A 42,211-nucleotide genomic window follows, 5' to 3' on the forward strand; every position below is an offset into this window, starting at 1 on the left:
CGCCCCGCGCGGGGCGTCAGGTGATCATGAGAATTCCCCGGCGCTGTGCGCTGTTGGTCTCCGTCATCGGCCTCCTGGCCGCGTTCGCTGCTCCTGCCACAGCGGAACCCGTGGTCCCGTCCGGCTTCCAGCCCGCGTCGACGAGCTGGACCGGCCCGGACACCGGGTACGTCCTGGGGTACTCGCCGTGCGCGAAGACGTGGTGCCCGGCGCTGCTGGGCACGACCGACGCCGGGCGGCACTGGCGGCGGCTGGGCGCGCCGCCGATGCCGCTGCCGGACAACCACAACCACGTCGCGCTGCGGTTCTTCGGCGACCGCGTCGCGTACGTCAGCGACGGCGTCCACGTGCGCGCGACCCGCGACGGCGGCACCACCTGGCAGCCGGTCACCCTGGCCGGGGCGCGGGAGCCGTACTACCTCTCGAAGATCGCCGAAACCGGCGGCCGCGTCTTCGCCCTGCTGACCGGCTACGGCGAGGGCCGGGGCTCGACCCGGCTGTACTCGGGGGCCGCCGGCTCGCCGGTGCTGGTCCCGGTGCCCGGGTTCGCGGTCACCGGCGGCCTCACCTACGGCGACCTGGCCGTCGGCGGCGGCCTGCAGGTCGCGCTCGGCGCGGACTACGGCACCGAGCAGTACTGGACCTCCCGCGACGGCGTCCGGTTCACCCCGGCGGATCCGCCGTGCCCGGAAGGGGAGGTGGCCTCGCTCTCGGCCGTCCGCGAGCGCCGGGTCGCGGCGTTGTGCAGCGGCAGCCCCGGCTCGCCGCAGCCGGGCTCGATGGAACGGCAGTTGCGCCACGCACCGCAGCTCGGCGCCCGGTTCAGCGGAGAAGACGCGGCGCCGTTCACCGGCATCAACCAGGGCTTCGCGGCGGCCTCGCCGACGTCGGCGACGATCGCGGCCGTGGGCGGCGGCGTCGGGTTCCTGCACAGCACCGCCGACGGCGGCCGCACGTGGACGACGCTCGAGCTGCCGGACCGGGGCTTCGCGCTGACCGATCTCGACTTCCCCGGCCGGGGCACGGGCGTCGTCGTCGACGGGCAGCCGGACGCTTTCGGTGGCTCTGCGGTGTACCGCACCACGGACGGGGGAAAGACGTGGGGAGAGGTGCGTTTCGGGTAGCGAGGTCTCGCCGGCGGCGGGCGGCCGGACGCTCCGCCGGGTGCCGGACCACGGATGGGGGAAAGGCGTGGCGGGAACGTGTTCCGGGTAGTTGTGCCTGGCAGGTAAGGCCCTTGTGCCCGGTTCACTTGGTGAACCCCATGTCGTAACCTGAGCACTGTCCGTTGCCGGACACGGTGAGCGAACCCGGGCAGGGGTGTCGCCACCACGCGCAGAGTGGGAGAGCAGCCGATGACGCCTGGCGACCTGCGGTCCGGAACCGAGGGCGGTGCGGCCGCCCTCGATTTCAGCAAGGCGAGCCTGGCCCGGTTGTCCGACGCGCTCCTCGGCGGGCACGACCACTACGAGGTGGACCGCGAAGCGATGCGGCGGCTGCTGGCCATCGCGCCCGGCGCCAAGGCGATGGCGAAGGAGCACCGCGACTGGCTGGTGCGCGCGGTGCGGTTCCTGGCCGGCAAACGCGGCATCGACCAGTTCCTCGACCTGGGTTCCGGCATGCCCACCGCGGAAAACACCCACGAGGTGGCGCAGCGGTACAACCCGGACGCGCAGGTGGTGTACGTCGACAACGACCCGGTCGTGCAGGTGCACGGCCGGGCGCTGCTCGAGGAGAACTACCTGACCCACGTGACCGGCGCCGACCTGACGCGGCCCGCCGAAACCCTCGCCGACGAGGTCGTCAAGGAGTACCTCGACTTCACCCGGCCGGTGGCGCTGATCCTCACCTCGATCGTGCACCACATCGACGACTACGACCGCGCGAGGTCGATCGTCTCCGCCTACGTCGACGCTCTCGCACCCGGATCGTTCCTGCTGCTCACGCACCACTTCGACCCGGAAGAGGACTCCCCGCGCCAGGAGCTGGCGCGGCTGCTGGAAACCAGTTTCCAGGGCACCGGGCTGGGCAGCGTCCACCGCACGCGCGAGCAGATCGCCGGGTTCTTCGAGGGCACCGAGCTGCTCCGGCCGGGGCTGGTCTACCTGCACGAATGGTGGCCGGACGGCCCGCGGCTGCACCCGCTGGGCGAGCTGAACTTCCTGACGCTGGGCGGGGTCGCCCGCAAGCAGTGAGCGGAATTGACCCGTTCGGCTGACAAGCGTGCCCGTTTCATGATTGTTTGTCCCCGCACGTGTTCAGCGAGATCCAGGGGGACAGACAAGTGAAGAAGAAGATCGCGGCGGCCGCCGCCGTCATGGGCGCGTTGGCGTCCACGGTCGTGTTCGCGCCGCCCGCCAGCGCGGGGGACAGCCAGATCATGAAGTACCAGTGGAGCTACCCGGCGGCCTACGAGTACGACTGCTATTCGGACGGTCAGTGGTACGTGCAGACCGGCGGGTTCGTGCGGTTCGAGTGCCGGCCCACCACCTGGACCTGGGAGCTGTGGGCCGTCACGCGGTGACCACGGCGCCGTGAAGGCCGCCTTGAGGGACTTCGCGTCCCTCAAGGCGGCCTTGCCGGATCAGGCGGCGTTGAAGGTGTCCGGGTCCGGGCCGGTGCGCTCGCCGCGGTCCAGCGGGGTCAGCGACGCCATTTCCTCCTCCGTGAGGGTGAACCCGAACAGGTCGAAGTTCTCCTCGATCCGGGACGGCGTGACCGACTTCGGGATCACCACGTTGCCCAGCTGCAGGTGCCAGCGCAGCACGATCTGCGCGGGCGTGCGGCTGTGCTTCACCGCGAGTTCCGCGACCGCGGGGTCGCCGAGCAGGCTGCCGCCCTTGGCGAGCGGGCTCCACGCCTCGGTCGCGATGCCCTGCTTCGCGTCGAACTCGCGCAGCTCGGGCTGCTGCAGGTACGGGTGCAGCTCCACCTGGTTGACCGCGGGGGCGATCTCGGCGGCGTCGAGCAGGCGCTCGAGGTGCGCGGGCTGGAAGTTGGAGACGCCGATCGCGCGGACCCGGCCGTCGGTGTACAGCTTCTCGAAGGCCTTCCAGGTGTCGAGGAACTTGCCGCGCGCCGGGGTCGGCCAGTGGATCAGGTAGAGGTCCAGCTGCTCCAGGCCGAGCTTGGCCATGCTTTCGTCGAACGCCTTGAGCGTCGAGTCGTAGCCCTGGGCCGAATTCCACAGCTTGGTGGTGACGAACAGCTCGTCGCGGGCGATGCCGGACTCGGCGATCGCCTGGCCGACACCCTTTTCGTTGCCGTAGACGGCCGCGGTGTCGATGCTGCGGTAGCCCGCTTCGAGGGCGGTTTTGACGGCGGTGGCGGTCTCGTCGTCCGGGACCTGGAACACGCCGTAGCCGAGTTGCGGCATCCGCACGCCGTTGTTGAGTTCGATGACGGGCACGCTGGTCACGAGGGGTCCTTTCGGTGGGTGGTTCATCGGGCGAGTACCCGTTCCCCGGCTTCGAAACTAGCCGGGGTCCTGCGGTCGAGCAGTCCGGAGACGAGCGCCACGGCGAGGCCCGCCGCGGCGAGCCCGGCGCCGATCCAGTTGGGGGCGGTGTAGCCGAGGCCGGCGCCGATGGCCTGGCCGCCGAGCCACGCGCCACCGGCGTTGCCGAGGTTGAACGCGGCGATGTTCGCCGCCGACGCCAGCGCCGGGGCGCCCTCGGCCTTGGCCAGCACACGGGCCTGCAGCGGCGGCACGGTGGCGAAGCCGGCCGCGCCGAACAGCGCGATCGTGATCGCCGCGGGCACCTTCGCGTGCGCGGTGAACACGAACGCCACCAGCACGAGCGCCAAGGCGGTGAGGATGACGTAGAGGCTGGGCATCAGCTTGCGGTCCGCGGCCTTGCCGCCGAGCAGGTTGCCGGCGAACAGGCCGGCACCGAAGAGCACGAGCAGCCAGGTGACGGCGCCGCCGGAGAAGCCCGCGACCTCGGTCATCATCGGGGCGATGTAGGTGAACGACGCGAACACCCCGGCGAAGCCGAGCGCGGTCATCACCAGTGCGAGCCACACCTGCGGGCGGCGGAACACGGCGAGCTCGCCGCGCAGGCCGGCCCCCGGCTCGGGGTCCTGGTGCGGCACCAGCGTGAGGATGCCGATCGCGCCGACGACGCCGAGCGCGCTGACCACCCAGAACGTCGAGCGCCAGCCGAAGGCCTGGCCGAGCGCGGTGCCCGCGGGTACGCCGAGCACGTTCGCCACGGTCAGCCCGGTGAACATCAAGGCGATCGCGCCGGCCTGCTTGGCCGGGGCGACCAGCGACGCGGCGACGACCGAGCCGACGCCGAAGAACGCGCCGTGGCTCAACGCGGCGACGACCCGGCCGGTCATCAGCAGGCCGTAGCCCGGAGCGAGCGCCGAAAGCACGTTGCCCGCGATGAACAGGCCCATCAGGGCGACGAGCACGGTCTTGCGCGGCACCCGTGAGGCCAGCGCGGTGAGCACGGGAGCACCGACGACGACGCCGAGCGCATAGCCGGAGATGAGCAGGCCTGCGGACGGGATCGAGACGCCGAAATCGGCCGCGACCTCGGGCAGCAGGCCCATGATCACGAACTCGGTGGTGCCGATCCCGAAAGCGCTGATCGCCAGTGCGAGCAGAGCGGCGGGCATGGAACTTCCTTCTTCCCGGAGTAGGCTGAGGAGCGTGGGCAACTACAAGCGTCCGAGATAGTTGCACACGCGGGATATTGCACAAGCTTGCGACTTGTCGGGCGGTCCGCGCAAGCCGGGAAGAGGTGAACCGTGTCACTGGACGACGACGCCGTCGAAGCGCGCGCGCAAGGCTGGCGGACGCTGGCCGCGCTCCACGCGCGGATCGAAGACCGGCTGCAACGGGCGCTCGAGCGCGACCACGAGCTGTCGGTGAGCGAGTACACGGTCCTGGACGTCCTGGCCCGCCAGGACGGCTTCCACCTGCGGATGAACCAGCTGGCGAACGCGGTGGTCCTCAGCCAGTCCGCGACGACGCGGCTGGTGGCGCGGCTGGAGGGCCGGGGCCTGCTGGCGCGGTACCTGTGCGCGGACGACCGCCGCGGGATCTACACGGAGGTGACGCCGGCGGGGCAGGCGTTGCTGACGGCGGCGCGCCCGACGCACGACACGGCGCTGGCGGAGGCGCTGGAGGAAGCGGAGACGCGGCCGGAGCTGGCTCCGCTCGTGTCGGCGCTCGGGGCGCTGAGTTTCCGCGGGACCGCCTCGGCCTGAGAGCCGCCGGATGGCGGCGCTCTGTCCGCTTCCGCGGGACCGCCTCGGCCTGACGGAGTCGCCGGATGGCCGCGCTCTGTCCGCCAGGTTGTCCGCGCAGGCAGGCCGGTATGGGCGTTTCTCCCGGTATCGTGCCAATGGGGGCTGACGGCGTCGGCCGTGAAGTTCTTGTCGCTCAAGGAAACCCAGTACCGCCGCGCCGGCCGGAGCCATGGCCGGCGCGTGATCTCGCTGTGTGGACCCGCGCCTGACCGGTGCGGGCTGGACCGGGGAACTGGAGGAACCATGGGGAAGCTCGGTGTCTGGCTGATCGGGGCGCGCGGCTCGGTGGCCACCACCGCCGTCGCCGGGGCCGCCGCGCTGCGGGCGGGACTCGCCGCGCGCACCGGCTGCGTGACCGACCTGCCGGACTTCGCCGGGGCCGCGCTGCCCGGCCTGGGGGACCTGGTCTTCGGGGGACACGACGTCGTCGACACGCCGCTGGTCAAGCGGGCCGAACACCTGGTGGCCGCCGGCGTGCTGCCGCCCGCCCTGCCCGGCGCCGTCGCGGCCGAGCTGGACGCGGCCGAGGCCCGGCTGCGGCCGGCGCCGTCCGAAGGTGGCCGCGCGGCGATCGAGCAGGTGACCGCCGACCTGGCCGAATTCCGGCAGGAGCTCGACCACGTCGTCGTCCTCAACGTCGCCTCCACCGAACCGCCGTGTCCACCGCACCCGGCGCACGCTTCCCTGGCCGCCCTCGACGACGAGCTGGAAACGCTGCCGCCGAGCGCGCTCTACGCCTACGCCGCCTTCCGCGCGGGTTGTGGCTTTGTCGACTTCACTCCGTCCACCGGTGCGCGGCTGCCCGCCCTCGACGAACTCGCCCGCGCCACCGGGCAGCCGTACGCGGGCCGGGACGGCAAGACCGGCGAGACGCTGCTGCGGTCGGTGCTCGCGCCGATGTTCGCCCAGCGCGGGCTGAACGTCCTGGCCTGGTCGGGCACGAACCTGCTCGGCGGCGGCGACGGCGCCACGCTGGCCGATCCCGCGGCCGCGTCGAGCAAGAACGCCTCGAAGCGGCAGGTGCTGGACCAGAACCTCGGCCACCCGGTCGACGGCGAGGTGCACATCGACTACGTGCCGGCCCTCGGCGACTGGAAGACCGCCTGGGACCACGTGCTGTTCGAAGGCTTCCTCGGCGCGCGCATGACGCTGCAGCTCACCTGGCAGGGCTGCGACTCGGCGCTCGCCGCGCCGCTGGTGCTCGACCTCGCCCGGCTGACCGGCAAGGCGTGCCGCGACGGCGTCGCCGGGCCGGTCGCCGAGTTCGGCTTCTTCTTCAAGGACCCGGTCGGCGACGGCCCGCCCGACCTGGCGTCGCAGTACGCGGTGCTGCGTGAGTGGGCGCACCGGTGAAGGCCCTGGCCGAACTCGTCCGGGCGCCCGCCGCGCTGACCGTGCCGGGCGACGCCGTCGCCGGGGCCGCCGCGTCGGGCTGGCCGTTCGGCCGCCGCACGCTCGCCCTGACCGGCGCTTCGGTCTGCCTCTACTGGGCGGGCATGGCGCTCAACGACTACGCCGACCGCGACCTCGACGCCGTCGAACGTCCCGAACGGCCGATCCCCTCGGGCCGGGTCACGCCGGGGACGGCGCTCGGCGTCGCCACCGGGCTGACCGCCGGTGGGCTGGCCATCGCCGCGGCCGCCGGCGGACGGCGGGCCCTGCGCGTCGCCCTGCCGCTGGCCGCGACCGTGTGGGCCTACGACTTCGCGCTCAAGAACACCGTGCTCGGTCCGGCCGCGATGGCCGCGGCCCGCACCCTCGACGTCCTGCTCGGCGCGGGCGGGAGGAGACCCGCCTTGCCCGCGGCGCTGACCGTCGGCGCGCACACCTACGCCGTGACAACGCTGTCAAGGTCCGAAGTGGACGGTGCGAAGCCCGTGCTGCCCGTGGTCACCCTGGCCGCGACGGCCGGGGTGGGCGTCGCCGCCGTCCGGGGCGGCCTGCTGTCCACGGCGCTGCTCGGGACGTACGCCGTGACCACCGGCGGGCCGCAGTACGACGCCGTCCGCGACCCGGCCGCGCGCAAGATCCGGCGGGCGGTCGGGGCCGGGATCCACGGGATGATCCCGCTGCAGGCCGGGCTGATCGCGCGGACCGGCGCGTGGCGCTCGGCACTCGCCGTGGCCGCCGCCTTCCCGGTCGCGCGGGCGCTGGGCCGGAAGGTGTCGCCGACATGAGGTTCGGGTACGGCACCAACGGCTTCGCCAACCACCGGCTCTCCGACGCCCTGCGCGTGCTGGCCGACCTCGGCTACGACGGCGTCGCGCTCACCCTCGACCACCAGCACCTGGACCCGTTCGGGCCGGACCTCGCCCGGCGCGTCGCCGACGTCGCCGCGGACCTGGATTCCCTCGGCCTCGCGGTCGTGATCGAGACCGGTGCCCGGTTCCTGCTGGACCCGTGGCGCAAGCACTCGCCGACGTTCCTCGACCCCGACCGCACGCGCCGCGTGGAGTTCCTGACCCGGGCGGTGCGGATCGCGGCCGACCTCGGGGCGGAGGCGGTGTCCTTCTGGAGCGGCAACAAACCCGCGGACCTCGCCCCCGAGGACGCCTGGGCGTACCTGGCCGACGGCTGCGCGGAGGTGGTCGAGGCCGCCGACGAGCACGACGTCCGGCTCGGTTTCGAACCCGAGCCCGGGATGCTCGTCGAGGACCTCGACGGGTACTTCGCACTGGCGGAGAGACTCGGCGACCCGGACCGGTTCGGGTTGACGCTGGACATCGGGCACTGCCGGTGCAACGAGTCCGCGTCCGTGCCCGACTGCGTCCGCCGTGCCCTGCCGCGGCTGGTGAACGTCCAGATCGACGACATGCGCCGCGGCACGCACGAGCACCTGGAGTTCGGGCAGGGCGAGATCGACTTCCCGCCGGTACTGGCGGCCCTGGCGCCGTACTCCGGGCTCGTGGCCGTCGAACTGCCGCGGGACAGCCACGCGGCCCCGCGGATCGCCCGCGAGTCCCTGGCGTTCCTGCGGAAGGCGGCGACGCCGTGAACGCCTGGCTCGACGATGCCCTGACCAAGGTGGCGGCCGACGCGACGGCGCTGCGCACGGTGTTCCCCGCCGTCGGCCGCCGGGTCGGCCGGGGACCGTCGGACGTCCCCGGCCGGACGGTCGACGACGTCGCCCGCGTCCGGCTCCTGGAAGCGGCCCCCGGCGCCGCGGCGGAACTGCCCGATCTCTACCGCTACGGCGACGCGGCGGAGAAGCGGGCGGTCCTGCACGGGCTGTCCGTTGTGGACACCGGCGAAGCCGGGGTCGAGCTGGTCGCGGACGCCCTCCGCACCAACGACACCCGCCTGGTGACCGCGGCGATGGGCGAGTACGCCGCCACCCACCTCGACGCGCCCGCGTACCGCCACGGCGTCCTCAAGTGCGTCTTCATGGGCATCCCCCTGGAAGACGTGGCCGGCCTGGACCGCCGGACCGACGAAGAACTGCTGCGCATGCTGCGGTCCTTCGCCGCCGAACGCACCGCGGCGGGCCGCGAAGTCCCCGCCGATCTCCGCACCCTGCTGAACGAACAGGACGGCTGATGCGCATCTTCGATCCCCACATCCACATGAGCTCCCGGACCACCGACGACTACGCGGCCATGCACGCCGCCGGCGTCCGGGCACTGGTCGAACCGGCGTTCTGGCTGGGCCAGCCGCGCACGAACGTCGGCAGCTTCACCGACTACTTCGACGCACTGGTCGGCTGGGAACCGTTCCGCGCGAGCCAGTTCGGCATCGCCCACCACTGCACGATCGCGCTCAACCCCAAGGAGGCCAACGACCCGCGCTGCGCCCCGGTGCTCGAACTGCTGCCGCGGTACCTGGAGAAGGACGGCGTGGTCGCGGTCGGCGAGATCGGTTACGACTCGATGACCGCGGAGGAGGACAAGGCCTTCGCCGCGCAGCTCGCCCTGGCCGTCGCCCACGACCTCCCGGCGCTCGTCCACACCCCGCACCGCGACAAGGCGGCCGGGACCGAGCGGAGCATCGCCGTCGTCCGCGAGTCGGGGATCGCGCCGGACCGCGTGGTGCTCGACCACCTCAACGAGGTGACCGTCGCGATGGTCAAGGAATCCGGCTGCTGGCTGGGCTTCTCGATCTACCCGGACACGAAGATGGACGAGGACCGGATGGTCGCGATCCTGCGCGAGTACGGCACCGAGCGCGTGCTGGTGAACTCGGCCGCCGACTGGGGCAAGAGCGACCCGCTCAAGACCCGCAAGACCGGCGACGCGATGCTGGCCGCCGGGTTCACCGAGGACGACGTCGACCGGGTGCTGTGGCGCAATCCGGTGGAGTTCTACGGCCGGAGCGGGCGGCTTTCCCTGGAAGGGGTCTCTTCGGAAGCCGAGTTCGCGGGCAACTCGATCCTGCGCGGGGCGCGCAAGTGAGGTTCCGGCACCGCGACGGCACGCTGGTCCACCTCGCCTACTGCACCAACGTCCACCAGGCCGAAGACCTCGACGGCGTGCTCGCCCAGCTGGCCCGTTTCGGCGAGCCGGTCCGCGAGCGCCTCGGCGTGGACCGGCTCGGGCTCGGCCTCTGGCTGGCCCGGCCGGTGGCCTCCGAGCTGGCCGGCGACCCGGCCGCGGTGGCCCGCCTCAAGCGTGAGCTGGCCGCCCGCGGCCTGGAGGCCGTCACCTTCAACGGGTTCCCCTACCAGGGCTTCCACGACCCGGTCGTCAAGCACAAGGTGTACCGGCCGGACTGGTCGGCACCCGAGCGCACGCGGTACACCCTGGACCTCGCGCGGCTGCTGGCCGAGCTGATGCCGGACGACGCGGTGCGCGGCAGCGTGTCGACCCTGCCGCTCGGCTGGCGCACGGACTGGCGGGGCGACGACGGGCAGCTGGACGTCCTCGCCAGGGGACTGGCCGCGCAGGACCGGCCGGTGCGGGTGGCGTTCGAGCCGGAGCCCGGCTGCATCATCGAGACCACCGCGCAGGCCGCGTCCCTCCTGTCCGAAGTGGACAATGAGCGACTGGGTGTCTGCCTCGACACCTGCCACCTCGCGGTGGGCTTCGAGGACCCGGCCGCCGCGCTGGGCCGGCTCGAAGCCGCCGGGCTGGCCGTCGTCAAGCTGCAGGCGTCGGCCGCGCTGGAAGCCCCGGATCCCGCCGATCCCGCCACGCGGGCCGCGTTGGCCTCCTTTGTGGAGCCGCGATTCCTGCACCAGAGCACCGAAGGAGCCCCACCCGGAGCCGACGACCTCGATCTCGCGCTGGCCGGCGGCCTCCCGGGCCGGGCGCCGTGGCGGGTGCACTTCCACGTCCCGCTGCACGCCGAGCCGGCGCCGCCGCTGACGTCGACCCGGCCGGTGCTGGCGGGCACCCTGCACGAGCTGTTCGGCGGCGCGGCCGCGCGCACCGACCACGTCGAAGTCGAGACCTACACCTGGCAGGTGCTCCCGGACGCACCCGCCGACGACGCCGGGCTGGTCGCGGGCATCGCGGCCGAGCTGGACTGGACCCGGCGGCAACTGACCACCCTGGGCCTGGAAGAGGTGTCCGCATGAGTTTGCTCGTCCTCGACGTCGTCGGGCTCACGCCGCGGCTGCTCCCGCACATGCCGAACCTGCGCAAGATGGCCGAACCGGGCTTCACCGCCGAGCTCGGCACGGTGTTCCCCGCGGTCACCTGCTCGGTGCAGTCGACGTTCCTCACCGGGCTCACCCCGGCCGGGCACGGGATCGTCGGCAACGGCTGGTACTTCCGCGAACTCGGCGAGGTGTTCCTGTGGCGCCAGCACAACAAGCTGGTGCAGGGGGACAAGTTCTGGGACGCCGCCCGCCGCGCGCAACCCGGCCACCGGGTCGCGAACGTCTGCTGGTGGTACGCGATGGGCGCGGACACCGACCTCACGGTGACCCCGCGGCCGATCTACCACGCCGACGGCAAGAAGTCCCCGGACTGCTACACCCACCCGCCCCGGCTGCACGACCGGCTGGTCGGCGCCCTCGGCGAGTTCCCGCTGTTCACCTACTGGGGCCCGACGGCCTCGATCACGTCGTCGAAGTGGATCATCGCGGCCGCACAGCAGGTGCTGGCGCAGGACAAGCCGGACACGACGCTGGTCTACCTCCCGCACCTGGACTACGACCTGCAGCGCTTCGGCCCGGACGCCCCCGAGGCGGCGGCCGCCGCGCGGGAGATCGACACGGCTTTGCGGCCCCTGCTGGACTTCGCGGCCGCGGGCGGGCACACCGTCGTCGCGTTGTCGGAGTACGGCATCACGAACGCCCGCCGGCCGGTCGACGTCAACCGGGCGCTGCGCCGCGAAGGCCTGCTCGCCGTGTACGTCCAGGCGGGCATGGAGTACCTGGACCCGTGGACGTCCCGGGCGTTCGCGGTCGCCGACCACCAGGTCGCGCACGTCTACGTCGCCGATCCGGCGGACGTCCCGCGGGTGCGGGACATCGTCGCCGGACTGCCCGGAGTGGACGCCGTGCTGGATCGCGCCGGCCAGGCCGGGCTGGGCATCGACCACGAACGGGCCGGTGAACTGGTCGCGATCGCCGAGCCGGACAGTTGGTTCACCTACTACTACTGGCTGAGCGACGACCGCGCGCCGGACTTCGCGAAGACCGTCGAGATCCACCGCAAGCCCGGCTACGACCCGGCCGAGCTGTTCTTCGACCCGAAGGACCCGCGGGCCAAGCTGAAGGCGGCGGCCGCGCTGGCCCGCAAGAAGCTCGGCCTGCGGTACTCGATGCAGGTCGTGCCGCTGGACCCGGCGCCGGTCCGCGGCAGCCACGGCCGCCTTCCGGACTCGCCCGGGGACGGGCCGGTGCTGCTGTGCTCGGACCCGGCGTTCGCGCGCGAGAAGATCCACGCCACGGAGGTCAAGGACTTCCTGCTGGCGGCCGCCGTTCCGACCAAGTGAGGAGGTTCCCCGTGCGGGTGCTGGTGTTCTCCAAGACGGCCGGGTACCGGCACGACTCGATCCCGGCGGGAATCCGGGCGATCCGGGAGCTCGGTTCGGCGCACGGGTTCGACGTCACGGCGACCGAGGACGCGTCGGCGGTCACGGCCTCCTGCGACGCGGTGGTGTTCCTGTCCACCAGCGGTGAGGTCATGGACGCGGCGCAGCAGGCGGCGTTCGAATCCTATGTGGAGGGTGGCGGCGGCTACGTCGGCGTCCACGCCGCAGCCGACACGGGGTACGACTGGCCGTGGTACGGACAGCTGGTGGGGGCCCGGTTCAAGACCCACCCGGAGATCCAGCGGGCCCGGGTCGTGACCGAAGACGGCACGCACCCGGCGACCGCCCACCTGCCGCCGGTGTGGACCCGGACCGACGAGCTGTACGACTTCCGCGCCAACCCGCGTGGCCGGGTGCACGTGCTGCAGACGCTGGACGAGTCCAGCTACACCGGTGGCGGGATGGGGGTGGACCACCCCATCACCTGGTGTCACCCGCAGGGCCGCGGCCGGGCGTTCTACACCGGGCTCGGTCACCCGGGCGAGTCGTACGCCGACCCGGCTTTCCGCGCGCTCCTGCTGGGCGCGATCCGCTACGCCGCGGGAGTGCTTCCCGCGGCGTAGCGGCCGGTCAGCGCACGCCGAGCAGGTGCTCCAGGGCGAGCTGGTTGAGCCGGGTGAAGTGGTAGCCGCGCGCGGCGGCCGCGTCGAGGTCGAACTCGTCGTTCAGGACGTCGTCGAACGTCTCGCCCGGCGCCAGCGTCGGCGTCGAGAGGTCCGGGACCCGCGAAGCTGCCAGGGCCTCCGCGACCTCGGGGTCGGCCCGGAACGCGGCCGACTTCTCCTTGAGGATCAGGTACGTCCGCATGTTCGCCGCGGCGGACACCCACACGTCTTCGGCGTCCTCGGTGCGCATCGGCTTGTAGTCGAAGTGGCGGGGGCCGTCGTAGCCGCCGTTCTCCAGCAGGTCGACCAGGAAGAACGCGCTCTTCAGGTCGCCGTGGCCGAAGATCAGGTCCTGGTCGTACTTCGGGCCGTGCTGGCCGTTGAGGTCGATGTGGAACAGCTTGCCCTGCCACAGCGCCTGCGAGATGCCGTGCACGAAGTTCAGCCCGGCCATCTGCTCGTGCCCGACCTCGGGGTTGAGGCCGAACATCTCCGACCGCGCGAGCTGGGAGATGAAGCCCAGCGCGTGCCCGATGGTCGGCAGCAGGATGTCACCGCGCGGCTCGTTCGGCTTGGGCTCCAGCGCGAACCGCAGCGAGTAACCCTGCTCGACGACGTAGTCCGCGAGCAGGTCCAGGCCCTCCTTGTAGCGGTCCAGCGCCGCGCGGACGTCCTTCGCGGCGTCGGACTCGGCGCCTTCGCGGCCGCCCCAGACGACGTACGTCTGCGCGCCCAGCTCGGCCGCCAGGTCGAGGTTGCGGCGCACCTTCCGCAGCGCGTACCGGCGGACGTCGCGGTCGTTGCTGGTCAGGCCGCCGTCCTTGAACACCGGGTGGGTGAACAGGTTCGTCGTCGCCATCGGCACCTTGAGGCCGGTCTCGGCCAGCGCCTTGCGGAAACGCTCGATCGCCTTGTCGCGGTCCGGCTCGGTGGCCAGCAGGTCGTCGTCGTGGAAGGTCACGCCGTAGGCGCCCAGCTCCGCCAGCCGGTGCACGCTCTCCACCGGGTCCAGCGGCGGCCGCGTGGCGACCCCGAACGGGTCGGCGGCGGGCCAGCCCACGGTCCAGAGGCCGAAGGTGAACTTGTCGGCCGGCTGGGGAGCGAAGTCGCTCATGACTGTCCCTTCATTTAGTTCACGTTGTAGACTAAATATGCGCCGCGGCGGTCCCCGGCGTCAAGAGGCCCGGTTAGAGTGCTTCGGAGGAGGGACACGATGACGCAGGCCGTGCGGCACGAAGAGATGCGCGCCCGCAACCTCGAGGTCGTGCTCGGCGCGGTCGGCCGCGGTGGCCCGCTCACCCGGGCCGCGCTCGCCGAGGTCACCGGCCTGACCAAGTCGACCGTCTCGAAACTGGTCGGCGACCTGGTGGACGCGGGCCTGCTCGCCGAGACCGGCCCCGCGCGGGCGGGCGAACGCGGCCGGCCGGGCGTGGCACTCGTGCTCAGCGGGGCGCGCGTGGCGTCACTGGGCCTGGAGGTCAACGTCGACTACCTCGCGGTGCGCGTGCTCGACCTCACCGGCGAGGTCCGGGTGGCCGCCCGCCGCGACCGCGACAACCGCGGCTCCCGGCCGAAGAAGGTCCTGGGAGAGCTGCAGGACCTGGCGGCGGAGGCACTCGCCGAGGCGCACCGGCTGGGGCTGGAGGCGGCGGGCGCGGTGCTGGCGGTGTCCGGCCCGGTCGGCGACGGCGTGCTGTTCAGCGCCCCCAACCTCGGCTGGCAGGACGTCCGCCCGGCCGACCTGCTGCGCCTGCCGGTCCCGGTCGAGCTGGACAACGAAGCGAACCTCGCGGCGCTCGGCGAGCTCTGGTACGGCGACGGCGAACCCGACTTCCTCTACGTCTCCGGCGAAATCGGCATCGGCGCGGGGCTGGTCGTGAACGGCGTGCTCTACTCCGGCGCGACGGGCCTGGCCGGCGAGCTCGGGCACGTGGTCGTCGCTCCGGAGGGCGCGCCGTGCCGCTGCGGCGGCAGCGGCTGCCTGGAGACCTACGCCGGGCAGGAAGCCTTGCTGACGGCGGGAAAGGCCGCCTCGGTGCCGTCGTTGCTGGCCGCTCTCGAGGGCGGCGACGAGACGGCGCTGGCGGCGTGCGCGGCGGCCGGGCGTGCCCTCGGCATCGCCCTGACGTCGGCGGTGAACCTGCTGGACCTCGACCGCATCGTGCTCGGCGGGGTGTTCACGCAGCTGTACCCGTGGTTGTCCGGGCCGGTGTCCGAGGTGCTGGCGAAGCGCCTGGGCGGCCTGCGCGGCACGCCTCCGGTGCTGACGGCGTCCCGGCTGGGCGGAGACGCGGCCACCCTCGGCGCGGCCGGCCGGGTCATCCACCGCGTCCTGGCGGATCCGGCGCCCTTCGTCACCCGGGCTCAGGAAGCGTGAAGGCCGCCCCGGGGATCCCCGGGACGGCCTCCACGGACCTGCGGACTAGCTCACCGCGTTGATCTGCACCAGCGAGGTGCCGACCGTGACGCCGGTGTCGGTCTGCACGGCCAGCTGACCGCGCAGGGTGCGGCCCGCGGCCGGGGCGGCCGTGGCGGTCACCGTGGCCGGCACGGTCCACGAGCTGCCCGACGCGCGCAGGGCGTTGGCGTCGTTCACCGTGACCGACCCGAAGGCCGGGTTGGTGAACACGTCGAGGTAGTCGTACTCCGTGGTGCCGGCCGGCACCGCGTAGCCGTCCACCAGCGCGACCCACGTGCCCGCCGCCGGGTTGGGCACGGTCACCGACTCCTCGGAGTCACCGTCCGCGCTCACCGCCGCCTGCACGCAGGATCCGGTCGTGCAGTTGTACAGCACCAGGTCGAGGTCGGCGCCGACGTCGGACGTCTTGCCGATCGTGACGGTCAGCGACTGCGAGCCCGCCGTCACCGGGATCTGGTACTGCTGCTGCACGCCCTCGGCGATCGACGGCCGCTGCGTCTTCGCGCTGCCCAGCGTCGCCCCGTTGAGCTTGCCGGTGAACGCGCCGAGCGTGTTCTGCACCGTGTAGGACCGCGAGATCGGCGTGTTCAGCGTGGCGGACGCGATGACGTCCGGGTTCGGCGAGATCGCCGTGCCCAGCACCGCGGCCGACAGCTTGTACGGCGCTTCGTCCACATCGGACGTCCGGCGCGCCTCGACGACGATCTCCCACACGCCCGGGAGCGGGTTGGCGATGGTCCGGCTGGTCGGCGTGCCGCCGGCGCAGCCCGCACCCGCGTCGGGCAGGTAGCACGCGGTCGTCGCGGTGCTGGCCTCGGCCGGGACACCGGTCGGGTCGTACCGCAGGAACCGCACCTGGCCCTTGCCCGGGGCGCCGGCACCGGCGTCCAGGTCCACCTTCAGCGCGCTGGCGCCCTGCGGCACCCGCACGAAGTAGCTGGTCGCCTGGTTGCGGGCGGCCTTGCCCGAGTTGTCGACCTGGAAACCCTTGCCGGCGACGAACTCCTGCGGCGCGAAGACCGTGTTGAGGGTCTGCACGTCGATGCCGATGGTCAGCGGGTTGTCCAGGTACAGCAGGGCCGAGTGGACCCCGGTGCCCTTCGGGTTGACCTTGACGTCGAACTTGACCGGCGTGTTCAGCGGCAGGACCACCGTGGAGCCGGAGGCGAACGTGCCGTCGTTGCCGACCCACCGCACGAAGTACGGCACCGGGTGCGCCGAACCCGTGGTGCGGGTGATCGTGTACGTCCGGGTGTAGGCCTTGCCGACGGTCACGCCTTCGCGGTCGTGGATGCCCACGCCCGTGTTCGGCTTGGCCAGCAGGCCCGACAGCGCGGTGTGCACCTCGACCGACGTCGAAACCGTGTCCGGCTTCGGGTTGAGCGAAAGCGCGACGAACGCGGCCGGGACGTTGAACAGACCCGCGCCCTGGGCGTACGCGCCGATGCCCGGCACGAACCGCGCGGTCGACTTGATCGCCGCCCGCAGCTGCGCCACCGGCGGCCGCTGGCCGTTGTGGGTCGCCTTGTACGCGCTCACCAGCAGGGCCGCCGCGCCGGTCGCCTGCGGCGCCGCCATCGAAGTGCCCTGCAGCATCGCGTAACCGGCCGGCAGGGTGTACGTGCCGGCCACCGGGCTCGGCTGCTCCCACCGCGGAACGGTGGCGATGGCCGCGCCGGGCGCGATGATGTCCGGCTTGAAGCCGCCGTCCTCACGCGGGCCGCGCGAGGAGAACGGGTGCATCGACTCGGGGTTCTTGGTGACCGAACCGTAGTTCGACAGCCAGGTCTCCTTGGTGATGTACGAGCCGACCGAGATCGCGTCCGTGGCCACCGACGGGTCGCCGACCGTGTTCGCCCCGGCGCCGCTGTTGCCGGCCGAGATGAAGATCTGGACGTTGTACTCGGCGATCGTGCGGTTGTAGAGCTCCGCACGGGCGTTGTTGCCGTCGTTGAGGGCCGGCAGGCCGCCGATCGAGATGTTGATGACGTCGGCGCCGTGGCTGGCGGCGTAGACGACACCGTCGATCAGGCCGGAGGAGGTGCAGCCGGCGCTGGTGAGGCACACCTTGACCGCGAGCACCTTCGCACCGGGGGCGGCACCGTCCATCTTGCCGCCGAACAGGTCGTTGCCCGCGGCGATGCCGGCGACGTGCGAGCCGTGCTCCGCGCCGGCGATGCCGATGCCGACGAAGCCCGGCTTGTCGGTCTGGACCACGAAGGCCATCCGCTCGGCGATGTCGGTCGCCGGGTTGTCGGTGCCGAAGAAGCCGACGTCGTACTTCTTGTTGTAGTCGGTCATCGGCTTCTCGTCGGTGAAGTCACCGTTGCCGTTGAGGTCGACCCGGACCTCCTTGGCGGCGGGGTCGAGCAGCACGCCGAAGGAGTCGGCGCGGTCGCCGTCGCGGTTGATGTCACCGCCGGTCTCGCTGTCCGCGGCGCCCAGGTCGCCCGCGGTCTCGCCGAAGAGGCCGAACGTGTACGGGCCACCGGTCGCCGGGGCCGTCCAGGTGCGGCCGTTCGACGTGAAGGTGCCGGTGTAGGTCTGGGTGGACTGCTTGACCCAGGTGCCGTCGCCGGAGTTGGTGGCGTTGGCGTTGTACCAGTCGACGATCTTGCGTTCGCCGTGGCTGGTGGTGGCCAGTGCGGGGGAGTCGAGGTCGACGCCGGAGTCGAGCACCGCGACCGTGGTGTCCTTGCCGTCCCAGTTGGGCAGGACCTGGCCGAACTGCGCGGCGTAGGTGTCCCCGGTCGGCAGGTACGGGTTGACGCGCGGGGTGTTCTTGCCCGGGGCCGGCTGCGGCAGCGGGGTGGTCGCGCCGTCGGGCTTCGGGTCGTCGCGCACGATGAGCCCGTCGACGTCGACCGCGTTGACCGACTTGAGCTTCGCGGCCTTCTCGGCCTTGGCCGGCGGGATGCTGACCTTGACGTAGTCGAGCTTGGTGTCGGTGGACTGGACGACGCCGCCGAGGGCCTTGAGCTCGTTCACGGCGGTGCCGGTCTGGCCCTTTTCCGCGGCGATCAGCAGGGTGACGTCGGGCTTCCCGGCCTTCTCGGCTTCGGCGACGAGCGCGCGGTCGTGCTCGTCGAGGGTCTTGCCGTCGGCCGCGCCGTTGGTCGGCGGGGCCTGCTGGGCGGAGGCCACCGGGACGGCCACGCCGAGGACGGAGGCGCCGAGAGCGGTGGCGAGGATGGTGATCCCGGCCCGCCGTCTCCAGCGCGATCTGTGCTGTTCCACTGAAACGACCCTTCGTGAAGATGTGCGTACCGAGCAGTACACAGGCTGGGATCTTCGGCAGCAATCAGACAGTTAGCCCATAGACCGCAATTGGTTGCGAGCCAAATGGAGTAATGCGCTGCCCGGTTAGGCCGTCACCGAAAGCGCCGCCTTCGCGTGAAACCGACGCCTTGCTATATGTGCGAGTAGCGGACTATATTCTCGTGTAGTCGACTACATGCACGTATAGGACTGCCGATGAACGCCGAAGACCTCACCGCACGGGCCCGGATCCGCGACGCCGCCATCCGGCTCTTCACCGAGCGCGGCATGGAGAAGACGTCGATCCTGGACATCGCCAAGGAAGCCGGCGTCTCCGGCGGCCTGATCCGCCACCACTTCGGCTCCAAGGACGGCCTGCGCGAGGCCTGCGACACCTACGTCTACGACGAGCTGCTGAAGTTCAAGGAAGAGGTGCTCGCGAAGGGCGCCGCGAACGCGGAATTCCTCCCCACCTTCGACGCCCGCCAGCTGCTCTTCCGCCGCTACATGGGCCGGGCGATGGTCGACGGCTCCGCGGCCGCGGCCGCGCAGTTCACCGAGATCGTCGACGGCACCGAGCGCTACCTCCGCGACCAGGGCCCGGCGATGCCGGACCCGCGGGCCTGCGCGGCCGCACTCGCCGCCATGACCGGCGGAATGATGATCCTGCAGGACCACGTCGCCCGCGCGCTCGGCGAGGAACCCGGCACCCACGAAGCGATGCTGCGCATGTCGCTCGCCGCCGGGTTCCTGTTCACCCATCCGCTCGCCACCCCCGAAGCCCTGAAGAAGGCCAGTGAATCGCTGGCCGCGTACCCACGGAAGGAATGACGATGGCCGACGCGATCACCGCCGACGGCCTCACCAAGGCGTTCGGCCGGACACGAGCCCTCGACGGGCTCGACCTGACCGTCCACACCGGCGAGGTGCACGGCTTCCTCGGGCCCAACGGCGCCGGCAAGACCACGACGATCCGCGTCCTGCTGGGGCTGATGCGCGCCGACGGCGGCCGCGCCACCCTGCTCGGCGGCGACCCCTGGACCGACGCCACCGAGCTGCACCGGCGGCTCGCCTACGTCCCGGGCGACGTCACGCTCTGGCCGAACCTCACCGGCGGCGAGGTCATCGACCTGCTCGGACGGCTGCGCGGCGGCCTCGACACCGCTCGCCGCGCGGAGCTGATCGAGCGCTTCGACCTCGACCCGCGCAAGAAGGGCCGGGCGTACTCGAAGGGCAACCGGCAGAAGGTCGCGCTCGTCGCCGCGCTGGCGTCCGATGTGGAGCTGCTGGTCCTCGACGAACCGACGTCCGGGCTCGACCCGCTCATGGAGGAGGTGTTCCGGGAGATCGTCGCGGAAGAACGCGAACGCGGCGACCGGACGGTGCTGCTGTCCTCGCACATCCTCTCCGAGGTCGAGGCGCTGTGCGACCGCGTCACGATCATCCGGGCCGGCCGCACGGTCGAGTCGGGCACCCTGGACGAGCTGCGGCACCTGGGCCGGATCACCATCGACGCCTCGCTCGCGCAGGTGCCGGCGGACCTGGCGGCGCTGTCCGGCGTGCACGACCTGAGCACCTACGGCTCGCACGTCCACCTGTCCGTCGACCCGGCGTCGCTGGACGACGTGATGCGGCACCTCGCCGGGGCGGGGCTGCGGAGCCTGGTGAGCCGCCCGCCGACACTCGAAGAGCTGTTCCTGCGCCACTACCGGCAGGACGAGCCGGTCGGAGCGGCCCGATGACCGGGACCTGGGCGCTGCTGCGGCTGGTGCTGCGCCGCGACCGCCTGCTCATGCCGTTGTGGATCGCCGGTCTCGCGCTCGCGCCGGTGGGCTACCTGTCGTCGATCAAGGCGGCGTACCCCGATGCCGCGGCACGTCGGCACTTCTACGACCTCAACGCGTCGAGCGCGACGTTCGTGGTGCGCAACGGCCCCTTGTACGGCTCTTCGCCGGGGAACCTCCTGGCCTGGCAGTGCGGGTTCGTCCCGGTGGTCGTGGGCCTGATCGCGCTGCTCACCGTGGTCCGGCACACCCGGACCGAGGAGGAAGCGGGACGTCGCGAGCTCACCGGTGCCACCGTCGTCGGCCGGCACGCGGGGCTGGCCGCCGCGGTGCTCGCCACCTGCGGTGCGTGCCTGGTGTTCGGCCTGCTGGCCGCCTTCGGCGTCGCCGCGCAGGGCGTTCCGTTCGCCGGCGCGCTCGCGCTCGGTCTCGGTTTCACCTCGGCCGGCTGGGTGTTCGCCGGGGTCGGCGCGGTCGCGGCGCAGCTGACGTGGGGTGCGAGCGGGGCGCGGGGCTTCGGCATCGGAGCGCTGGTGCTGGCGTTCCTGCTGCGCGCGGCGGGGGACGGCAGCGGCTCGGCGGGCTGGCTCGCGTGGCTGTCGCCGATCGGCTGGGCGCACCGGCTGCGGCCGTTCGCGGGCGAACAGTGGTGGGTGCTCGGGTTGGGCGTCCTCGCGACGGGAGTGTTCGTGGTGGCGGCCGTGGCGTTGTCCGCTCGTCGTGACCTCGGCGCGGCCCTGCTGCCGGCGCGGCTCGGGCGTTCCGGCGCGAAGGCGTCGCTGCGCTCGCCGCTGGCCCTGGCCTGGCGGCTGCAGCGGGGGACGCTGCTGGTCTGGACCGTCTGCCTGGGGCTCGTCGGGCTGCTGATGGGCGGGGTCGCGCAGAACGTCGCGGACATGATGCGGGACAACCGGGCGGTCGCGGACGTGTTCTCCCGCATGGGCGGCGGTGGTGCGGTGCTGGACGCGTACCTGGCGGGGACGATCACGCTGTTCGGCTTGGCGGCGGCGGGTTGTGCGGTGCAGGCGACGCTGAAGCTGCGGGCGGAAGAGGCGGCGGGCCGCGCGGAACCGGTCCTGGCGACGGCGGTCGGGCGCGTCGGCTGGGCACTGGCCCACCTGACGTTCGCGGTCTTCGGGCCGGCGTTGGTGCTGGCGGTGACCGGCTGGGCGACCGGGGCGGCGTACGGCAGCGGCTTCGGGCTGGTCCCGGCGGCGCTGGCCCAGCTGCCGGCGGTCTGGGTCCTGACGGGGCTGGCGGTGCTGCTGATCGGCTTCCTCCCGCGCTTCGCGGCGGCGGCGTGGGGGCTGCTGGCGGGGTTCCTGTTGTTGTCGCTGGTGGGGACGGCGTTGCGGTGGAGTTCGGTGGTGCTGGGGATTTCGCCGTTCCAGCACCTGCCGCGCCTGCCGGGCGGCACGTTCTCGGTGACACCGGCGCTCTGGCTGGCGGCGATCGCGGCGGCGGCGGGCGCGGCCGGCCTGTTCGCCTTGCGGCGGCGGGACATGCCGGTGGGCTGACCACCCAACGGGACCCCGCCAGGGGGCTTGCCCCTGGCGGGCGTCCGGGGGTTCGACCCCCCGGGAAACACCGCGAGGCGAGGCCGGCGCGCGCTTTCCGCGCACCGGCCTCGCCCCGAGAATCGCGTGGCAACCGAGGGAGTCGAACCCTGCGCGGCTTGTGAAGGCGGCGCTCTTCACCGGCCCTGACCCTTCGGCGGGCGACGGCTGCCATCTCTTACAACGTCTCTGGTACCCGAGCCATTTCACTTTCATGCGCGGCTTCACCCGGACGGGTCCGGCTGGCAAGGTGTCCGCATGGATGATCTCCTGCTGCGCCGCGTCCGGCCCGGTCTCGGTGGCGAGCTCGCCGACGTCCGGGTCAACGACGGGCGGGTCACCTCGATCACCGAGTCGGGCTCCGGCGGGTTCGCCGCGCGGGTGGTCGACGGGCACGGCGGGACGCTGCTGCCGGGGCTGGTCGACGCGCACGTCCACGTGGTGCAGTGGGCGACGTTCCGCCGCCGCATCCCCCTCGACGCGGCGCGCTCGGCGGGGGAGGCGATCGAGCTGCTGCTCGCGCACCTGCTGGCGACGCCGGCGCCGCAGACGGAACTCGTCGTGGGCGCCGGGTTCCGCGACGGGCTCTGGCCGGACAAGCCGCACAAGGACCTGCTGCAGCGGGCGCTGCCCGGGCGCGCGGTCGCGTTGTTCAGCGCGGACCTGCACACGCTGTGGCTGAGCCCGGCGGCGCTGAAGCTGATCGGCCGCGACCACCCGACGGGCGTCCTGCTCGAGGGCGACTGCATGAGCGCGACGGCCCAGCTGCCGACGGCGGCGATCGACGTCCAGGACCGGTGGGTGGCGGAAGCGGTTGCCGCGGCGGCCGCGCGGGGCGTCACACAGATCGTCGACTACGAGTACGCGGACACGGTGGCGGACTGGACCCGCCGCGGCGCCCCGGCCGCCCGCATCTCGTGCGTCGTCGCGAAGCACCTCCTGGACCAGACCATCGAGCGCGGCCACCGCACCGGCGACGTCCTGCCGGACTCCGGCGGGCGGCTGACGGTCGGGCCGTTCAAGCTCTTCGTGGACGGCTCCCTCAACACCCGCACGGCCTACTGCCACGACCCGTACCCCGGCGCCGAATCGCCGGGGTTGCTGGAACTGCCGCCCGGCGAACTGGTTCCGTTGCTGCGGCGGGCGTTCGACCACGGGCTGCTCCCGGCCGTCCACGCCATCGGCGACCGGGCGAACACGATCGCGCTGGACGCGTTCGAGGAGGTCGGCTGCCCCGGCCGCATCGAACACGCCCAGCTGCTGTCCCCTTCCGACGTTCCCCGGTTCGCCGCCCTGGGCGTGATCGCGGCGGTCCAGCCGGCGCACCAGCCGGACGACCGCGACGTCGCGGACCGCCACTGGCACGGGCGCACCGAGCGGGCGTTCCCGTACCGGTCGCTGCTGGAGTCGGGTGCCCGCCTGGAGTTCGGCTCGGACGCGCCGGTGGCGCCCCTGGACCCCTGGGACGGCATCGCGTCGGCGATCTCCCGCACGGACGACGACCGCCCGCCGTGGCACCCGGAGCAGGCGATCCCGTTCGCCGACGCACTGGCGGCGTCCTCGGGCGGCCGGCGCGGAGTGGCGGTGGGCGACGTCGCGGACCTCATGGTGACGGCGGCGGACCCGTCGACGCTGTCCCCGGCGGACCTGCGCACCCTCCCGGTGACGGCGACGATCCTCGACGGGCACGTCACGCACCAGGTCTGACCCCGGCCCACCGTTTCCACGCGGCCTGCCTGCTGACGCCGAGCGCGCCGGCGATGGCGACCCAGGTGACGCCGGCTTCGCGGGCGAGGGCGACTTCCCGGGCGAGCAGGCGTTCGGCGGCCACCGCCAGTTCGGCGGTCCGTGAGATCCACTCGCCGAACGGCCCGGTCCCGGCGTCCGCCGCGGCCCGGTGGCGTTCGGCGAGATCCGCGTAGTCGCGTCCCAGCGCGGCCACGGACTCCGCGTGAGCGTGCAGCATCCGCCTACCTCCCGACGCGCTGCCCCGGAGCTTCGATGAAGGTCTGCCAGGGGGTGATCTTGTCGATGTGCACGACGGCGTCGAACGCGGCGAGCGGGTTCACCAGCTGCTTGTAGGGCCCCTGCCGGGTGCCGTCGATCTCGGCGAAGCGGCGGGCCACCTCGCCCTCGCCGGGGACTTCGCGCAGGTCGAGCAGGGCGAGCGGTTCACCGGCACTGGCGAGCAGGACGTCCAGATCGCCCGGGTCGGTGCCGGGGGCGACGTCCTCGTAGAACACCTCGGTGTGGCCGGGCGGCCCGTCGGGCAGCGGCCGGTGACCGAACACGCGGCCGCTGTCGTAGGTGGTCGCGATGACCACCATCCGGTCGCCGAGCGAGCGGGCCAGGTGCTGGCCGAGCATGACCTGCTCGTCGTTGATGATCGGGGGCACGCGGTACGGCCAGCGCTGCAGGTGCCCGTTGGCCGCCCCGACGACGACGCGGTCCTCCCGGGCGAGGATCCACTCGACGTTGTCGGCCATCGCCGCGTCCCGGACGTTGGCGCCCCGGTAGGTGCGCCCCGGCGCGGCGGCCATGCCGGCCAGGAAGGCGTCCGCGTACCTCGCGGTCACCGCGCACTGCAACGCGATGTCGGCCCTCGTGGCGTCCACAGTGGAGTACGGGACGCGCAGGGCGCGGAGGCGTTCGGTCAGCTCGCCGATCCGGGCGGTCAGCTCGTGGCGGTGCGCGGCGCCGAGCGCCAGGTAGGCCTGGATCGCGGGCGCGGCCCAAGCCAGTCCGGTCCGGTCGGACGGCAGGTAGTCGAACAGCGGCAGCAGGTGCTCGCGGGCCGCCGCGGCGTAGGCCGGGTCGGCGTCGTCCAGGAACGCCAGGGCAGCCGTGACCCCGGGCCGGGCGGACGCGCTGGAGTCGGGGATGTCCATGCCGTAGAAGCGGATCTTGCGGTCGTGGGTGCGGTTGTGCGCGCGCATCCAGCGCAGCTGCTCGCGCATCTCCGCGCACTTGCCCATGTGGTAGGTGATCCCGGTGTGCAGGAGCCGGTCCAGGTCGCCGTCGCCGCCGAGCACCCAGTCGTGGACCGCCCAGCCTTCCGGGAAGCCGGACTCCATCGCGAACCCGGTGAAGCCCAGCTCCTCGGCCAGGAACCGGGTCACCAGGTGGCGCAGCTGGTAGAACTCGTGCACCCGGTGCGTGCTCTCGCCGATGGCCACCACGCGAGCGTCGCCGACGATGTCGCGCAACGGCTCGAGCTCGTCGTTGGCGGCGTCGTCCGGCTCGAGCGTCCGCAGGCGGACCAGGTTCTCCCGGAGCCAGCCGGTGATGTCGACGTCCATTCACTCGTCCTTTTCGTCTTCGTCGCCCGCGGCGCGGGCTTTGCGCAGGTAGTCGACGACTTCGGCGGCGCCGCCCGGCCCGGACCAGCCGAGGCGCCCGTCCAGTTCCCGGCCCAGCCCGGCGCGGTTGTCCTCCCACAGCGCCGTGGTCGCCGCCTCGAACGGGCGGTCGCCGGGGTGGAACGCGGCCGCCGTCGCCCGCCAGCGGGCGACCAGCTCCCGCACGGCCGGATCGTCGACGGGTGTCCCGTCGAGCAGGTGCTGCCGAAGCCGGGTGAACAGGTCGAGCCACTCGGTCTTCAGGCTCTCGATCGCGCCGCTGCCCAGCTGCGCGGCCCGTTCGGTGATCGTCGCGAGCTGGGCGGGGGACAGGTAGCGGCCGGCGTCGACGGACATCGGCTCCAGGGCGGCGAAGAACTGCTCCGGAGCCGGCATGGCCTCCTCGGCCAGCCGGGCGAGCAGGCCCCGGAGCCGCTGGGCCGACTCCTCGATGCGCGCGGCCCTGGCCTCCAGATCGGCGAGCTGCGCGGTCAGCAGGCCACGCAGCTCGCCGAGGTCGTCCGTCGCGTTCCGCAGGACGACGGCCACCTCGTCCAGGGACAGCCCCAGCCCGCACAGGGTCCGGACCCGGTAGAGCCGGCGCACGTCCGCCTCGAGGTACCGCCGGTGCCCGGCCGGCGTCCGTTCGCTCGGTGACACCAGGCCGATCCGGTCGTAGTGGTGCAACGTGCGCACCGTGACGCCGCCGGCCCTGGCCAGCTCGCCGATGCTCCACCTGCGTTCGCTCACACCTCGACGGTAAAACCTGACGTCACGTCAGGTTCAAGGCTTTCCGGGCTTGATTTGTCCACCGGACAACGGAAAAGATCCCACCGTGCATGTGACAACGTTGTCAGGAGGACACGGATGAGACGGCGTACGCGCGTCCTGGCCACCCTGCTCGCCTCAGCCACGACGATGGCCCTCGCCACCCCCGCCGAAGCGGGCCCCCGATTCGCCGGCGACCCCACCACGCTCGTCGACACCTCGATCGGCAACAACGGGGACGGCACCACCTTCCCGGGCGCCACCACTCCCTTCGGGATGGTGCAGCTCAGCCCGGACACCCAGCTCAAGAAGTACGCGTCCTACGACTACGCGCAGGACACCACGCTCGGCTTCAGCCACACCCACCTCTCCGGCGTCGGCTGCCAGACCATGGGCAACTTCCGGTTCATGCCCACGACCGGCGCTGTCACCAGCAGTGACCCCGCTCAGTACGGCGCGAAGTTCAGCCACGCCGATGAGACCCGCCGGCCCGGCTACTACGGCGTCAAGCTCGCGAACGGCATCGACGCCGAGCTGACCGCCACCCAGCGCACGGGTCAGCACCGTTACACCTTCCCCAGTGGCGCGACCAGCGAAAACGTCCTCATCGAGGTCGGCGAGAGCAACGGCTACACCTACGCCGGCGACGTCCACGTCGTCGGGGACGACACCGTCGAGGGCTGGCTGCAGGGCGGCAACTTCTGCTGGGAGACGCAGAAGGAGCGCTACAAGGTCTTCTTCAGCGCCAAGTTCGACCGCAAGTTCACGAGCTTCGGCACCTGGACCGATGGCCGGCTGACGCCGAACCAGCGTGACGCGAAGCTCGGCAGCCTGCGCACCGGGGCCTGGCTCACCTTCGGCACCGACAAGAACCAGGTCGGCGCCTCGGTCGGGCTGTCGTACACCTCGATCGACGGCGCGCGGCTCAACCGCGGCGCCGAGCAGCCGAAGTCGTTCGACAAGGCGCGAAAAGCGGCCCACGACACCTGGGAAGACGAGCTGAACCGCATGCGCGTCGCCGGCGGGACGACCGCCGACCAGCGCACGTACTACAGCGCGCTGTACCGGTCGCTGCTGCACCCGTCCGTCGGGTCCGATGTGGATGGTTCCTACCGCGGCTTCGACGACGTCGTGCACCGCAGCCGGGACACCTACTACCAGATGTTCTCGCTGTGGGACACGTATCGTTCGCAGAACCAGCTGGTCGCGCTGCTGCACCCGGACAAGGCCGCGGACATGACCAAGTCCGTCCTCAAGATCTACCAGGACGGCGGCTGGGTGCCGCGCTGGGCGCTGGCCGGCGGCGAGACGAACGTGATGAGCGGCGACCCCGTCACGCCGTGGGTGGTCGACAACTACCGCCGCGGCATCCTCGACGACAGGACCGCCCGCCAGCTGTTCGACGCGTTGTGGCGCAACGCCAACGAGGTCCCCGCGGACCAGTCGATCTTCCGCGGCCGCGACGGCAACCCGACGTACGTGAAGAACGGCTGGATCGGCTACCAGGACCTGCCGGGCTACACCTACGGCGACACCCGCCAGGCGGGCTCGGCGACCCTCGAGTACGCCCTCGCGGACTGCGCGCTGTCCACGATGGCGGCCGGTTTGGGCTACCGCGACAAGGCGGCGACCCTTTCCGCGCGCTGCGGCAACTTCGCGAAGCTGTGGGACACCAGCGTCGAATCCCACGGCTTCACGGGCTTCCCGCGCACACGAGCGGCGGATGGCACGGGCGTCGGCGACCCGGACCCCGCCCAGTCGACCGGCTTCCACGAGGGCACGCCGTGGCAGTACCAGTGGCTGGCCCAGCAGGACACGGCGAAGCTGTTCGGCCTGATGGGCGGCCCGGCCCAGGCGGAGAAGCGGCTCGACACGTTCTTCGACACGCCGCTGTTGCTGACCGACCCGGCCAAGGCGGCCAAGGACTCCTGGGTCCACGGCGCGTACGACTACCACAACAACTTCGCGTTCAACCCGAACAACGAGCCGGACCTGCACGCGCCTTGGATGTACAGCTGGACGGGAGCGCCGTGGAAGACCTCGGCCGTGCTGCGCGCGGCGCGGACGTTGTTCACGGACACGCCGTACGGCATGCCGGGCAACGACGACCTCGGCACGATCTCGTCGTGGCTGGTCTTCGGCATGGCGGGGGTGTTCGAAGCCCAGCCGGGCTCAGGGACGTACCTGTTGAGCACGCCGATGTTCGAGAAGGTCGAGATCCACCCGGCCGGCGGCCGCGAGATCGAGATCTCGGCACCGGGCGCCCGCGCGGCGAAGCTGCAGTACACAAAGGACGTCCGGATCGGACACCGCGGGTACGACCGCAGCTGGATCTCCCACGCGGACCTGCTGCGCGCGGGCAAGATCGAGTTCCGCCTGAGCGAGACCCCGACGGCATGGGGGACTGCCTCGCCGCCGCCGGCGATGTAGGACCGTGGCGGCCTCCTCGACGCCGGGGAGGCCGTCGCGCTGCTGGGGCGCCGAACGCTGCCCAGTGCTCTGTCCATGAACGTTGGCCGGTGTGGTGACACGCCGGTCAGCGTTCGCGGCCGGTGATCGACGGGCCGTCAGGCTGGGTGGATGGCAGATCCAGTCCGGGAGCGCAGGCTGACCGATCATGGAGGTCAGCGGCTGCAGCAGATCGTGCGAAGAGGAACCGGCTCAGCGGTGCGGATGCGCCGGGCGATGGTGGTGCTCGCGTCGGCCGGCGGGAACACCGTCCCGGCGATCGCCCGGCTGGTTCAGGGCGACGAAGACGCGATCCGTGGTGTGATCCACCGGTTCAACGAGACGGGGATGGCCAGCCTGGACCCTCAGTCGGCGGGTGGCCGTCCCCGCCTGATCAGCTCTGAGGACGAAGCCTTCGTTGTCGCGACGGCCACCACGCGACCCGAAGCACTCGAGCAGCCCTTCACCCGCTGGAGCTTGCGCAAGCACGAGATCAGCTTCCAGCGCACGAAGACCTGGAAGGAGTCCAACGACCCGGACCGGGACGCCAAACTCGCCCGGATCGAGCACGTCACCAGCACGTTCCCGGACCGGGTGTTCGCCTTCGACGAGTTCGGGCCACTGACCATCCGGCCCCACCTGGGTGCCGGCTGGGGCCGCAAGGGACATCCCGACCGGTTGCCGGCGAACTACCACAAGCTGCACGGGGTCCGGCAGTTCCACGGCTGCTACTCCGTCGGCGACGACACCCTCTGGGGCGTCCTGCGCAAGAAGAAGTCCGCCGCAAATACCCTCGCCGCGCTCAAGTCGATCCGCGCCGCCCGCTCGGACGGAGCACCGATCTACACCATCCTCGACAACCTCTCCGCCCACCGCGGCAGCGCGATCCGCACCTGGGCGGCCCGCAACAAGGTCGAGCTGTGCTTCACCCCGACCTACTCGTCCTGGGCCAACCCGATCGAGGCGCACTTCGGGCCGCTGCGCACCTTCGTCATCGCCGGTTCCGACCATCCCAACCACCCAAGGCTGGCCCGCAAGCTGCACGGCTACCTGCGTTGGCGCAACGCCAACGCCCGCCACCCCGACGTCCTCGCCGCGCAACGTCGTGAACGCGCACGAGTCCACAGCGAGAAGGGCATCCGCTGGGGCGGGCAACACCTCACCCCAGCAGCCTGAGCGACCCGGCGAACCTATCTGGACAGAGCACTAGCCGTGGCCGTCGTAAGCGGTTGGTCGGGGCTTGGTAAGAGGCTTTCGGGTGTTGGTGTCCGCTGGAGCGGACAGTTTGACTGGACACCATGTTGAGGTGGCAGCAAGCGGAGGGAAGGCGCCACGCGCTCAACGGGCCGTTCCCTCTGCGTCCGGAAGAACAGTTCGTGGCTCTGTGTGGGGAAGAAGTGACCGTCGCGGTGAGTGATGTTCCGCAGCTCGGGGGACATTGGTTCGATCCGACCTGCGCCGAATGCGAGTCGGCGTGGCTGGCGCGGTGCTGAACGGCGCCGATCGGGACCGGCGGCTGCTGGAACGCATCCGTGACCTGCACGCCTCGCTCGTGCCCGATCTGACGTGGCTGGCCAGGACCGTCGGAGAGGAGGCGCCGCGCCCCGACATCCTCCGCGATCTCGGGGAGCGGCTCGCCGATCTCGGCGCGGACCTGATCACCCGCGCCGACGAGCTCGACGCCCAGGTCCGAGCCGGCCTCCCGCACGACGGCTGGCTCCCCGAAGCGGGCGCACGGCGGCGCGCACTGGCCGTCGCCCACCAGGTCGGCCCGCACCCCCTCCGGTGCGGGCCGATCTTCCTAGCCATCTGCGGCGCGGCCTGCTACCCGTTCTACGGGACGGACCCGACCGGCCGGACAGCCCGGCACGAACGGTGCGAAAAGTGCCTCCACGTGCACTGATCCGCCGTTTCTGCTGAGCTGGAGCCATGACGAACACGACGGCGACCGAGCGGTTCTTCCGGATCGCGATCGCGATCAAGGGCCTCGACGGCGCGCTGCAGGTGGTCGGGGCACTGATCCTCGCGTTCATCCCGGCCTCGACGGTCAGCGGCTTCACCCACGCGGTGATCACCCGGGACCTGCTCGGCGACCCGTCGGGCACGCTGGCCCGCCACCTCCAGTCGGCGACGGAGAACTTCCTCCACGGCGACACGAAGACGTTCGCGGTGGCGTACCTGCTCGCCCACGGCCTGATCAAGCTGGGCCTGGTGTGGGCGCTGGCCCGCAAGATCGTCCGCGCCTACCCGGTGGCGGCCGTCATCCTGTCCGCGTTCGTCGTCTACGAGATCTTCCGGGCGGTGCACACCCACTCGATCGCGCTGCCGTTCTTCGCCGCGCTCGACGTCGTGATCATCGTGCTCGTGCTGCGGGAGTACCGGCAGCTCAAGCGCGCGGCCTAGGGTTCACGCGGCGACGGGAAATCGGACCGTCGTGCTGTCGACCTCCAGCGGTTCGACGTAGAGGGCGGTCGCGTTGTCCGAGCCGCCCCGGGCCAGGGCGGCTTCGACGAGTTCCGCGGCGCCCGCCTCCGGCTGGGCCAGCACCGCGCGGATGCCGCTGCCGGTGAGCGGCTTGTGGACGCCGTCGCTGGTCAGCAACAGACCCGCGCTCGACGTCTCCGCCGTGCCGATCTCGTCCGCTTCCGCCGTGCGGACGCTCGTCGTCACGACGTGCTCCATCCGCGGCGTCACCGGCTGGTGGCGTGAGCGGAAGAACTCGGCGAGCGTGTGGTCGGTGGTCAGGCGGCTCAGCGTCGTGCCGTCCCAGGCGTACGCGCGGGCGTCGCCGACCCAGGCGATGCGGTACCCGCCGCGCTCGGCCGGCATGGCGACGACGAGCACCGCGTCCCCGAGCGTCTGCTCGCGCACCGCGCGCTGGGCGGCGAGAACCGCCTCGACCGGTCCTTTGTGGATCGGCGTGCGCGCGGCGGCCGCGGCGGCGGTACGGGCGGCGCGCGCCGCCGCGGGATCGTCGCCGACCCCGTCGGCGAGGGCGAAGGCGATGCCGGGCCCGCCGGCCGCGGCGTACGCCCCCACGGCGTCGGCGTTGAGTGAGCGCGGCCCCTGCGCACTCGCGGTGTGCCAGCGTGGGTAACCCGGACGTGTGGTGATCATCGCGGCCTCCTCGTCCCCTCTGCCCTCCATGATCCGCGCCCAACCTAAGGACCGGCTGAGACTTTCCGCGTACCTTGGGAAGGGGGTGGGGGATGGAGTTCCGGATTCTCGGGCCGCTGGCAGTGTTGCGCGCCGACGGCCGCCCGGCCGCGCTCGGCGGCCGCAAGCCGCGGACGCTGCTGGCGGCGTTGCTGCTGGCCCGCGGTCGCGTGGTGCCCGACGCACGGCTGATTTCGCTGCTGTGGGAAGGCGAACGGCCCTCGACGGTCGACGCGCAGGTGTGCACGTACGTCTCCCGGCTGCGCACGGCCCTCGGGCGCCCGGCGCGGCTCGTCCGTTCCGGCGGCGGCTACCTGCTGACACCGGGCGGGACCGTCGACGCCGAGGAGTTTTCGCGGCTGGCGTACCTGGGGCACGACGAGCTGCGCGCGGCCCGGCCGGTCCGGGCGGCGGGGCTGTTCCGCGCCGCCCTCGAGCTCTGGCGCGGTCCGGTGCTCGCCGACATCGCCGAACCGCTCCGGGCGGGCGAGGCGGCGCGGTTCGACGAGCTGCGGCTGGCGGCGCTGGAGGGCCGGATCGAAGCCGAGATCGCGTCGGGCGACCACCTGCGCGCGGTGCCCGACGCGACCGCGTTCGTCCTCGAACACCCGCTGCGGGAAGGCGCCCGCGCCCTGCTGATGACGGCGCTCTGCGCGAGCGGGCGGCCGGCGGACGCGGTGGCGGTGTACCACCGGGGCCGCCGCCTCCTCGACGAGCGGCTCGGGATCGCCCCGGGCCCCGCGCTGCGGGCGGCGTACCAGCGGGTGCTGGACGCTCAGGCGGGGTAGGGCGCCGACTGGAAGTCGTGGTCGAGCTGGGCGGGCGAGCGTGGCAGCCAGTACCGGGCCAGCGCGCGGACCTGTTCGCGCGGCAGGCCGGGGTTGACGTGGCGGTGGTCGGGTTTCGCGATGGACTGCAGCGCCCAGGCGAAGCCGATCATCGGGTCGATCCGCGCCCATCGGTGCCGGTCGATGCCGAGGACCAGCTGTGCCCGCAGGACGGAGTGCCAGAAGTGGTAGCCGTTCGGCGGGTTCCCGTTCATGGTGTGCACCTCCGACTCCTGCGCTGCGCGCCGCGGGTCGAAGAGGACGCCCTGCCCGAAGTAGGCGAAGGCCTTGACCAGACCGGCTTCGTCACCGCGGTAGAAGTGGTCGAAGTTGTCGAGCTGCAGCTTCGAGAGGACCTTCAGCGGCCCTTCGACCGGCTTGGCGAACTCGGCGTAGTTGGTCGGGTACGCCGGTTCCCGGCTCAGCTCCCGCCATTTCTCGTACAGGCCTTCCGGAGCGTTCTGCTGGATGAACGGGAAGAGCACGCCGTAGGCGTCCTGGACTTCCTGGGACTGGTGGTACAGCGCGATTTCGTCGAGCTGGTACCAGAGTTCGTTGGCCCGCCGGTCCCCGAGCATCCCGGGCACGGGCGGCAACCCGGTATCGGCGGCAGCGGTCCCGATCCCGGTCCCGCTGAGCACGACGGCCCCGGCAACGGCGCCGACCCCGACCTTGAGCAGACTGCGGCGATCCACGGTGCACCCCCTGATCCGGCGGCCCCCTGCCACCGTTCGCCGCCAAGGTACGGAAGATTTCTATACTTTCTCTGTAAGATCGTTTCCGTGGACGACTACCGCGCGCTGCAGAACCTGGTGTTTTCGTACGCGGAACTGGTCGACGCGGGAGACTTCGCAGGAGTGGGCGAGCTGTTCGCCGCCGGCTCGTTCGCAGGCAGCGGCGGCGTGCTGCGAGGTGCGGCGGAGGTCGAGCGGATGCTGCGCGAGTCGGTGATCGTGTACGAGGACGGGACACCGAGGACGAAGCACGTGACGACGAACGTGGCGCTCGAGGTGTCGGGTCCGACAGCTTCGGGGCGCGCTTACTTCACGGTGTTGCAGGCGGTCCCGGGGTTCCCGCTGCAGACGATCGCGGCGGGCCGGTACGAGGACAGCTTCACGCGAGAGGAGAGCGGCTGGCGGTTCACGGAACGCCGAGTGACGGTGGACCTTCTCGGCGACGTCAGTCATCACCTGCGTGCGAAGGGGTCGTGAATACGGTCCGAGATGGTCGGTATCCGTCAATCCGCCGTTCGGTGGCCGAAGGCCGCGGTTCGGTTCATTTCGAGGACGTGTAGGTAGCGAATTGCTGCCCGGCTACCGGCTCCGGGTGGATGATCGCGCGGACGGGTAGGGTGATCGCTCACGGCGTTGGCAACCGGTGAGGTGGTCGCGGAATGATGGTGACGCACGCGAGTTTCAGCGGCTTGGTTCTCGGTGCGTTCCCCGATGTCTCGGTCAACTTGATCGCCGCCGCGATCGGTGGCGCGGCGGTATGGCTGGCGACGAGAACCGGCAGGCGCGTCAGATTGCTCCGTGCTCGGCGGTTCTGGAAATCCATGGGAAGCCGAGGGCCATTCATCGTCCTCGGTGCTCCGGATTGGGAGCCTCTCGGTACGTGGGAGAAGTCGGGAATGGTGGGGAAGGGGGAAATCCTTGCCCTCGTTGAGATCGAAACCCAGCTGCGCGAATTGGGTTTCGAAGGAAAGATCGTCGAGTCCAAGGAGCTGAATTCACGAGATCTGCGTTCGGACCTGGTGCTGATCGGCGGCCCGGACGGCAATTCCGTGACAGCGACTATGCTGGGAAGACTCGATCAGGTGGTCTCCTACGAGTTCACCCGGGACACGGGCGGCGGCAACGCGGTGATCGATCGCAGAACCGATTCCGCTTCGGCGCCGCAGTACGACCAGTCCGGCGATCCGATCAGTGACTACGGACTCATCATCCGTGCGGCGAACCCGCTGGCGCCCGAGACGGCCGAGATCGTCATCTTGGCCGGCTGCTGGGGGTACGGCACGACGGCCGCGGCCGAGAAGCTGAGTGATCGGAGATTTCTACGTAAGCAGCGGAAGTCGAAACACTTCGAGGCGCTGGTGGAGACGACTGTAGTGCGTGGTGCGCACTACAACACCAGGGTCCGGGACACGCGGGAGATCACGCCGGCCACCGACGACTGATGCCCGGGCTTCCGAAGAAGCCCGGGCATCGTCGTCAGCTCTGCAGGTCGTACACCGTCTGGCCGTCAACAGTGGTGGCGGTGAAGTTCGCCGTCACCCACTCGGTGATCTCCGACGATCCGCCGCCCGGGCCACCTCCCCGGCCGCCTTCGATGTAGTACTTGACTTCACCAGCGGCCACGTACGCCTTGAACTCGTCCAGCGTCGGGGCCGGATCCGAACCGCTCCAGCCGCCGATGCCGATGACCGCCTTGCCGCTCGCCAGCTCCAGCGACGCCGCGCTCTGCGAACCCGTTGTCGCCGCCGCCCACTTCGTTGTCGTCTGCGCCAGCAGCGTCCCGATCGCGCTCGACGACGAGTCGGGGCCGCCGCCGAAACCGCCGCCCATGGCGCTCGACGTCGGGCCTGAAGTCGGGATCGAGCCGCTGTGGGCCACCGACGCCGTCTCGACGCCGTACGCCGCGGACGACACCCCGATCGTCAAGACCACCGCCGCCGCCACGACGGCGACCAGCCGGCGAGACGCGGGCACGCCCATCACCAGCACCGTGCCCACCAGCACCCCGAGCACCGCGACGATCCAGCGCAGCGCCGGGAACCACTCCGGCGTCCGGTCCAGCAGGATGAACGACCACACCGCCGTCGCCACCACCATGCCGGCCAGCACGGCCCGCGGCGCCAGGTGCGCCCGGCCCTGCCACAGCGCGCGGCCCGAAATCGCGACCAGCGCGGCGATCGCCGGGGCCAGCGCCACCGCGTAGTACGGGTGCACGGTGCCGCTCATGTAGCTGAACACCAGCGCCGTCACGACCAGCCAGCCACCCCACAGCACCAGCGCCAGGCGCGTCCGGTCCGTGCGCGGCGCGCGGCGGGTGAACCACAGCCCCGCCACCAGGCCGATCAGTGCGGCCGGCAGCAGCCACGAGATCTCCGTGCCGAAGCTGGCGCCGAACATCCGGAACAGGCCCGTCGACCCGCCGAACCCGGTGTTGCCGCCCATGCCGCCGCCACCCATGCCGCCGCCGTTGCCTTCGCCGCCGAAGATGCGGCCCAAACCGTTGTAGCCCAACGCCAGTTCGAGCAGACTGTCCCCTTCGGACCCGCCGATGTACGGCCGCGACGACGCCGGCCACAGGTCCACCAGCGCGATGAACCAGCCCGCCGAAACGACCAGCGCCACCACCGCGCCACCGAGGTGCAGCAACCGCTTGCCCAGCGACGTCGGCGCCGCGATCAGGTACACGAGCCCGAAGGCCGGCAGCACCAGGAACGCCTGCATCATCTTCGTCAGGAAGCCGAACCCGATCGCGGCCCCAGCCAGCGCCAGCCACCGCGGGCTCGCCTGTTCCGTGGCGCGCACGACGAAGTACGCACCCGCGACCATCAGCAGCACCAGCAGCGCGTCCGGGTTGTTGAAGCGGAACATCAGCGCCGCGACCGGCGTCACCGCCAGCATCGCGCCGGCCATCAGCCCGGCGGCCGGGCCGGAAGTCCGCTTCACCGTCAGGTACAGGATCCCGACGGACGCGACGCCCATCAGTGCCTGCGGCGCCAGCACGGTGAAACTCGAGAACCCGAAGATCCGGGCGAACGCCGTGCCGACCCAGAGCGCCGCGGGCGGCTTGTCGACGGTCAGCACGTTCCCGGAGTCGAGCGAGCCGAACAGCCAGGCCTTCCAGCTCTGCGTCCCGGACTGGACGGCGGCGGCGTAGAACGAGTTGCCGTAGCCGGACGCGGTGAGGTTCCAGAAGTACAGCACGGCGGTGGCCGCCAGCAGCCCGAACACCGCCGGGCGGACCCAGCGCGGTGGCGCGTGCGCGGCGGACTCCTTGCGGTGCCGGGGTTCGGAAACCGGGGCGGGCAGGACGGCGGTCATCAGTACTCCTTCTGGGTGGTGGCCTGGCGGCGCGGGTTGAACACCCAGCCGCGCAGGAGCAGGAACCGGAGCACCGTGGCGGCGAGGTTCGCCAGCACCAGCACGGTGATCTCCAGGACCAGGCCGGGGGTGGTGGATCCGTTGAGCAGCGCCAGCGATCCGCTGGTCAGCGCGAGCCCGAGGCCGAACACGATCAGCCCCTCGAACTGGTGGCGCCCGGCACCGGCGCGGCCTCGGATGCCGAACGTGAGCCGCCGGTTCAGCGCGGTGTTCCCGATCGCCGTCACCAGCAGTGAGGTGAAGTTCGCCGCCTGCGCGCCGACGACCGTGCGCAGCAGCAGGAACAGCACGAGGTAGGCGAGGGTGCTGCTGACGCCGATCGCGGCGAAGCGCACCAGCTGCGTCACCAGCCGCGGCGGCACGCCCGGTGCATCGACGCCGATCGGCTGGCGGCCGAGCTGCTCGCGCAGGCGGCTGACCGGGATCTCCCCGGTGAACGTGGCCTTGGTGACCCGGACGATGCCCTTGAGGTCCTCGGTGGCCGTCTTGACGATGTTGACCGACGAGTCCGGGTCGTCGACCCAGTCGACCGGCACCTCGTGGATCCGCAGCCCGGCCCGCTGGGCCAGGACGAGCAGCTCGGTGTCGAAGAACCAGCCGGTGTCCACGACGTGCGGCAGGAGTTCGCGGGCGACGTCGGCGCGGATGGCCTTGAAGCCGCACTGCGCGTCGCTGAACTTCGCGGCGAGCGTCGAGCGGAGGATCAGGTTGTAACAGCGGGAAATGAACTCGCGCTTCGGGCCGCGCACCACTCGCGCCCCCCGGGCGAGCCTGCTGCCGATGGCGAGATCGGAGTGCCCGGACAGCAACGGCGCGACGAGCGGCCCGAGCGCGGCGAGATCGGTGGAGAGATCGACGTCCATGTAGGCGAGCACGGCGGCGTCGGAGGCCTGCCAGACGGCGTTGAGCGCGCGGCCGCGGCCCTTCTCGTCGAGGTGGTGGACGGCCACCTCGGGAAACTCGCGGGCCAGTCGTTCGGCCACCTGCAGCGTCGCATCGGTGCTCGCGTTGTCGGCGACGGTGATCCGGTACGGGTAGGAGACGTGCTCGGCCAGGTGAGCGTGCAGCCGGCGGATGCACGGTTCGAGGTCGGTCTCTTCGTTGTAGACCGGGATGACGACGTCGAGAACGGGCTGCGGGCCGGCCAGATCGACGGGGACGGTCCCGGGCCGCGATGCGGGGGCGGTGGCTGTCATGCCCCTACGATCGCGGCCGCCGCTTTGGTGATCGTGTGTTCTCTCTGTGCGGTTCCTGTGCGGTGCCCGGCTCCGCGGCCGGGCACCGGCGGGCTCAGCTGTGAGCGCGCAGCGGCACCACGTTGCTCGGCAGCGAAGCACGGCCCGGTTCACGCTTCGGGGCCGTCGGGCTGATCGTCAGCGTCACCAGGCTCGCGTACCTCGGGTGGCGGTCGACGTACACCTCGGGCACCGCGCACGCCGCGGCCAGGACCGTGCGGTGGCGGTGCAGGTGCTCGAACGCCTCGCGCCCGAAGAGCGACACCACGATGTCGCCGCCGCGCGGGCGGCTCCAGAGGATGGCCGGGAGGCGGCCGCCGGGGAGGCGCAGGTGGGGGAACACCGCCCGCAGGCGGTGCTGCAGCCGGATCGCGTGGATGCGGGCCTGCACCTGGCGGCGGCGCAGCACCGCCACGCCGAGCGCGGTGGCGAGAACCGCCGACGCCCACAGCGGGCCGGCCCACAGCGCGAAGGTCACCACGACGTAGGGGAGCAGTGTCACGGCCAGGATTTCCCAGCGCCAGTGGTAGATCCGCAACGGGAAGTTCGGAGGCGTGCTGGTCATTTCCGTGCTCCTTTCGGTGGGACGGCGGCCGAGGGAGCCGCCGAGGTGGCGCAGGAGACGTCCGGCACCGGCAACCAGCACGAGGGCGGCGACGATGACCGGCCCGGACGTCATGTCGGGATCCGGGTCTTCGGGGCGGGCTCGGGTTTGACGTCGCGGTCCCGGCCGAGCCGCCAGGTCCAGCGCCAGCCGGCCCAGATCGCGGCGGCGGAACCGAGCAGGACGAGGACGAAGGCCTGACCCACCAGCCCGTCGAGCGGGGCGAGCCGCAGCAGCACCAGCAGCGCCCACACCTGGGAGGCGGTGAAGGGGATGACGAGACCGGCCGCGTAGACGCCACGGCGCCAGCGGCTCCGGCGCGGTGGGGTGGTGTAGGGGTCCATGGAATGCCCTCCTCTGCCCGTGGATCCAGGAAACCTCCGGCCCGCCCTGTCCTCTGTGTCAGCTGACACAGAGCGCGGGATTCAGCTCGCCAGTCGCCGAAGTTCGGCCATGCGGTGGATCGTCACCGGTGCCGGGTACTCCTGAACGATGGAGCGAACCGGTCGGGTCGGTGATACGTAGGTAGGGGGTATGTCCTTGCAACGTGACTGCGACGGGTATAAAACACCGACTCTGACGAGCCACCCGAACAGATCGCCACCGACGGCCGTGAGGGCCTGTCAAACACTCTCCGTGAAGCCCCAGCCGCGAGCGGTCGCGGCGCGATACGGCAAAGAGGTGGGACGTGAGCTGCGCAGACAACCCATTCGGGCGAGCCCAGACCCTGGACGGGTCGGGATGGGATAAGGTGCGCTCTGTGTCCGCAATTTGTCACCTCCTACACTTGTCCTACGTAAGTAGGTAAGTCCGGTGTCGCATGCTTACCTACATTCTACGTCGGCTGCTGGGCGGCCGGTAGGTACTGAAGTGGTAACGGTGAGCGTCGAACAGGTAGGTGCCGAGTTGCGCCGGTTGCGCAAGGCGGCCGGGCAGACCCAGGCGGATGTGGCCCGGATCGTCCGCGTCAGCCGGGCCAACCTGACGCAGTGGGAAACCGGGCGTTACCTCCCGTCCGTCGAGAACGCCCAGTCGCTCGACGCTCACTTCGAACAGGCGAATCGCCTGGTCGAGATGGTGGAAGCGGCACGTTCCCCCGGCTCGACGGCCGTCGGTGCGAGGTCGTCGGGCACCTCGCTGCTCGACGTCTTCCGGCTGGCGGGGCACAGCCTCGCCGGGCACCTCATCCGCGACGAGAACGGCCGGCCGGTCGGCTGGCGGCACAACCTCCAGCAGCACGGCGAGCACACCACGCTCGCCACCGCGTACGGCATCAGCGCAATGGTCGTGGTAGGCGAGCCCTACATCGACCTACATTCGGTCGTGGACGATCTCTACGGCAAGCGTTCCCCGCAGGGTTGGCAGGGGCGGTCGAAGGGCAAACGGCCCGAGGTCACCGCGGCCGTCGTGGACGCGCTGTTCCAGGCCAGCACCATCCTGTCCGCCGAGGAGGGGCTGACCCACCTCGAAAACTCACTCGACGACTACAGCCGGACCCGGCCCTTCCTGCTCGCCACCGCACTGCGCACCTCGATCCGGCTCGGCCCCGATGCCCCGCTGACCCGCCGGCTCGCGGACGAGCTCCTCGCCGCACGGCTCGATTTTCACGGCGTGCCGTTGTGGGGCGAGAAGAAGGAACCGGGGCTGGTGGCGCCGGAACCGTCCACGGCGCACACCGCGAGGGCGGTCGTGGCGCTGCGCGACCTCCTGCGCGCCGGGGACCGCGCCGACGTGCGGGAAGCCGTCGACGTGGGCACGCAGTGGCTGATCGAGCGCACCCATCCGGACGACGGGATCATGGAGGACCTCGCGCTTCCACAGCCCGGTGGCCGGGAGGACGTTCGCGTCAACATCAAGCACTTCACCTCCGCATGGGTCGTCCAGGCCCTGGCCGAGGCACCCCAGGTGCCGAAAGCCCGGCTGAGCCGCGCGCTCGGCTCGCTCTGGGAGCGCTACGACGCCGGTCTCGGGCTGTGGGCCTGGGGCAGCGGTGATCTCCCGATCTGGATGACACTCGACGCCGTCACCGCCCTGCGCGCGGCTGCGCTGGCTTTCGCGGCACCCCCGTTCCTTCCGTTCGCAGCCGCAGAATAGAGACACCCCGCACGATGAGCGCCATTCCTTCCTTCGCCGTTGCCGCCGATCGTTCGGCCGATCACGCCTTCCCGCGAGAGATCGCGGACGCCCTGCACGGCGGCGGTTCCCGGCCCGGCCTGGGCCGGCTCGAAGCGGCGGCCCGCCGCATCCGCACCGGCCGGCGTGAACTCGCCGGCTGGCTGCGGGAGCTGATCGCCGACCAAGCGGCGGTCGCCGAAATCGCGAAACGTTCGTACTGGCATCCGAACGGCTTCGCGAAGATCGTCCTGCACACGAGCGTCGACCCGGAGTTCCGCGTCCGCCTTCACGTGTGGCCGCGCGGCGAGACGCCCTCGCGCGGGGAGTCCAATCCGCACAGCCATCGCTGGGAATTCGCGTCCTACGTGCTCACGGGCACCGGCATGCACATGGTCGAGTTCGCGGAGAGCCCCGAGGGTGGCAAGCCGTACCGGCGATACCGCTACGGCACGGATCCGGCGAATCCGGCGACCCTCGTCGCCGACGGCGAGGTGCGGTTGAAGCGCTGCGGGGTACCGCACGTGCAAAGCGGCGATGTGTACACCTGCGACACCTCGATCGTGCACACGGTTCGCCCGATCGATGCGGGGCTGACGGCGACGGTCGTGGTGCAGGGGCCGCGGCGGACCCCCACGACGGTCGTCTACTGCGAGCCGGGGGAAAGCGACGACCAGCCCAACGGTGAGCTTACCGGCGCCGATTTCGTGGAACTCGTGAGCGAGTTACTGCCAACCCTCGACAGCGAGGTCGCACGATGACGTCCGTGGAGCTGAAAGTCCAGGTCGAGGAGGCCATGGAGCGCGGCGTGCTGACGGACCGGGCCATCCGGCGGGCGCGCGAGACCGGCGAGTTGCGGGTGGAGCCGTTCGACGACGCGCTCGTGCGCCCGGCAGCCCTGAGCCTGCGGCTCGGGCACGAGGCGTTCACCTTGGTGACGACCGGGCCGGTCGACGTCGCGGACCGGTCGACCCACCCCGAGCTGGTCGCCAAGGAGCCCGACGTCCACGGACGCCTGGCCATCGAGCCCGGCGAGGTCGTGCTCGCGCCGACCCTGGAGAAGATCGGCCTGTCCGAGCACCTGGTGGGTCTCGTCGACGGGACGAGCGACTACGCCCGGCTCGGGATCAGCGTGGTGCTGTGCGGTCAGGTCAGCCCCGGTTTCGGGCGCGACACCGGAGCCGTGCTCACCCTGGAGATCGTCAACCACCTCCGGCACCCGGTGCTGTTGTATCCAGGCGCCCGGATCTGCAACTTGATGCTGTTCGCTTCGAGCGGGAGCGAGCTGCCCTACGGCGAAATGCCGCACAACTACTCGAACGACCACGCGGTCGTCGCTTCGCGATTGGCGGATCATGTCCGACACGACTGAGCTGCGCCTCGGCGACCTGGGGGAGCGGGGAATCCAGGAGACGGTGCTGCGGCCGCGCTACCACGGCACGGAAGGCTTCGGCGACGACAGCGCGTTCCTGGCGGAGGTGAAGACACCGGCAGAACTGGTCGCGACGACCGACAGCTGTCCCACGCCGCTGGTCAACCTCCTGGCCGAACCGGACCTCTACCACGCAGGCTGGCTGCTGGCGACGATCAACCTGTCGGACCTGGCTGCGGCGGGAGCCGAGCCGCTGGGATTGGTCGTCAACTACACGCTGCCCAAGACGACGACGGTAAGGGAGTTCGAGCGGCTCCTCGACGGTGTCGACGCCTGTTGCGCCGCGCACGGGACGAAGGTCGCCGGCGGAGACATCC

The 42,211-nt window shown here is 71.5% G+C and carries 42 protein-coding genes; 29 read left to right on the top strand and 13 right to left on the bottom strand.

The genetic code is table 11. The annotated features are described in order from the left end of the window. Positions 1-26: 26 nt before the first annotated feature. From CCN39_RS02840 to CCN39_RS02850, 3 genes are all read left to right on the top strand, one after another. The gene (locus CCN39_RS02840) at positions 27-1,124 is read left to right on the top strand and encodes a sialidase family protein (protein ID WP_434781079.1); all 1,098 of its coding nucleotides are present in this window, start codon (positions 27-29) and stop codon (positions 1,122-1,124) included. 231 nt (positions 1,125-1,355) lie between these two features. After that, positions 1,356-2,195, top strand: a complete 840-nt coding sequence (locus CCN39_RS02845; RefSeq protein ID WP_086838244.1) for an SAM-dependent methyltransferase — start codon at positions 1,356-1,358, stop codon at positions 2,193-2,195. An 89-nt stretch (positions 2,196-2,284) separates the two neighbouring features. Continuing rightward, on the top strand, positions 2,285-2,524 hold the full coding sequence (locus CCN39_RS02850) for a hypothetical protein (RefSeq protein ID WP_086838245.1): 240 nt from the start codon (positions 2,285-2,287) through the stop codon (positions 2,522-2,524). 60 nt (positions 2,525-2,584) lie between these two features. Here the strand turns inward: CCN39_RS02850 and CCN39_RS02855 are convergent, their stop codons facing one another. Then, positions 2,585-3,418 (bottom strand): aldo/keto reductase, encoded by an 834-nt coding sequence (locus CCN39_RS02855; RefSeq protein WP_086838246.1) that lies wholly within the window; start codon positions 3,416-3,418, stop codon positions 2,585-2,587. Between the two features lie 23 nt (positions 3,419-3,441). After that, complete coding sequence (locus CCN39_RS02860; protein WP_086838247.1) at positions 3,442-4,626, bottom strand: MFS transporter; 1,185 nt, start codon at positions 4,624-4,626, stop codon at positions 3,442-3,444. A gap of 132 nt (positions 4,627-4,758) precedes the next feature. On the opposite strand from CCN39_RS02860, the gene CCN39_RS02865 reads away from it, so the two are divergent. From CCN39_RS02865 to CCN39_RS02905, 9 genes are all read left to right on the top strand, one after another. After that, complete coding sequence (locus CCN39_RS02865; RefSeq protein WP_086838248.1) at positions 4,759-5,220, top strand: MarR family winged helix-turn-helix transcriptional regulator; 462 nt, start codon at positions 4,759-4,761, stop codon at positions 5,218-5,220. 285 nt (positions 5,221-5,505) lie between these two features. Further along, a complete protein-coding gene (locus CCN39_RS02870) occupies positions 5,506-6,615 on the top strand; it encodes an inositol-3-phosphate synthase (protein WP_086838249.1) in 1,110 nt (369 codons plus the stop codon). Next, positions 6,600-7,439 carry an SCO3242 family prenyltransferase gene (locus CCN39_RS02875; protein ID WP_086838250.1) on the top strand — a complete coding sequence of 280 codons (840 nt, stop codon included), beginning with the start codon at positions 6,600-6,602 and terminating at the stop codon, positions 7,437-7,439. The genes CCN39_RS02870 and CCN39_RS02875 overlap by 16 nt, the downstream gene beginning before the upstream one ends. Beyond that, positions 7,436-8,257: a TIM barrel protein gene (locus CCN39_RS52740; protein WP_086838251.1), complete on the top strand. Its 822-nt coding sequence runs from the start codon at positions 7,436-7,438 to the stop codon at positions 8,255-8,257. Before CCN39_RS02875 ends, CCN39_RS52740 begins: the two co-directional genes overlap by 4 nt. Next, positions 8,254-8,799 carry an EboA domain-containing protein gene (locus CCN39_RS52745; protein WP_086838252.1) on the top strand — a complete coding sequence of 182 codons (546 nt, stop codon included), beginning with the start codon at positions 8,254-8,256 and terminating at the stop codon, positions 8,797-8,799. The genes CCN39_RS52740 and CCN39_RS52745 overlap by 4 nt, the downstream gene beginning before the upstream one ends. Next, the gene (locus tag CCN39_RS02890; RefSeq protein WP_086838253.1) at positions 8,799-9,650 is read left to right on the top strand and encodes a TatD family hydrolase; all 852 of its coding nucleotides are present in this window, start codon (positions 8,799-8,801) and stop codon (positions 9,648-9,650) included. The genes CCN39_RS52745 and CCN39_RS02890 overlap by 1 nt, the downstream gene beginning before the upstream one ends. Continuing rightward, the gene (gene eboE, locus CCN39_RS02895; RefSeq protein ID WP_086838254.1) at positions 9,647-10,774 is read left to right on the top strand and encodes a metabolite traffic protein EboE; all 1,128 of its coding nucleotides are present in this window, start codon (positions 9,647-9,649) and stop codon (positions 10,772-10,774) included. Before CCN39_RS02890 ends, eboE begins: the two co-directional genes overlap by 4 nt. Then, positions 10,771-12,141, top strand: a complete 1,371-nt coding sequence (locus tag CCN39_RS02900; protein ID WP_086838255.1) for an alkaline phosphatase family protein — start codon at positions 10,771-10,773, stop codon at positions 12,139-12,141. The genes eboE and CCN39_RS02900 overlap by 4 nt, the downstream gene beginning before the upstream one ends. Before the next feature lie 11 nt (positions 12,142-12,152). Beyond that, positions 12,153-12,803 (top strand): ThuA domain-containing protein, encoded by a 651-nt coding sequence (locus tag CCN39_RS02905; RefSeq protein WP_086838256.1) that lies wholly within the window; start codon positions 12,153-12,155, stop codon positions 12,801-12,803. A 7-nt stretch (positions 12,804-12,810) separates the two neighbouring features. Here CCN39_RS02905 and xylA read toward each other — a convergent pair whose 3' ends face one another. Then, a complete protein-coding gene (gene xylA, locus CCN39_RS02910; protein ID WP_086838257.1) occupies positions 12,811-13,959 on the bottom strand; it encodes a xylose isomerase in 1,149 nt (382 codons plus the stop codon). Positions 13,960-14,058: 99 nt separating this feature from the next. Here xylA and CCN39_RS02915 point away from each other — a divergent pair, with 99 nt between their 5' ends. Then, positions 14,059-15,222 carry an ROK family transcriptional regulator gene (locus tag CCN39_RS02915; RefSeq protein ID WP_086838258.1) on the top strand — a complete coding sequence of 388 codons (1,164 nt, stop codon included), beginning with the start codon at positions 14,059-14,061 and terminating at the stop codon, positions 15,220-15,222. 45 nt (positions 15,223-15,267) lie between these two features. On the opposite strand, the gene CCN39_RS02920 is transcribed toward CCN39_RS02915, so the two are convergent. Beyond that, entirely contained in the window at positions 15,268-18,501 is a 3,234-nt protein-coding gene (locus CCN39_RS02920; protein ID WP_086838259.1) for a S8 family serine peptidase, read from the bottom strand. Positions 18,502-18,738: 237 nt separating this feature from the next. On the opposite strand from CCN39_RS02920, the gene CCN39_RS02925 reads away from it, so the two are divergent. From CCN39_RS02925 to CCN39_RS02940, 4 genes are all read left to right on the top strand, one after another. Next, complete coding sequence (locus CCN39_RS02925) at positions 18,739-19,353, top strand: TetR family transcriptional regulator (protein ID WP_086838260.1); 615 nt, start codon at positions 18,739-18,741, stop codon at positions 19,351-19,353. A 2-nt stretch (positions 19,354-19,355) separates the two neighbouring features. Next, entirely contained in the window at positions 19,356-20,264 is a 909-nt protein-coding gene (locus CCN39_RS02930; RefSeq protein ID WP_167454961.1) for an ABC transporter ATP-binding protein, read from the top strand. Continuing rightward, the gene (locus CCN39_RS02935) at positions 20,261-21,823 is read left to right on the top strand and encodes an ABC transporter permease (protein WP_086838262.1); all 1,563 of its coding nucleotides are present in this window, start codon (positions 20,261-20,263) and stop codon (positions 21,821-21,823) included. The genes CCN39_RS02930 and CCN39_RS02935 overlap by 4 nt, the downstream gene beginning before the upstream one ends. A gap of 297 nt (positions 21,824-22,120) precedes the next feature. Beyond that, positions 22,121-23,569, top strand: a complete 1,449-nt coding sequence (locus tag CCN39_RS02940) for an amidohydrolase (protein WP_086838263.1) — start codon at positions 22,121-22,123, stop codon at positions 23,567-23,569. On the opposite strand, the gene CCN39_RS02945 is transcribed toward CCN39_RS02940, so the two are convergent. The 3 genes from CCN39_RS02945 to CCN39_RS02955 are packed head-to-tail and all read right to left on the bottom strand — an operon-like array spanning position 23,553 to position 25,950. Continuing rightward, a complete protein-coding gene (locus CCN39_RS02945; RefSeq protein WP_086838264.1) occupies positions 23,553-23,828 on the bottom strand; it encodes a hypothetical protein in 276 nt (91 codons plus the stop codon). The two genes, CCN39_RS02940 and CCN39_RS02945, sit on opposite strands and share 17 nt — an antisense overlap. Positions 23,829-23,832: 4 nt before the next feature. Further along, positions 23,833-25,161, bottom strand: a complete 1,329-nt coding sequence (locus CCN39_RS02950; protein ID WP_086838265.1) for an erythromycin esterase family protein — start codon at positions 25,159-25,161, stop codon at positions 23,833-23,835. Then, positions 25,162-25,950: a MerR family transcriptional regulator gene (locus CCN39_RS02955; RefSeq protein WP_086838266.1), complete on the bottom strand. Its 789-nt coding sequence runs from the start codon at positions 25,948-25,950 to the stop codon at positions 25,162-25,164. It abuts the gene before it with no gap. A 117-nt stretch (positions 25,951-26,067) separates the two neighbouring features. Between CCN39_RS02955 and CCN39_RS02960 the strand changes: the two genes are divergently transcribed. From CCN39_RS02960 to CCN39_RS02980, 5 genes are all read left to right on the top strand, one after another. Further along, the gene (locus tag CCN39_RS02960; RefSeq protein WP_086838267.1) at positions 26,068-28,398 is read left to right on the top strand and encodes a GH92 family glycosyl hydrolase; all 2,331 of its coding nucleotides are present in this window, start codon (positions 26,068-26,070) and stop codon (positions 28,396-28,398) included. 150 nt (positions 28,399-28,548) lie between these two features. Continuing rightward, entirely contained in the window at positions 28,549-29,592 is a 1,044-nt protein-coding gene (locus CCN39_RS02965) for an IS630 family transposase (protein WP_086838268.1), read from the top strand. 122 nt (positions 29,593-29,714) lie between these two features. After that, positions 29,715-29,909: an HC3 family zinc finger protein gene (locus tag CCN39_RS02970; RefSeq protein WP_086838269.1), complete on the top strand. Its 195-nt coding sequence runs from the start codon at positions 29,715-29,717 to the stop codon at positions 29,907-29,909. Further along, entirely contained in the window at positions 29,891-30,319 is a 429-nt protein-coding gene (locus CCN39_RS02975) for a hypothetical protein (RefSeq protein WP_244210591.1), read from the top strand. The genes CCN39_RS02970 and CCN39_RS02975 overlap by 19 nt, the downstream gene beginning before the upstream one ends. A gap of 26 nt (positions 30,320-30,345) precedes the next feature. Beyond that, entirely contained in the window at positions 30,346-30,819 is a 474-nt protein-coding gene (locus CCN39_RS02980) for a DUF2127 domain-containing protein (protein WP_086838271.1), read from the top strand. 3 nt (positions 30,820-30,822) lie between these two features. Here the strand turns inward: CCN39_RS02980 and CCN39_RS02985 are convergent, their stop codons facing one another. Next, the gene (locus CCN39_RS02985; RefSeq protein ID WP_086838272.1) at positions 30,823-31,533 is read right to left on the bottom strand and encodes a PP2C family protein-serine/threonine phosphatase; all 711 of its coding nucleotides are present in this window, start codon (positions 31,531-31,533) and stop codon (positions 30,823-30,825) included. 92 nt (positions 31,534-31,625) lie between these two features. Between CCN39_RS02985 and CCN39_RS02990 the strand changes: the two genes are divergently transcribed. After that, the gene (locus CCN39_RS02990; protein ID WP_244210592.1) at positions 31,626-32,360 is read left to right on the top strand and encodes an AfsR/SARP family transcriptional regulator; all 735 of its coding nucleotides are present in this window, start codon (positions 31,626-31,628) and stop codon (positions 32,358-32,360) included. On the opposite strand, the gene CCN39_RS02995 is transcribed toward CCN39_RS02990, so the two are convergent. Beyond that, positions 32,348-33,094, bottom strand: a complete 747-nt coding sequence (locus CCN39_RS02995) for a hypothetical protein (RefSeq protein ID WP_086838273.1) — start codon at positions 33,092-33,094, stop codon at positions 32,348-32,350. The genes CCN39_RS02990 and CCN39_RS02995 overlap by 13 nt on opposite strands. A gap of 87 nt (positions 33,095-33,181) precedes the next feature. Here CCN39_RS02995 and CCN39_RS03000 point away from each other — a divergent pair, with 87 nt between their 5' ends. Continuing rightward, the gene (locus CCN39_RS03000) at positions 33,182-33,610 is read left to right on the top strand and encodes a nuclear transport factor 2 family protein (protein WP_086838274.1); all 429 of its coding nucleotides are present in this window, start codon (positions 33,182-33,184) and stop codon (positions 33,608-33,610) included. 182 nt (positions 33,611-33,792) lie between these two features. Then, on the top strand, positions 33,793-34,575 hold the full coding sequence (locus CCN39_RS03005) for a hypothetical protein (protein WP_086838275.1): 783 nt from the start codon (positions 33,793-33,795) through the stop codon (positions 34,573-34,575). A gap of 34 nt (positions 34,576-34,609) precedes the next feature. Here the strand turns inward: CCN39_RS03005 and CCN39_RS03010 are convergent, their stop codons facing one another. From CCN39_RS03010 to CCN39_RS03025, 4 genes are all read right to left on the bottom strand, one after another. Next, a complete protein-coding gene (locus CCN39_RS03010) occupies positions 34,610-36,451 on the bottom strand; it encodes an ArnT family glycosyltransferase (RefSeq protein WP_086838276.1) in 1,842 nt (613 codons plus the stop codon). Further along, the gene (locus CCN39_RS03015) at positions 36,451-37,707 is read right to left on the bottom strand and encodes a bifunctional glycosyltransferase family 2/GtrA family protein (protein WP_086838277.1); all 1,257 of its coding nucleotides are present in this window, start codon (positions 37,705-37,707) and stop codon (positions 36,451-36,453) included. The genes CCN39_RS03010 and CCN39_RS03015 overlap by 1 nt, the downstream gene beginning before the upstream one ends. A 94-nt stretch (positions 37,708-37,801) precedes the next feature. Then, positions 37,802-38,311 (bottom strand): hypothetical protein, encoded by a 510-nt coding sequence (locus tag CCN39_RS03020; RefSeq protein WP_086838282.1) that lies wholly within the window; start codon positions 38,309-38,311, stop codon positions 37,802-37,804. A 110-nt stretch (positions 38,312-38,421) separates the two neighbouring features. Next, the gene (locus tag CCN39_RS03025) at positions 38,422-38,694 is read right to left on the bottom strand and encodes a hypothetical protein (RefSeq protein ID WP_086838278.1); all 273 of its coding nucleotides are present in this window, start codon (positions 38,692-38,694) and stop codon (positions 38,422-38,424) included. A gap of 535 nt (positions 38,695-39,229) precedes the next feature. Between CCN39_RS03025 and CCN39_RS03030 the strand changes: the two genes are divergently transcribed. The 4 genes from CCN39_RS03030 to CCN39_RS03045 all read left to right on the top strand — a co-directional run. Beyond that, entirely contained in the window at positions 39,230-40,444 is a 1,215-nt protein-coding gene (locus tag CCN39_RS03030) for a helix-turn-helix transcriptional regulator (protein WP_086838279.1), read from the top strand. A gap of 14 nt (positions 40,445-40,458) precedes the next feature. Continuing rightward, positions 40,459-41,223: a hypothetical protein gene (locus CCN39_RS03035; RefSeq protein ID WP_086838280.1), complete on the top strand. Its 765-nt coding sequence runs from the start codon at positions 40,459-40,461 to the stop codon at positions 41,221-41,223. Then, positions 41,220-41,834 carry a dCTP deaminase gene (gene dcd / locus CCN39_RS03040; RefSeq protein ID WP_086838281.1) on the top strand — a complete coding sequence of 205 codons (615 nt, stop codon included), beginning with the start codon at positions 41,220-41,222 and terminating at the stop codon, positions 41,832-41,834. The genes CCN39_RS03035 and dcd overlap by 4 nt, the downstream gene beginning before the upstream one ends. Next, a partial coding sequence (locus CCN39_RS03045; RefSeq protein WP_244210593.1) for an AIR synthase related protein occupies positions 41,818-42,211 on the top strand: 394 nt, incomplete at its 3' end. The genes dcd and CCN39_RS03045, both read left to right, overlap by 17 nt.

It is taken from the genome of Amycolatopsis kentuckyensis (assembly GCF_002155975.1).
Taxonomy (GTDB): domain Bacteria; phylum Actinomycetota; class Actinomycetes; order Mycobacteriales; family Pseudonocardiaceae; genus Amycolatopsis; species Amycolatopsis kentuckyensis.

Coding starts and splice junctions, on each gene's coding strand:
- CCN39_RS02970 (WP_086838269.1), top strand. CDS start 29,715: ATGTTGAGGTGGCAGCAAGCGGAGGGAAGGCGCCACGCGCTCAACGGG.
- CCN39_RS02935 (WP_086838262.1), top strand. CDS start 20,261: ATGACCGGGACCTGGGCGCTGCTGCGGCTGGTGCTGCGCCGCGACCGC.
- CCN39_RS02860 (WP_086838247.1), bottom strand. CDS start 4,626: ATGCCCGCCGCTCTGCTCGCACTGGCGATCAGCGCTTTCGGGATCGGC.
- CCN39_RS02990 (WP_244210592.1), top strand. CDS start 31,626: ATGGAGTTCCGGATTCTCGGGCCGCTGGCAGTGTTGCGCGCCGACGGC.
- xylA (WP_086838257.1), bottom strand. CDS start 13,959: ATGAGCGACTTCGCTCCCCAGCCGGCCGACAAGTTCACCTTCGGCCTC.
- CCN39_RS03025 (WP_086838278.1), bottom strand. CDS start 38,694: ATGGACCCCTACACCACCCCACCGCGCCGGAGCCGCTGGCGCCGTGGC.
- CCN39_RS02890 (WP_086838253.1), top strand. CDS start 8,799: ATGCGCATCTTCGATCCCCACATCCACATGAGCTCCCGGACCACCGAC.
- CCN39_RS03010 (WP_086838276.1), bottom strand. CDS start 36,451: ATGACCGCCGTCCTGCCCGCCCCGGTTTCCGAACCCCGGCACCGCAAG.
- CCN39_RS03005 (WP_086838275.1), top strand. CDS start 33,793: ATGATGGTGACGCACGCGAGTTTCAGCGGCTTGGTTCTCGGTGCGTTC.
- dcd (WP_086838281.1), top strand. CDS start 41,220: ATGACGTCCGTGGAGCTGAAAGTCCAGGTCGAGGAGGCCATGGAGCGC.
- CCN39_RS02845 (WP_086838244.1), top strand. CDS start 1,356: ATGACGCCTGGCGACCTGCGGTCCGGAACCGAGGGCGGTGCGGCCGCC.
- CCN39_RS02960 (WP_086838267.1), top strand. CDS start 26,068: ATGAGACGGCGTACGCGCGTCCTGGCCACCCTGCTCGCCTCAGCCACG.
- CCN39_RS02945 (WP_086838264.1), bottom strand. CDS start 23,828: ATGCTGCACGCTCACGCGGAGTCCGTGGCCGCGCTGGGACGCGACTAC.
- CCN39_RS02840 (WP_434781079.1), top strand. CDS start 27: ATGAGAATTCCCCGGCGCTGTGCGCTGTTGGTCTCCGTCATCGGCCTC.
- CCN39_RS03015 (WP_086838277.1), bottom strand. CDS start 37,707: ATGACAGCCACCGCCCCCGCATCGCGGCCCGGGACCGTCCCCGTCGAT.
- CCN39_RS02940 (WP_086838263.1), top strand. CDS start 22,121: ATGGATGATCTCCTGCTGCGCCGCGTCCGGCCCGGTCTCGGTGGCGAG.
- CCN39_RS02900 (WP_086838255.1), top strand. CDS start 10,771: ATGAGTTTGCTCGTCCTCGACGTCGTCGGGCTCACGCCGCGGCTGCTC.
- CCN39_RS02965 (WP_086838268.1), top strand. CDS start 28,549: ATGGCAGATCCAGTCCGGGAGCGCAGGCTGACCGATCATGGAGGTCAG.
- CCN39_RS52740 (WP_086838251.1), top strand. CDS start 7,436: ATGAGGTTCGGGTACGGCACCAACGGCTTCGCCAACCACCGGCTCTCC.
- CCN39_RS02980 (WP_086838271.1), top strand. CDS start 30,346: ATGACGAACACGACGGCGACCGAGCGGTTCTTCCGGATCGCGATCGCG.
- CCN39_RS02915 (WP_086838258.1), top strand. CDS start 14,059: ATGACGCAGGCCGTGCGGCACGAAGAGATGCGCGCCCGCAACCTCGAG.
- CCN39_RS02930 (WP_167454961.1), top strand. CDS start 19,356: ATGGCCGACGCGATCACCGCCGACGGCCTCACCAAGGCGTTCGGCCGG.
- CCN39_RS02950 (WP_086838265.1), bottom strand. CDS start 25,161: ATGGACGTCGACATCACCGGCTGGCTCCGGGAGAACCTGGTCCGCCTG.
- CCN39_RS02925 (WP_086838260.1), top strand. CDS start 18,739: ATGAACGCCGAAGACCTCACCGCACGGGCCCGGATCCGCGACGCCGCC.
- CCN39_RS02985 (WP_086838272.1), bottom strand. CDS start 31,533: ATGATCACCACACGTCCGGGTTACCCACGCTGGCACACCGCGAGTGCG.
- CCN39_RS02870 (WP_086838249.1), top strand. CDS start 5,506: ATGGGGAAGCTCGGTGTCTGGCTGATCGGGGCGCGCGGCTCGGTGGCC.
- CCN39_RS03035 (WP_086838280.1), top strand. CDS start 40,459: ATGAGCGCCATTCCTTCCTTCGCCGTTGCCGCCGATCGTTCGGCCGAT.
- CCN39_RS03020 (WP_086838282.1), bottom strand. CDS start 38,311: ATGACCAGCACGCCTCCGAACTTCCCGTTGCGGATCTACCACTGGCGC.